This is a genomic window from Bergeyella cardium (assembly GCF_003614945.1).
In the GTDB taxonomy this organism is placed as follows: Bacteria; Bacteroidota; Bacteroidia; order Flavobacteriales; family Weeksellaceae; genus Bergeyella_A; species Bergeyella_A cardium.
This window is the reverse complement of the sequence record NZ_QYCZ01000001.1, coordinates 1,521,531-1,579,201: the sequence shown is the minus strand read 5'-3', so window position 1 is coordinate 1,579,201 and position 57,671 is coordinate 1,521,531. Positions and strand designations below refer to the sequence as shown.

Here is a 57,671-nt window from a genome sequence, read left to right as displayed (position 1 = left end):
CAGGACGAGGTGCTGAATAATATTAGGAGAATCGGTGGTGTGGATGATTTTGAGCTGGTGCCTATCCTCGGCTCAGAGGAGCAATACTACTACCGAAACAAAATGGAGTTCTCGTTCTCAAACGCCCGCTGGCTTACCCCACAAGAGGTGAGCTCGCAGCAAGATATTAACGATAAAAATGCGCTCGGATTTCATATACCTGGGATGTGGAGCAAGGTTTTAGACCTGAAAAACTGCTACTTGCAGGAAGACCCTTCTAATGAACTGAGAATAGCGGTGCGCTCCTTCGCAGAAAAACACGGAATGGCGTTCTACGATCTGAAAAACCAAGATGGATTCCTCCGAACGCTGATGATGAGGCAAAATTCTAAGGGCGAATGGATGGTAGTCTTCCAACTCTTCCGCGAGGAGGAGGAAAATAGGAAGAAACTCTTTGACTTTATCCTCTCAAAATTCCCCCAGATTAAGACATTGGTGTATGCCATCAACCCAAAAGGCAATGATTCTGTGTATGATTTGGAGATTAAAACCTATTATGGCGATGGATTTCTGATGGAAGAGATGGATGGGCTTAAGTTTAAGGTTGGTGCGAAGTCCTTCTTCCAAACCAACTATAAACAAGCGCTCGAACTTTACAGAAAGACGCTCGAATTTGCCGATTTAAAGGGCAATGAAGTGGTTTATGACCTCTATACTGGCACAGGAACGATCGCTCAATATGTAGCTCAGAACGCAAAGCAGGTTATCGGGATAGAATCCGTACAAGAAGCGATAGATGCCGCTACGGAGCACGCAAAACTCAACGGACTTGCGAACTGTACCTTCTACTGTGGGGATATGAAGGAGGTTTTTACAGAGGAATTTCTCGCTCGCCACCCCAAAGCCGATGTACTCATCACCGACCCTCCGAGAGATGGGATGCACCCAAAAGTTGTAGAGCAAATCCTTAAACTTTCACCTGAAAAAATCGTCTATGTGAGCTGCAACTCGGCTACACAAGCGAGAGACATCGCCCTGATGAAAGACGACTATAAACTGGTGAAGATACTCCCCGTAGATATGTTCCCACAAACCCATCATATAGAGAATATAGCCCTCTTAATAAAGAAATAAATGAAGTATTATATCATTGCAGGCGAGGCATCTGGGGATTTGCACGGTAGTAACCTGATGAAAGCCATACTAAAACAAGACCCCAACGCTGAATTTAGGTTTTGGGGAGGAGATTTAATGGAAAGCGTGGGCGGAACACTCGTAAAACATTATAGAGATCTGGCTTTTATGGGCTTTTTAGAGGTGGCAAAAAACATCAGAACAATACTTAAAAACATAAAATTCTGCAAAGAAGACCTAAAAAACTACCTCCCTGATACATTGGTGCTGATAGACTATCCTGGCTTCAACCTGAGGATTGCAAAGTTCGCTAAAAGCCTCGGAATACGGGTGGTTTATTATATATCGCCCCAACTTTGGGCTTGGAAAGAAGGAAGAGTGAATATTATTAAGAAATATGTAGATGAAATGCTGGTAATCCTCCCTTTTGAAGAGGATTTTTACAAAAAACATCAGTATAATAAGGCTCAGTTCGTAGGGCACCCTCTCTTAGATGCTATTTCGGATTTGAAACCCATCAGTAAAGACGAGTTTAAAAAGGAGTTTAATCTTAATGATAAAGAAATTATAGCACTGCTCCCCGGCTCAAGAAAACAGGAGGTGGAGAAAATGCTCTCCATAATGCTTTCTGTAAGGGAGAGATTTGAGGATTATCAATTTGTTATAGCAGGAGCACCAAGCCTACCGAGAGAATTCTATCAAAAATATGTAGATGATGATGTACACTTTGTCTCTAACCGTACTTATGACCTGCTTAGATGCTCTTCGGCAGCATTGGTTACCTCTGGTACGGCGACTTTGGAGACAGCTCTGCTGAATGTTCCAGAAGTAGTGTGCTACCGTGGCAGTAAAGTGTCTTACCACATAGGAAAATGGCTCATTAGAAACATAAAGTACATCTCTTTGGTTAATTTAATTATGAATAAAGAAGTGGTAAAAGAATTAATTCAGGATGAGCTGACCACAGATAATTTAGTAGGAGAACTTCACAAAGTTTTATATGAGAATAGAGAGAGAATACTCTTGGATTATAAAGAATTACAGAATAAATTAGGAGGAAAAGGAGCGAGTGATAAAGCAGCAATGGTTATCATTAAAGCATTATTGTAAGCGAAAAAATGAATTTATTTTTTGGAGGTTAAATATATTGTATTTAGATTTGCAGTGTAAAATTTATTATTTCTAAATTATCAATTAAATTAAACATCTATGAAAAAGTCAATCCAACTATTAGGAGTACTTTTCCTTTCTGCTGCATTAGTCGCTTGTGGTGGAGAAAAAAAAGATTCAACTGAGGAGACAGCTCCAGCAACTGAAGAGGCGGCTCCAGCAACTGAAGATGCTTCTGCTGATGCAGCAGCTACTCCAGAAACTTCAAACACTTTACTTCTTGAAAGTACAGATGATATGAAGTTTCTTCAAACTGAGTTTAAAGTAAAAGCTGGTGAAGAAGTTACTCTAACTCTAAAACACACAGGTAAGCAACCTAAGGAAGTAATGGGGCACAACTTCGTTCTTCTAAAACCAGGTGTAGATATCCCTGCATTTGCTGAAAAAGCAATGAAAGCTAAGGATACTGATTATATCCCTGATGGAGATGCAGATATCATTGCACACACTAAAACCATTGGTGGAGGTGAAGAGGATACTGTTAAGTTTACCTTGGAACCAGGAACTTATGAGTTCCTTTGCTCTTTCCCTGGTCATTATAGTATGATGAAAGGAAAGATTGTTGCAGAATAATTTTTTTCTGAATATTAAAATAGAGTAGCTCAAATTATTTGGGCTACTTTTTTTATGTATTTTCTTGTTTATTAATTTAAAAGTCTTACTTTTGAATCATATTTGAACTTATAAATAATACCAATATGAAAAATTTAGCGTACTTATCAGTAATAGCAGGAGCAATGCTATTTGTTTCTTGCTCTAAGCAGCAGCCAGAGGAACATCATCATGAACATATGGCTACTGAGGAAATGGGTGATCAGAAAAAGCCAGATCTTACGAATGTAAAAGTGGTAAATGAAATAGATCCTATTTGCCAAATGAAAACTGCTGAACACCTTAAAGATACCCTTCATTATAAAGGTGATGTATATGGTTTTTGCTCTGCTCATTGTAAGGCAGAATTTAAGAAAGACCCTGAAAAATATGCAGTAAAATAAAAAAGATAGATATTTTTAAATTATGAACATTACTAAATTAACAGTAATTGGAACTTTGTTATTTGCACAAAGTATTTTTGCACAGTTTAAGCAAACACCGCTTCCATATGCTTATAATGCACTCGAAGGCTCTATTGATGCCGAGACGATGGAAATCCATTATACAAAGCATGCGGCAGGTTATGTAGCCAATCTTAATAAGGCAATAGCAGGTACACCTTTAGAAAAGGAATCTTTACCTCAGATTTTGTCTAAGGTTTCCACTTTGAATGTAGGGATTAGAAATAATGCTGGCGGGCATTACAACCACGAGCTTTTCTGGACAGTTCTTACTCCCGAGAAGAATACAAAGCCCTCTGCACAGCTAAGCAAAGCGATAGATAAGACTTTTGGAAGTATAGATAAGCTGAAAGAAGAGCTAAGCAAAGCAGGTGCTACGAGATTTGGTTCTGGCTGGGCATGGCTTGTGGTGACCAAAGATGGAAAACTTGTAGTAAGCTCTACTCCTAATCAGGATAATCCTCTTATGGATGTGGCGGAAGTGAAGGGTACGCCTATTCTTGGGATTGATGTATGGGAGCATGCTTACTATCTGAAATATCAAAACAAGAGGAATGATTATCTTGCTGCCATCTGGGATATCATCAATTGGAAAGAGGTGAGCAAAAGGTATGAAGTTGCTCTAAGAAGAAAGTGATTTTCATATTAGATATTTTGTTTGTAAAAGCATAAGATTCTATTGAATTTTATGCTTTTTTATATTTTATTTAAAAAAATAATTTTGCTGTTTGTGAAAATACTCTTACATTTAACGAAAAATTTTAAGATATGTCAGAAAATAAAGTTGTATTAAGCTATGATGGAAAATCGTTTGAGTATCCTATCATAGACAGTGTAATTGGTGATAGAGGTATAGATATCTCTAAACTTAGAAGTGATACGGGGCTCATTACTCTTGATTTAGGATATAAGAATACGGGAGCTACAATTAGCCAAGTTACTTATTTGGATGGGGATAATGGAGAGCTCTATTATAGGGGGTATCCTATTGAGCAAGTTGCCGAAAAGTCAAACTTTACAGAGGTAATGTATCTTTTGCTTCACGGAGAGCTTCCTACGCAGGCGGAGTTTGATAAATTCAATAAAAGTATTAAAGTATATAACTATGTGGCAGAGGAAATGAAGAAAGTGCTGGATGCTTTCCCTCGTTCTGCGCACCCTATGGGGGTACTTTCTACGCTTACATCTTCGCTTACGGCATTCAACCCAAGGGCGGTAAATGTTCAGTCTAAGGAGGATCTTGACCATGCTGCAGAGATGCTTATTGCGAAATTTGCCCACCTCGCTGCTTGGACTTATAGAAAGACCAAAGGGCTTCCGCTCAATCACGGAGATAATTCATTAGACTATGTAGAGAACTTCTACCGAATGATGTTCCGACTGCCAAATGAAGAGTTTGAGAGCGACCCAGTTATTGTAAATGCTTTGGATAAGCTGCTCATCCTCCACGCAGATCACGAGCAAAACTGCTCTACTTCTACTGTGAGAATGGTAGGTTCTGCGCATACAGGATTGTTTGCTTCTATCTCTGCAGGGGTGTCTGCGCTTTGGGGGCCTCTGCACGGAGGAGCTAATCAAGCGGTAATTGAGATGCTCGAAATGATAGAAAAAGACGGCGGAGATGTAGCGAAATTCGTAGCAAAAGCAAAAGATAAAGACGATAAATTTAGGCTGATGGGCTTTGGTCATAGGGTGTATAAGAACTTTGACCCGAGAGCAAAAATCATTAAGAAATCTGCTCACGATATATTGGATAAATTAGGCCTCCACGATAAAGCACTAGACATTGCTATGCAACTCGAAAGAGTAGCGCTGGAAGATGAGTACTTTGTAGAGAGAAAACTCTATCCGAATGTGGATTTCTACTCTGGAATTATCTACCGAGCACTGGGCATACCTACGGAAATGTTTACGGTAATGTTTGCCCTCGGAAGATTACCAGGATGGATCTCTCAATGGAAAGAAATGAGGCTGAAAGGCGACCCAATTGGAAGACCAAGACAAGTATACCAAGGTGCTCCAAAAAGAGAGTACATCCCTATTGAAGCGCGCTAATCAGTAAGAATTTTTAATAGTTTTTTTCATAAATAAGGAGCCAGTATTAAAAAATACTGGCTCTTATTTTTTATGCTATTGCCAGCCGAGGGCATTGTCCATAAGATACTTTTAATATGGATATTGAGTAGCTGTATTTGTGTATTTTTTTGAATTTCTCTACTTTTGGCACAAGTAGATTTTTTATGAAACTTAATATCAAGAACGAAACGGGGCGTTTAAGGTCGGTAGTGCTGGGTCAGCCCGCTTCTATGGGAGCCATTCCCACGCTGGAAGAGAGCTATGATGCGAAATCTTACCACACCATTCTGCATAATATCTATCCTACAGAGAAAGATATTGTGGATGAAATGAGTATTTTTGAAAATATCCTTAAAAAATATGGTGTAGAAGTTCTTAGACCCGATGTGATAGAGGATTATAACCAGGTTTTTGCACGGGATGTAGCTTTCGTGATAGAGGATAAGATGATTATTTCTAATCTGATTTCTGATAGGGCAAATGAGCAGCACGCATACTCTAAAATCTTTGAAAAGATAGATTGGAGAAGCCTTATTAACCTCCCAGAAAGAGCGCATATAGAAGGTGGAGATGTGATTGTGTGGAATGATTTTATTTTTGTAGGAACTTGCTATAGTGAAGATTACAGAAATTTTAAAACTGCACGAACCAATGAATATGCGATTGATATTCTTAAAGAGTTTTTCCCAAAGAAAAGAATAATAGATTTTGACCTAAAAAAGAATGATAAAGAGCCGTATAAGGGGATTTTGCATTTGGATTGTACCTTTAATCCTGTAGGTGAAGACAAGTGTATTGTATATCCTAATGGCTTTGTAGATAAGGATGATTTTCACTTGATATTGGATATTTTTGGTGAGGAAAATTGCTTCCAGGTTACGGATGAAGAGATGTTTGCTATGAACCCGAATATCTTCTCTATTTCACCAGAAGTTGTGGTTTCAGACTCTGCTTTTACGCGTATGAATAATCATCTTAGAGAGGTTTGGAACCTTAGCGTAGAGGAAATACCCTACAGGGAAATCTCTAAAATGGGCGGTCTCTTGAGATGCTCCACAATGCCACTGGTAAGGGAATAAAAAATGATAATTATAATAATCTCCACTCAGTAAGTGGGGATTTTTTTTATGATTTTTAGCTTAATTAATCTACTTGAACCCCATTTGCTTTAAAGAAAATGATTATATTTGCCGACTGTTAAAATTAATGTTGTATTAAAATGCAAGGAAAAGGACTTATCGTTACCATTGCCATTGTATTAGGGCTTATTTGCCTCAATGAACTGTTACCAACTTGGTATGTTGCGAGAACTGAGGAAAAAATAGCCGCTGCAAAGGGCAATGAGAAGGAAATTAAAAGAATTAAAGAGGATACCTTAGACCTTTACTACACGAAACTTTACTACTCCAAAGCGAAGGAAAAAGAGATGAAACTCGGTCTTGACCTTAAAGGTGGTATCAATGTTCTTTTGGAAATCAATCAGAGAGATTTAGTAAATGACCTTACCAATTACACCGCAAACCCAGTGGTAATAGAGGCGCTTAACAGAACAGACAAAGTCTCTAAAAGCTCTGCTAAGGCATATATAGATCTCTTTTTTGAGCAGTTTGATAAAGTAAATCAGGAAAAACAAGCGAACCTTAAACTCGCAGACCCAGAAGTATTTGGGAATATAAACCTGCCTGCTGTAAAGTACAATACCACTGATGAGCAGGTAAAGAAAATCGTAAAAACAAGAATAGATCAGTCGGTAGGTACTGCCTTTGAAGTTATCCGTACCCGTATCGAGAAGATGAATGCTTCTGTACAGCCGAATGTACAGAGAGTGCCAGGTACAGGTAGGATTTCTGTAGAAATGCCTGGGGTAAAAGATATAGATAGAGTAAAGAAAATGCTCCAATCATCTGCTAAACTCCAATTCTGGGAAGTACAGCTCGGGGAGGAAGTTGCTCCATACATACAGCAGTTACAAGCTGCCGTTTCTACAAAAGGAGATTCCATAGGTGTAGATAAAAATATCAACTTAGAAAAAGTACTCTTTTCTCAGCGATTGTATTCCAATGGAATTGCGAATGTAAAACTATCGGATACCGCGGCTGTAAATAAACTCCTTAACAGCGAAGTGGCTATTAAACTCAGACCTGCTAACCTTAGATATACACAGTTTATGTGGGGGTATAAGCCAGAGTCTGAATCGCCAGACCATCTTACACTTTATGCTATAAAAGGGAATATCAACCAAAAAGCACCAGTAGACGGTGCCGTAGAGTCTGCAAATATCTCGTATGACCAGATTGGTAGGATAGTAGTAGATATGCAGATGGATTCTAAAGGAGCAAAAGACTGGAAAACAATGACGGAGAAAAACCTCAAAAAACCAGTTGCGGTAACTTTGGATAACAGCGTATATACTGCACCTACGGTTCAGAGTGTGATCCCTAATGGTAGAACTCAAATCTCGGGTAGCTTTACTCAAGACGAAGCTCAGGATTTGGTGAATGTACTCGGTGCAGGTAAGCTCCCGGCAGGTGCTAAAGTAGTACAGGCAGATGTAGTAGGTCCTTCACTTGGGCAAGAATCTATTAATGCAGGTCTTGTATCCTTCCTTATCGCATTTGTAGTGATGATTGTCTATATTATTTTCTACTATGGTGGGGCAGGGGTATATGCTGTAATTGCAATGATATTTAACCTCTTCTACATCTTTGGTATAATGGATTCTGGGGACTTTACCCTTACCCTGCCAGGTATTGCGGGTATCGTACTCTCAATGGCAGTGGCAGTGGATACCAATGTCATCATTTATGAAAGAACAAAAGAAGAGCTTTTTACAGGGAAAAACATCCTTCAAGCTTATAAAGATGGCTTTAAACACGCTTTCTGGGCTATTTTTGATGGTCACCTTACTACTATTCTTACGGCTATCGTACTCTATATTTTCGGTACGGGGCCTATTAAAGGCTTTGCTGTTACCTTGATTATCGGTATTGTGATGACATTCTTTACCAATATCGGTCTTGCAAGGGTGATGATATTCAACAGGCTGGAGAAAGGAAAACCTCTTTCGGTATGGACGGCTCCTACTAAAAACCTGTTTAGAAACACTTGGATAGACTTTATCGGTAAGAGGAAATATGCGTATATCTTCTCTACTATCCTTACCGTTATCTGCCTTGCATCTATCGCTATTAATGGATTTAAGTTCGGGGTAGATTTTGAAGGAGGTAGAAACTATGTAGTGAAACTTGAAAAGAAAGCCAATCTCGATGAGGCTAAAACTGCCCTTGCTCCGCTTTTCAAAACCGAAGATGGTAAGAATAATACCGTAGACATAAAGACTTTCGGTAATGATACACAGCTTAAAATAACAACCGATTATAAGATAGATGATGAATCTCTAGAAACCGACCAAGAGATCGAGCAAAAGCTCTTCGAAGGCTTGAAGCCTTTCCTTCCGAAAGAGGCTACTTTGGAGTCCTTTAAATCTTCGGATGAGTCTCAGTTTGGTATCGTGTCTTCTGCTAAGGTAGGTCCTTCCGTAGCCGAAGATATTAAGCTCGGTGGTACGCTGGCAGTGGTTGTATCATTAGCAGCGATCTTCCTTTACATCCTCATCAGGTTTAATAAATGGCAATTCTCTCTCGGTGCAGTGGCATCTCTCCTTCACGATGCTATTATCGTGCTTGGAGCATACTCGCTCTTCTACACCATAATGCCGTTTAATATGGAAATCAACCAAGACTTTATAGCCGCAATACTCACCGTAATTGGTTACTCGCTCAATGATACCGTGATTATCTTTGACCGTATCCGTGAGTACCTTCGTGAGAAAAAAGCCCTTACGCTGGCAGGTCTCTTTGATGATTCTATTTCCAGCACGCTGGGGAGAACTTTCAATACCACGATAACCACCCTCCTCGTATTGCTCTCCATCTTTATTTTCGGTGGTGAGAATCTTCGAGGCTTTATCTTCGCTCTCCTTCTCGGTATTGCCTTTGGGGCATATTCTTCCATCTTCGTAGCTTCGGCTATTGCTTATGACACCCTTAGGGGTAAAGGCAAGGAAGAAACCGTAACAGGGAGAACCTCTACCAATAAATAAAGTTAAATTGGAATTGACATAGAATCGTCCCGCTATCTTTGATAGCGGAACGATTCGTTTTTTTTTACAGGCAGTAAGCTGTAGAGGGGGAAATTGAAAAGTGGTTACGGAGGTTTATAGCAGGTATAGTTTTTTTCTATGAATATTATCAGCTTTTTTTAATTACCTTTGAACTGTTTTAACCAATATTATTAAAAAATATGGCAACAATTACATTTAAAGGAAATGAAGCTCATACCTCAGGGGAGCTTCCAGCAGTGGGAACAGCACTGGCAGATTTTAAACTCGTAGCACAAGACCTCTCTGAGAAGTCTTTGGCAGATTTTAAAGGGAAAAGATTAGTCCTTAATATCTTCCCAAGTATAGATACTGGTGTGTGCCAGGCATCTGCAAGAAAGTTTAATGTAGAGGCTACCAACCTTGAAAATACAGTGGTGATTAATGTAGCAAGAGATCTCCCTTTTGCAATGAGCAGATTCTGCGCTGCTGAAGGATTGGATAATATAGACAATTTGTCAGACTTTAGATCTGATTATGGCGACAGGCTGGGGGTAGTCCTTACCGATACTCCATTAAAAGGTCTTCTTAGCCGTGCTGTGGTGGTTACAGATGAAACTCATAAAATCATCTATACCGAACTTGTAGCAGAGCTTACCGATGAGCCGAATTATGATGCTGCAATTGCTGCACTTAAATAAGAATATAAATATTCAAATAAAAAAGGGACTTCATTTGAAGTCCCTTTGCTTTTTCTTAATCATCTCTTAGAAAATCTCTCTGCCAGAGAAGTGGAATTGTGCTTCTATTAAAGCATTCTCATCGGAATCCGAACCGTGTACTGCATTCTCTCCTACGCTTCTTGCAAACCGTTTTCTGATTGTTCCCTCAGCAGCTTCGGCAGGGTTGGTAGCACCTATCAGCTTTCTGAAATCTTCCACTGCATTTTCTTTTTCCAAGACTGCTGCTACTATGGGTCCGCTACTCATAAACTCAACAAGCTCTCCGAAGAATGGTCTTTCAGAGTGTATGGCATAGAACTTTTTAGCGTCATCTACTGTAAGTTGAGTGAGTTTTAATGCTTTTATCTTAAAGCCTGCCTCAGTGATTTTTGATAAAATAGCACCGATATGCCCATCTTGAACCGCATCGGGTTTAATCATTGTAAATGTAATATCTGACATAAATCATATTTTTCGGGGCAAAAATAATCAAAAAAGTTTTATATGCTAGGGCTTTTTGTTTTCTGACAGACTGTTTTTGGCACGGGGTTTGTTACTAAGGAAAGCGATTCTCATGTTTAATTTGAGTTTTCATGGTTATTAGTTTTTACCCCGCGTCCTGCGGGGTTTTTATTTTATACTAATCCACACTCCCTATGTAGAATAGTCCTAAACACTTTTGGCTCTCACCAATTTGGAAACTTTCCTTTACCTGATTTACATACGCAGGGGAGCTCCAATAGCAGCCCAAGTTATAAGCGGTACACATCAGATACATATTTTGGACTGCCATTGCTACGGCTGCGATTTCCTCCCATTCAGGTACGATTACACTGAATTCGCAGATTAAAGCTACGACGGCATTCGCTTTTTCTATCTTAAAGCCTATATCCTGATATTTTTTATCTAAGAACATATTGGGCGGCACGGTATCCTTATAAATCTTTTGGAGTTCTTTGCCTAACTTTTTCTTTTCCTCACCTCGGAGAACTTTAAATTTCCAAGGTTTTGTCCGTTTATGATTAGGAGCAAGTTTTGCAGTGGAGACGATATCTTCCACTACCTGTGCAGGGATATCTTTATCGGTATAATCTTTTGGAAAAATGCTTTTCCTCTTCTCTATAATCTGTTTTAAAACTTCTATTTCCGTCATCATCATCTTATTTAGGATATTTTTGAAGCAGAGCTCGAAGTATTGCATAGGTTTCTATATCCATTATTCCATCGCATTTTTCTGGTCGGAAATGATATTGAAAAGCCTCTACAACCTTTTGTGTAGTGGTATCATTAGCTCCTGAAAGCTCTATTTTGTAGCCGAAATTTTTTAGCATTGTTTGATAATTAAATATAAAAGGAGCGCTTGATAGCTGTACTTCGAATTCCTCTGGAGTCATCTGGCTGATGAAGTATTGCTTAGTGGCATCGTCATACCACATCCCTATTTGATATTCATTATAGAGCCTTTTCCAAGGGAAGGTAGGACCAGGGTCTTGCTTTCTTGTAGGAGCTATATCTGAGTGCCCGAGTACATTGGTAGGGGGCATTTGATACCTTGTAATGATATCCTTAGCCAGAGCAGCGACTTTTCTGAATTGCCATTCAGGATAATCTACAAAAACTTTCTTACCCTCTACTGTGGTATAGCCTTTATTCACTATTTCTATACCTATCGAGTTGTCATTAAGCTGCTCAAAGCCTCTCCAGTAACTAATACCTGTGTGGAAAGCCCTTTTATTTTCATCGACCAACTGATAAATTTCATTGTCATTAGTATCATTTACAAGGTAATGAGAACTTACCGACTGCTGGGTAAGAACCATTGCAGATTTTTCATTATCTAATGCGGTATAATGAAGAATAAGAAATCTCTGTCTGAAATTCTGACCCATAGAAGGGAAGTAATCTTTGGTTACTTTATAGCCAGCAGGTTTTGCAGAGACTATGGAACCGTAGCTCGTGGTATTATTATTCTTAGAAGAGTCTGCAATATTTTGAGGGAAAAAATCATAATTCCCTATATGAGTAATTTCGGGTTTTTTGTGTTCTGTAGTGGTAGTGGTGGTATTGGGTTGGTGTGGAATTGGTTTTTTATGCGTTTTATTCTGAGTTGAGCAAGAAACTGCACTTATCATTAATGAAGTGATAAATAATAAATTATATTTTGATTTTATCATTTTGTTAAAATTAGGGTTCAAAAGTACGAAAAAAAACTTCCCCAAAAATTTGGCAGATAATAAAAACTCTTATATATTTGCACTCGCAATTAAGGAACAGACGGTCTTAAAAAGTATTGCAAGGAGGGTTGCCGGAGTGGTTAACGGAGCAGTTTGCTAAACTGTCGACCCGAAAGGGTCGCAAGGGTTCGAATCCCTTACCCTCCGCACAGAAAACGGGGTGTAGCGTAGTCCGGTCATCGCGCCTGGTTTGGGACCAGGAGGTCGCAGGTTCGAATCCTGCCACCCCGACAAATAAACTTCCCCTCGGGAGTTTTTGCTTATTACTCATAACAAAATGAAGGGTGCGTAGCTCAGCTGGATAGAGCATCTGCCTTCTAAGCAGACGGTCAAAGGTTCGAATCCTTTCGCGCTCACTTTTAGAAATTAAAGCCTTACAAGGAATTGTAGGGCTTTTTTTAGTTGTGTATAGAGAGTACTAATTATAAGAACTTTAATAAGTCATCATTAGTTAGTAATATTATTGTTTTTTTCGTATTCTTTAATAAATAAATCAAAATCAAAACTCCTTTGTTGACAATTGTAACAGCAGTAAATATTAAAATTCTGAAGAAATACTGTGTCAAATGATTTGTCCTCAATTCCATAAGTCCATATAAAATATTTTTTTAGTATATCTACTGCCTTTTTTGATAAATTTAAATGTTCTTTCCAGAAAGATCTTATATTTTCTAAGCTATAATATTCTTTAATAAAAGTAACATAAGAATCACCTTCTTTTCGGTTTCTAATAATTTCAAATATTTCTTCTTCTTTATTATGACAGTAAGAGTATTTCGATAATTTATAAAGAATTTCTCCATAATGTTCAGGTAGGCATATTTTATTTCTTTCTTTTATAATATTATCTACTTCTTTTGTAATGTTGAATTCTCTTTCAATTTCTGTATAGCTAGTATTTTTATGTTTTATCATCATAATATAATCACGATTAAGATTTTTAACAATTGAATCTCCAGCTTCATCTTTATAAACTTCAAATTTTTTAACAATAAAGGAATTGTATCTTTCAACAATATCATGATACTCATTAAGGTTAAAATCGTCATCTATTATATGTAAAGTCTCTAATAAATTTTGTTTTTTATCAATAAGATGCTTATATTTTTCTGAAAAATTATCATCTATTCTTGCTTTGTATTCAATTTTTTCCCATATGAATTTCTCAAACCACTGTCTGAAAAAAATTACAGCTTCACTCTCGGGATATTTATAATCTAATTCTTGAATATCAGAAGGAATAGTAAAATCAATATAACTACGATGTAAATATTCACAATCTTTATATAAGTGATATGAAGCATTATCTCTTCCCTTGAAAAATACCCTATCCTTGGTATCTTTTTGAGAAGGAATAGGCTTATAATATTCAATATTCTCATTATCTCCTTCTTTTATGAGTAATTTGATATTGCATAATTGATTTAATTCAAGTTGATTAAATATAGGATAAAGTAGCTCATTATTATAGAGATAATCTAAAAACTCTTCTAATGTAATCTTTTCCCAATATTCTTTTGGAATATTAATGTTACCTGTTAACTGATTAAAAGTGGAAATAGTAATATAAGCCATAATAATTTATTTTAATATTGCCATATATGGCATTTAGGTTAGCAAAGCTAATAAATAGTTTTGACTTGTCAAATAAGTCAAGTGGAAAAATCTGAAATCCTTAAAAATATAGGACGAAAAATCAAAGAGATTAGGCTTCAGAGAGGTCTTTCCCAAGTAGAACTTGTTGGCAAAATGGAAGGAAATATAGACCCAACCAATATTTCTAGAATAGAAGCAGGAAGAACTAATCCTACTATTATTACTCTTTTTAGAATTTCAGAAGCATTGGAGATTCATCCAAAGGATTTATTAGACTTTTTTGTTAGGTAGATTTTAGTAAAAGAAAACCTTTCATATTATGGCTTATATACTAAATTTGCCATCTATCGTATAGAAATTATGAAAAAAACTATTTTTAGTCTTTTAGGGAGCCTTGCTTTTATTATTGCTAAGGCGGTCCACCTGGGTTGGGAAAGGAGACCAATGTAGGGAGCTGGTCTGCATTGGGAATAAAGAAGCAGCTGAACGAGGAGGGAACGAAAAAATCACTTGCCTACATCGGAGTGGGGAATACAAGCGAACCCAATAATGATAATCCCTTTTCTAAAAACTCAATTTTGATTCTCAATTATGAGATGTATAGAGATTTTGCACCTAACCATCAATACACTTATGCTGTTAGTTACAGTAGAAAGAATGAATATTCAGATGAAGCACCTTATAATAAAGAGGGTGTGAGGCAGGAGTTTAAGATTTATGCTCGTTACAGTTATACTTTAAAGCCATTTAACCGATGGAAATGGAAGAATACGCTAAGGCAGGAAGTGAGGAAATTCTACGATGCAGATTTTAATAATGCAGATGAAACCTTGCAACTGAGAACTCGTGTAAAGGCTCAGCTTACCTATGCGCTTTCTTCAAAAAATAATCAGAAACTTCATTTTGGGGCAGAAGCATTTTTCAGTACAGGGTATAAAATCTCTGCTGAGCCGTCTTATTGGTCGCCTTTTCAGTATAAGGAAACCCGATATACCTTTTTCTATTCATTTGATATCCCAAGCGCTGCGCTCACACTGGATATTGGCTATATGAACAACCAAGTGCGAAATAATCCTAAGTACGGAGTACATTATGTAGCAATAGACCTTATATGGAACCTTCCTTATAGATGAAAATTATAAAAAAAGCCCCCAAAAGGGAGGCTTCTTTTTTATTGCTCTATGAAGTTTTAAAAACTCACTTTTGCACCTAAGAATATATTACGCCCCATACGAGGGATATTTCCCCAGTCGGCATAGGTGCTATAATGGGTATCTAATAAGTTCTCGGCACCCACCTGCAATTGAAGGTTCCTTCTTCCGATAGGCAGGGTATAATCAGCCGACAGGTTATAGACGATGTAGGCAGGGGTTTTATCCTCTCCATACTCGGCACTGAATGCCGTCTGCTCAAAATCTCCATTTACAGAAGCCTGCACAGAGAACTTATCATTATTAAACCTAAGGCTCGTCTGATAGCTTAGCGGACGAATAAACGGTAGATTGCCACCATTAAAATCCTCTCCTTTTGCATAGGTCAGCATACCTTTCCAATTCCAGTTATCGGAGAAGGTATACTTCATATCCAGCGAAGCATTAAAGATTTTAGCATGTTCTAATCCCGTATAGCCTTTTACTCCTACCGATAGAATATTCATTGGATAACCGATATTCAAAATCTTACCGATGATATAATTCTTAATATAGAAGAAATTGGCTTTTGCTTCTGCACTAAACTTACCACCTTTGAAGCTCGCGAGGAAGTTGGCTTCGTGGGAGATTTCATTTTTCAGGTTAGGATTACCGATATAGTCGTATCTATCAAAACTGTTGTAGATATAGTAGCCATAGCCTTCGGAGACGGAAGGTGCTCTGTGCCCGTAGCCCAATCCGAAACTGAAACTAATAGGTGAGAAGTCCACTTTATACGAACCATAAAGGCTCGGGAGGAACCTTGTAGTCTCCTGAGGAGCTCCAGGGTGGAATATCCAAGCGAAATCCATATACTTCGCTCGGTTGTGGTGAAGGCTGGCAGAGCCTCCAAAATTAATAGAGCTTCTCTCACTTATATCCCATTGATTGCTTACTGATAGCCCGGCATAGTTTGTAGTAACTACGGGCCAGGTATAGGCAAACATCAGAGGGAGTCCATAGGCTTTTGGATACATCGTCATCTCTGCTGTAGATTCATTTTGATAGCCATTAATCTGTATCTCGGAAGCAAACTTACGCTCCTTTATTACCAGTTTGGAAAGAAGTCCATAAGTGGTGCTCCATCCTGGCATATCCATATGCACTGGGTTGTTTGGGCGTTTGGTATCATCCATATAATGTTCTATCGCATTAAAATAGAACTTGGTGTCCCAAACTTTTATCATCTTATCCTCGAATAATTGTTTATAAGATGCAGAGGTGATGAGCGCCCTTGCAAGCCATACATCCATAGGGAGAGCGGGGTAGCCCACATCTTTTGCCAAGTCAAAGATAGCATCTACCTTTACTGCAGAGAGAGGACTGGTCTTAAAGCCCAAGCCTACAGAGGTATTAAACTTATTGTATTGAGAATGGAGTACTTCCTCTCCACCTCCTGCTTTATAATTACTTGCAGTACGATAGGAAACACTTCCATCTACAACAAATCCTGGGGTGGTATAGTACACATCTCCAAGGTTAAAAAACTGGAAGTTGTTCAGCTCAGCACCTGTTTGATAAGAACCACCGAATTTTTCAGTAGTAGAGAAAGAAAATCTCCTTCGTTTGAGGTCTATTGCGCCAGCGATGGTAGAGCCGTGCAGACCACCTTCCTGACCAGACTGTATGTCTATCTTGGAAAGGTTGTTTGTCTCTACATAGGAGGTAATGGGATCCATCTTGTCGGTACACGCTCCGAAGATGTGCATACCATCAATGGTTACCACTTGTCTTTCGCTGTTCATATTATTGAGGAGAGGCTCCCAGGCGTAGGCTCCTCTTTTCACAAAGCTAATATTATCCGATGATGCCAAGTACTCGTCTACCGAGCAGTTGAGTTTTACATCATTTTGTATCTTTTTCTTTGCAAAGGTGGTTAGCGTTACGCCTTTTATTTGTTTTATACTATCTTTTTTAACTTTTTGTGCATTAATCCCAATGCCAATAAGGCATAGTGGGAGGATAAGTTTCTTCATAGAGGATGATTATAATCTGTTTTTTTAGAAAATGATATCTATAAACAATTCACTTTTCTTGCCCCATACATTTGGAGTGTGGTGGTGTGGCACTTTTGTTCCTTTTATAACGGTGCCATTCTTATCTTTGAAGATGAAGTTGAGCGTCCAAAGCCCTGTCATTGTATAGTTCACCACTCCGTGATACATTTTATCAGCCTGTTGAGTAAGGTGCTTGTTATTCGGTGAAGAGTGATTGCCCATAGATGGGTCTGGCATCCTCGGGTCGAGTTCCAAAGTAGCACCATCTACTGTGGTATATGAGAAAAGACTTGGGTCTGGTTTATCATTAATAATTTTATGCTCGAATGCTCCGTTTGCAGGCTTGATGTATTTGTACAGACCAGCTGTTAGAGGGTTTTCTTTAACTCCAGGAGTTTGTGGTTCTACAAGGGCAAGGGTATATTTCTCACCATCATTACCCATAAACTCAGTGAAGTTTCTATTGAGATATTCCAATGGAAGACTGCTCACATCTACATCTTTTTTCACTTGATAATCTACCCCTTTTACAGTATAGGAGAGGTAGAGAGACCAGTTTTTAATAGTGTTTTTCAGTTTTGCTCTTACATTTCCATTGGCATCAATTTCATATTCTATGGCATCATTTGGGTTGTTGAATACCGCAAAGCCTTCAAAAGCCTTTTTATCAGACTTAAACTCTAATTCATAAAGGTGTGGACAAGAGCTAGAAAGCCCATTATTAGTATTTGTCTGAATTGGTAAAAATTTGAAGGAGTGAACATGTATTTTCTGCTTTGAGTTTGCATCAAATACTTCTACCATAAGGGAATTGTATCCGCTAAAGAATTTCCCACCAGGAGTCTGCATAACAATCTGATGTTCTCCATTTGTAAAGGTAAGTACAGGCATCATTGTAGTTCTGTCTCTTCCTCTTGGGTTGTTATCAAAATCAGTTCTATCTGTTGTACAAGAGAGGTTGAATGCCAAAATCATTAGGCATAAAAATTTTAAGTATTTCATTTTTTTGGGGTTTTAATAGTAATTAATAATTTAAATTTTTTTGAATCAAAATTGATAAGGTAATGAAATACTTATGCAGGCGGACTGAGGAAATCGGGTGAGAGATTGTCCCAGAACGGGATCTTATAATAAAATAAATGCTTTACTTGCTCAAAATCTTGAGTTGTGGTAAGGAGGGGTAGGGGAGACTCCCAATAAAACTCTTTTTGAAATTTGGTAAAGTCAAAATTGGATTCTTTCGCTGTGTTTGGATCTTCTTTGGATACTTCTTTCAGCTTACATTTCCCCTCGCAGTGTAGGTTTTTCTTGTCTTTATTGATGCAGAAGTTTTCTATAAAACCTTTCTGATCTATAGTATAATAAAGGTGATACACAGCACCTCGAACCGTGCTGTAAAGAATCAGCAGGCTCAAAACAAATGAAATGATATGTTGTGTATTCCTTTGCATTGTTGCAAAAATAAAGAAATAAATTATATATAAATATGATAAAAAGCAGTAAAGTATACCATAGCCAATGAGATGTTTTAGAGGTACAACTTCTTTTTGTATTTTAATGGAATGATGAATTTTAAACTTGTGTTTTATTAATGTAAAAGCTTACTGCCTGATACTAATAGCTAGCCGCTAAATTATTATTATCTTTGCCAATAAAATAGGTTTAAGAATGAAGACTCAGAAGATAGGAATTACCTTTTCTGCCTTTGATTTACTACACGCGGGGCATATCAAAATGTTGGAAGAAGCTAAAACGGTTTGCGATTACCTTATCGTAGGGCTGCAGCTAGACCCTACGCACGACCGCCCGCAGAAGAACAAGCCTACACAGTCCGTCGTAGAGCGGTATATTCAGCTAAAAGCCTGCCGCTCGGTAGATGAAATTATCCCATACAACACGGAAGAAGATCTAATGGACATCCTTCAATCTTTTGTGATAGATGTTCGCATTATCGGTGATGATTATAAGGATAAAAACTTCACTGGTAAAGAATATTGCGAGCAGAAAGGAATAGAAATCTACTATAACAAAAGGGACCACAGATTCTCCAGCTCAGCACTGAAAAGAGCTGTATACGAGCAAGAAAGATCCAAAATAGAAGTTCCGAGTAAAAACTAATAATTACTAAATTATTCATCAAAAATGAAGATAAAAGAAACGCCACTTAAAGATTGTTACATCATAGAGCCTACGGTCTTTGAAGATGAGAGAGGCTACTTCTATGAAAAGTTTAATGAAAAAAAATTCGAGGAGCTCACGGGGCTTAATGGGCATTTCGTTCAGGATAATGTTTCAAAATCCTCTTACGGAGTGCTTCGTGGGCTGCATTTACAAAAGGGAGCGTTTGCGCAGGCAAAGCTCGTTTCCTGCCTTGAAGGAAGCGTGTGGGATGTAGCCTTAGACCTTAGGGAGGAGTCTCCGAGTTTCGGTAGGTGGTTCGGTATAGAGCTTAGTGCGGAGAATAAATTACAGTTTTATGTTCCGAGGGGCTTTGCACACGGTTTTGCCGTTCTTAGTGATGAAGCAGTCTTTGCCTATAAGTGTGATAATTTCTATAATAAAGAATCCGAAGGCGGCATACTTTGGAATGATTCAGACCTTAATATCGATTGGAAACTTCCTGCAGAGGCAGTCATCTTATCCGAAAAAGATAAAGTACAGGCATTATTTAAAGATAAAAATTACTAAAAAGCAATGAAATCAATTATTATAACTGGTGGAGCGGGTTTTATTGGCTCCCATACGGTAAGGGAGTTTGTGAAAAACTTACCACAAACGAAAATTATTAACCTCGATGCCCTTACCTATGCAGGGAATCTTGAAAACTTAAAGGATATAGAGAACGAGCCGAACTATATCTTTGAAAAGGCAGATATTACCCAGCCTGAAGAACTCAGACGGGTGTTTGAAAAGCATAAGCCCGATGCTGTAGTTCACCTCGCAGCAGAAAGCCATGTGGATAGGAGCATCACCGACCCGAATGCTTTTATCAATACCAATGTAGTGGGCACAGCGAATTTGCTCAACCTCTGTAAAGAGTTTTGGACGCTTAACCCAGACCATACGCACGGCAGATTCCCAAACGAAAAGCGCAAAAATCTTTTCTATCACATCTCCACAGATGAGGTGTATGGTGCATTGGGAGAGACGGGATTTTTCACAGAGGAGACGCCGTATGACCCTAAATCTCCATACTCCGCGAGCAAGGCGGCGAGCGACCATTTGGTAAGGGCATACGGGAATACTTACGGGATACCGTTCATCGTTTCTAATTGTTCCAACAACTATGGCCCCAACCACTTCCCAGAGAAATTAATTCCGCTCTGTATTTTCAATATCATTAATGAAAAACCTCTTCCTATCTACGGAGATGGTAAATATACCCGCGACTGGCTCTTTGTAATAGACCACGCGAGGGCAATTTTCCAAATCTTTAATGAAGCGAAAACAGGGGAGACTTACAATATCGGAGGCTTTAATGAGTGGCAAAATATAGATCTGATAAAAGAGCTCATCAAGCAAATGGATGCCAAGCTCGGCAGACCAGAAGGCTACTCCGAAAAGCTCATTACCTTTGTGAAAGACCGTCCAGGGCACGATAAACGATACGCAATAGACGCTACCAAGCTCAATAGAGACCTCGGCTGGAAGCCATCGGTAACCTTTGAGGAAGGATTGGCGAAGACGATAGACTGGTTCCTAAACAACCAAGAATGGTTAGAAAATGTAACCAGCGGTGAGTATCAGAAGTACTATGAAAAGCAATACAATTAAAGATTAAAATGAAAGGAATTATTCTTGCGGGAGGGTCGGGTACTCGGCTTTATCCCCTCACCATAGCCGTTAGCAAGCAGCTAATGCCCGTTTATGACAAACCGATGATTTATTATCCCATCTCTACGCTGCTTTTGGCAGGAATTAGGGAGATTTTGATTATCACAACACCGCACGACCAAGAAGCCTTTAAAAAACTACTTGGCGATGGTTCGCAAATCGGTTGTAAATTTGAATACAAGGTTCAGCCCTCACCAGATGGGCTTGCACAAGCGTTTATTCTGGGAGAAGAATTTATAGGCGAAGATTCCGTAGCCCTTGTTTTGGGTGATAATATTTTCTACGGTTCTGGGCTCCCTCAGCTTTTAGAAAGTAAGACCGATGTAAAAGGAGGCTGCGTCTTTGCTTATCCCGTTTCCGACCCAGAAAGATACGGCGTAGTAGAATTTGACGAAAACCAAAAGGCAATCTCCATAGAAGAAAAGCCATTAGCTCCGAAATCAAACTACGCGGTGCCAGGTTTGTATTTTTATGATAATTCTGTGGTGGAATACGCCAAGAATCTGAAACCATCAGCGAGAGGCGAGCTCGAGATTACCGATATTAATAAAATTTACCTTGAAAAAGGTCAGCTCGAGGTGGGTGTGATGAGTCGCGGAACCGCTTGGCTGGATACTGGGACTTTTGACTCCCTTCACGAGGCTTCTGAGTTTGTGAAAGTCCTCGAAAAAAGACAAGGCGTAAAAATCTCCTGCATCGAGGAAATCGCCTACAAAAAAGGCTTTATCGATAAGGAGCAGCTCCTAAAATCCGCAGAGAAGTACGGCAAAAGCGGCTACGGAAGCTACTTGAAAAAACTGATTTAGCACATAATAAAAGAGGAGATTCGTATGAGTCTCCTCTTCTTTTTTTACCACTTCTTCCTTTTAGAATAGATGAAGGTAATGATGACGATAAGCGCCATTATTCCAAGAGTAATGTAGTAGCCATACTCGGTTCGCAGCTCGGGCATATGCTCGAAATTCATCCCATAAAGCCCCGCAATAAAGGTAATTGGGAGGAAATATACCGAATAGATTGCCAGCAGTTTCATCACTTGATTTGCCTTTTGGTCAGAGAGTGCGATGAACATTGAGATTAAGTTGTTGACCTCTGCTGTCAGGTGTTCAAAATCCGAAATCACATCTTTGTGCTTATCCTGTAAGTCGGTATACTGAGCGTGAGAGATATCCAGAAATCTAAAATAATTCACCCAAGATGAGGATACATTCAGGATTTTTAGGTTGAGCCCCGCCTTTCTTTTAATCCTGTACAGCCTTGTGATGAGGTGGTTTTCCTTAGAATCTCTCAGGAAAATATCAGTTTCTATCTGCTCGAGTTTATCCATCAGCAGTACACTTTCTTTATCGTAGGAATTGAGGACTTTTAATGCGAGGTTCAGGGCAATCAGGTCTGGTGTAATCTCCGTTTTTAGTTTTTTTATTTCTTCCCGAAACTCGTAGATGCTTGGGTTTTTCATCCTGTGAATGGTGAGTATCGTTCCATCTAAAACGAAAATACTGAGCTTTGTGGAGATATCACTCGTCCCATTCAGTGTGCCACTTTTGGTCTCTGGCCGTATATTTTCCCTCATCAGGAAGAATTTCACATTTGCCTCCTCTTCATATTTTGGGAGGTGATTTACATCAATTGTATCTTCGAGAAGCAGTGGGTTGATTTTAAATCGCTCTTTAAGGTAAGCAAAATCCTCTGCTGTAGCCGATTCGCAGTCTATCCATTCACAGCCCTCAGTTTGGTAAATAATATCTAATGCCATCTGATAAAATTAAGATTGCAAATATAAAAAGCAGTAAGCTTTAAGCAATAGGCAGTAGGCAGTAAGCGAAACTCTGTCATCCTATGCCGAGCCCTTAGCAGGGCAGGCACTTATCCTGTCGTCATAGGAAGAGGAGAGAAAAAAGGAGGAATATAAAGATAAAAATATCAGCACCTATAAAAAGATGCTGATACGGATTAGAATATATGAGATGATTATTAGTTTATGGTTATTTTTAGCGTGTTGGCAACTGCTGGTACAGGGAATTTATTTCCCACTTTTTGTATTGGGTTATTTTCTTTTTCTGGTGTACCTCCGAAGAGGGCTTGTCGGTTCCCGGCTCCTGGGAATTGATCTACGCCAGTCCCTGAATCAAACAGTGAAGTTCTGTTGGTTACATCGCCTTTATGTTCTGCAGAGATGTTTTGTTCATTGGCATAAAACCAGTCGTTTGAAAATCCAAACATAGTGGCATAAGCCACTTTAGCACCTGTTTCTACTTTGTAGGTAGCCATCATTTTTTGCCCAGGAGCTACGGGAGTATTGCCAGCAATATATACTTCTTTTACACTTTTATCTTTTTTGAGAGATTCTTGTAATTTAGAAAAATCACCTTTTTGGGAAAGTTCTTTCAGACCGAGTCCCTGATCTTTTTTGTTTAGCTCATAGAGAGGGTTTTTCTCTCCAGTATATACTACTACCAAAGCTGGTGAAAGCCCTGTAATAATACCTGTATTTGCTTTTACTTTATTGTAAAGTTTTGTGATATCTCCCATTTGTGCCACATCGGTAATCTCTGGATTAGTCTTTTCCTTTACAGTAAAGAATGGTTTCTCGGATAAAAGCTTTTGTCCATCATAATTAGAGACCACCCAGACTCCATCTGAAAAAGGGGTGAGGTTTTGGGTTTTATCTCTAAGATTAGCACCTGCTAATTTACCTTCTGAAGTATTGGTGATTTTTAGAGTAAATACAGAGGTAGATTCGTTATAGGATAATTCAGCTTTCATTAGTTCTCTTACTTTTAGGACATTTCCTCGGGTTTCAATTACTTTATCCTCTGGGGTACCCGTTATCTCATCTTTAGTACCATTATCCCAGACTGTAAGCTGTGAAGAGACATCTCCAGTAATGGCATTCCCATTGTCATCAAAGAGTTTAATACCCGGTTGTTTGGAGGCGAAGAACCAATCGTAGGAGTTTGCAAACATAGTGGTGAACATTAGCCTCTGAGTCTTCCCAGCACTGAATGTAATACTCACAGATTCCCCAGGTTTAATTCCTTTAAAAGTACCGCTTTGGCTGAATTCTTTCGGGTTAATGATGTTTTCAAAAGTGATGGTTCTCTCCATTTTTGATTTCGCATCATCAGACATCATATTGTCTCTGTTGTGGCAAGATGATAAGAATGATACACTTACAATTCCTGTAGCTATAGTTGCTACTTTTAAAACATTTTTTCTCATTAGTTTGAATTAATTAATGGTTAGTTTATATTAGTTTTCTTATTTATTTTGGAGGAGGTAGAGGTAGTCCCCGTATCCTTCGGCTTTCATTTGTTCTTTGGGAATGAATTTTAATGAAGCTGAATTGATACAGTATCTAAGTCCTCCTTTATCCTGTGGCCCATCAGTGAACAGATGCCCGAGGTGGCTATCACCCATTTTACTGCGTACTTCGGTGCGTATCATTCCGTGAGATTTATCTATTTTCTCATCAATAAGTCCCTTGCTGATAGGTTTGGAGAAGCTCGGCCATCCACAACCTGATTCAAACTTATCGGTAGAGATAAAAAGAGGCTCGCCAGTGGTTATATCTACATAAATACCTTCTCGAAATTCGTTCCAATACTCGTTATCAAAAGGTCTTTCGGTTGCACCGTTTTGGGTTACTTCATATTGTAGAGGAGTGAGATTCTTCTTTAATGATTCAGCAGTCTGCTTCTTAAACTCCTTTTGAACGGGGTTTGCTTTCTTTGCAAGCTGAAAGAGGGACGGATTGATATGGCAGTATCCTGCAGGGTTTTTATCTAAATAATCCTGATGATAGTCCTCTGCTCTATAGAAATTTCTTAGGGGCTCGTTTTCCACTACTACAGGTGCATTGTATTTTTGGGAAAGTTTATCGAGCTCTTGTGAGATGATAAGCTTATCAGATTCATCAGTGTAATAAATCCCCGTTCTATATTGTGTGCCAATATCTCCTCCCTGCTTATTGAGGCTCGTAGGGTCTATGGTCTTAAAGTATAAATCCAATAAAAGACTTAGAGAAACCTCGTTGGGATTATAAACTACTTTTACGGTCTCTGCAAAACCTGTCTCTGTGGAGCAAACTTGCTCATAGGTTGGGTTTTCTGTATTTCCATTGGCATAGCCCACTTCTGTGGAAACTACCCCTCTTACTTGTTTGAAGAAATGCTCTGTACCCCAGAAACAGCCTCCTGCAAAATAGATTTCCTTTCCTTTTTTTTCAGTATTTACTTCCATATTTTTTAGTTTTTCCTTTGTTTGAGATGAGCAACTGAGTATTGATATCATCAAAGCCAAAATACAACTACTTTTTAAAATAATATTTTTCATCTTGTTTATTTGTTATTTGAATATCCTAAAAGTACAGCTCCCAAACCCAGATAGCATAAATCTTTCAGTATAAAGAAGTCAGTTATAGGGATATTATCCACCATACGAAATGTGTTGGGAGTAGTGAAAAGATAGCTGAGAGTGATAGAAAATAGGATAAGCATACCTGCCCCAGCAATATTCCACAGCTTCCTGAAAGTAAATCCTAATAGCAGGAGGAGAGCAATGCTGATTTCTATAATTCCTATAATATTTGAAACCGTCTGTAAGCTGAATTTTTCATATACCCAAAAGGTAATAAAGTGATTTTCTACCAAGTCTTGTATGGCTTTTGCTTCACTTGGGGTGAATTTAAAAATACCTATCCAAAGAAGAATTAATGATGCAGCGAAGATTTGTATGTAAAATCCTGTTTGCGAAATTTTATTATTTAATCTTTTTGTCATTTCTTTATACAGAAAGGAGAGGTTTTGTTATGGTTTTTCTCTCTTTCACCATTATAGTCGTACAAAGTGTGAGAACCTGACAAAAAAGCAGCCTAATTTTTTAATTTATTTTTAATTTTTTCTTTAAATAGCTGTATTTCAATATTATTAATTTCGGTGTTTTTTCTTTTGTTCAGCAGGTTTTTTAGTCCTTGATCTATTTTTATAATCTTTTTCTGATACTTTCTACAAAATTTACAGATGAGAAAATGAGAATTTAGCCTGAAACTTTCGTACAGGTTAAGGGCTCCAGAGTTTTTTTTCTCCATAAGCAAACTAGCTTTGCTACACGGTAAGAAGATATGATGTATTATTTTAACTAACATTGGCTCAAGGGGATTAAATCTTTTGTTCTATACATTCTCTTATTTGTAGTCTGCTTCTTTGCAGTATTTTCCATAGGTTAGTCGTGGTAATTCCTATTTCCTGACAAATATTTGTGGCTTTTTCTTCCTGTAGATAATATAATTTCATTAGGATTTTCCAGCGGTCGGGGAGCAGTTCCAGACAGTCCTCTAAGAAAGTTTCCCAGTTGTCTTGGGATAAATTTTCTTCATTAAGATCATATTCCCAATCGTTTAGAACGCTTTTGTCTATCCAGCTACCAGACTCATCAAAGAAATGATTAAGGCTTATGGACTGTGGATTTCTGTATTTTGCACGATAGAAATCTGATATTTTATTCAAGAGAATTTTATTAAGCCAAGTGAGAGGATTACTCTTCCCCTCGAATGAATCGTAGGATGAGTATGCAGAAATAAAAACCTCCTGCACGATATCTGACGCATCTTCATCGTTTGAAAGTAAATATACAGCCCTGCTGAGTAGGGCCTCGGAATATTCATCTACCCACCGAGAGAGTTCATCTTCTTTAGACTTCATCATTTAGTTTTGTTTGTTAATTCCATATTTTCATAGGGCAACTTCTTCTTATTTTCTCGTTTGCAAAGACCAAGAAATAGAAGGAAGAATGGGCAAAAATAAAATAAATTAGTTTTAAAAGACTAAATACAGGATATTTTTAGCAGAATACTCATAATAAAACAGACAGGATTGTTAATATAATATATTTTTGTGATTTTACGGGATAAATTGTACTAAATGTCAATCATCAAATAAGATTAAAGCAGGTTTTGTAGGAGAGCAACAAAGATATGATTGTGTATTAAAAAATGTTTGTATATTTGCAGAGTAAAGTGTAGGGTAATTCCGCGCATTACGCCAGTCACCTATATAAGGTGACTTTTTATTTATAGATATATAGTTTATCTCCCCCTTATGTATTTTAAATTATATTAGCTTTAAGCGTGTTTATATTTCTCTTTAAGATAAATTTATTGATGATATATTGAATGATTGTCACTGATATTATCTCGCTGATTATCAATATTTTAAATCCTTAAAAGACTTTTGCATAATTTCTTTTTATTATAAATTGGATAGACTAACTAATGTTTCTATTATTTTTCTCTTTTTTCTGAATAATGAAAATTGAGGAACATGTTTTTTTTGATTACTCCTTATAGAGACATCTAATAGAATATTAGCATAATTAAACAAATCTATTCGAACATCGGTAGATAAATATCCTTTATTTCCAATCAAGGTACAATTCTTTATTTACTCACGAACATCTTTTAAATAATAAATGTTATGGACAGAAGTTAGGGTAATGTCAAAGCTATGAATCACATCGCGCGCGTAACGAGCAAATAGTATGTGGCTTATATTCATAAAAGTGTGAGCTTTAAGATGTATAGTAACCATAATTTGGTGATAAAAATACTTCTCTTTTACAAATTTTTGAACAAAATGCATGAGCATTTTCGCAAATTTTTTCGGCTACTATCTATTACAAAAATATTTTCAAACTCGTTAAATTCTTTTGCAATCCTTTGTCTAATCTTTCTGTAAAGGGAGCTAACTTTTGTTTTCGTTTGTTATAAACGCTTATTTCTATATTGTCAGTCAAGGAGTTATCTACTATTCTAAAAAGCTGTAAATCAATATCTATATTTAAATATTCAGCCACAGTATTAAGATATATTAATTTCAAATCGTTCATTATAGGTTTCCTTCTTTGGAGAGGAAGAAGGTGGTGTGAAAAAAACTTTTCTAAAACATTTAAAAACCTTTCATATATTTACCCTATATTTATCCTAAGTTATTTATTTTTATTGCGTTTTCACAAAATAATATACTGATATCTCAGTTAAATAAACAACTTTTTCCTATTTATTTTTATAATGCATAATGGGTTATTAAAAATAAATTTGTACATTTGTGTCACAATTGGGGGGCGTAAAACCTCCCCGCACCTTAATCTCGAAATTAAAAAGAGTTAAGTCAGAGCGTAAATAATTTATTTACGCTCTTTTTTATAAGTATAAATTACTTCTCCATCTTTATTGATAATAATAATACTCAAAGGCATTTGGTTAAATTTATCATTTGATAATAAGTTTAATTGCTTTTTTATATTATTTATAGGTACAAATTCATTGATTTTCAATGCTATAAAATCAGCTTGTTTACGACCCTCTTTTATCATATGCCAAAGTTTAGACTTCTTGTATTTTCCCTCATAACTTTCCACTTCCCAAAAGTTTTCACCTACCTTTAGGTTGGGGACTTTTCCATAATGAGGATTGCCGTCAAAATGATAATCATACTCCCTATTGCTAGGTTTTATTTCTGGCAATACTTTTACTGGTTCATTTAGGTGATTTTTCAATGCTTTAGCGACTATCAGCTTATTTTCATATTCTCGCTCTATTCGTGGGCGTTCATTCTCAGAAGAGGTATTTTTTTTTGCTAAATCAGAGATATAAATACCATCCTTATATTCATAGTTTAATCCTTTTGTTAATAGATGGTTAGGGCGTGCATTTTTCTCGGTAAATACTTCCACTGTTCTTCTTGTGTTATTTAGAAATTCCTTAGGTGGGTCAATTATACTCTTCTTGTATGCATGTGCCTTTAATTCTTCAATTAGTATAAACATGTATTTGTATTTTAAGGTTATTAGTATCTTTTTTTATTCTCCTTTAGATTGAAAATAACAGGCTTGCCGGTGGTTATTTGTACCTTGTGACCGGCTATCCATACAGCCCCTCTTCTACTATGTTGGGCTTATCATCATTAACCTTTGACTCCGGAAAAAGAGCAAGGAATTAAAATTTGGTATCTTTTATATCCTTTTTTATTTCCTTGTTAAAGATGAGTTTACAGTTACAATTTAAAGGTTTCAAGTTGGATTTTATACGATAGAATTTATCGAGTTTCTTTTGTTCGTCAGCCTTAAAAGGTGAGGATATATCTTTTGTCTACCTTTTTAATTTCTCTTTTTAAGGAGTCATTGATCTAAGGCTACTCGATATAGAAATGGATAGATATGCCAAGGCTTGTAGTCTCTTTATTGAGTTGGTAATATAAATTCCAGCATTTCAGTATAGTTGCCTTTTGACAAAATATGGCAAGTATATAGTACTCATCCTTGTGTTTCTCAAAGAGATCCATAGCCTTATTATCTCCGTTCATTTTATAGGAGGTGTAGTGTAGGATACAAGGTATTTATACTTATGCCACAACAGCGCCTTCCCATATTTCAAAGATTGGAAAAATTTCCCAATTTTAATAAGGGGGGGATTGTTATATGTATGTTATTCGAATTCTATATTTTTTTATTGCTTTGTTTTTACAATTAATTATAGATTTCAATATTTTTAACAAATATACTAAATACCTATTTTTCTATTGTAATGCTACATCTAAAAGTCTATAAAAAGCCAGAAGCTAATAGCCAATCGCTAACGGCTATCTATGCTTCGCAAGATGAGCAGGAAACAAAATTTACCATCAGTTCTTTAGATACGGAGGAACTTCTCTGATAGTAGAGTGATTTTACTCCTTTGCGCCACGCTTCCAGAATTACATAGTTTACATCTTTTACTGGCATAGACGATGGTATTTGTAGATTGAGCGACTGTGCTTGGTCGATGTACTGCTGCCGCTGTGCCGCTTGGGAAACAATCTCCATAGGTGAGATTTCCTTAAAGGTTTTAAACACGAGTTTTTCCTCGTCCGACAGTTCTTTTAAGTGCTGTACAGAGCCGTGGTTTAGCATTATGCTTCTCCAAGTCTCCTCGTCGTCTATACCTTTTTGCTCCAAAACCTTTTTCAGGTACTTATTTTTACGAATGAAGTTTCCTTTTGCGAGCCCTGCCTTGTAGTAGTTTGAGGAGAAAGGCTCTATCCCTGGTGAGGTTTGCCCGAGAATAGCCGAACTGGAAGTTGTAGGAGCTATCGCGAGAAGGGTAGCATTTCTCATACCGTAGCCTTTCAGAAGTTCTGGTTCGCCATAGATATTGGCAAGCTCTCGTGATGCAGCTTCTGCCTGCTCTTTTATATGTTTGAATGCACGAGCATTGAACTGCGTAGCTTCGAAGCTCTCGAAAGGTATCATATTTTTTTGCAGATAGGAATGATAACCGAGTACTCCCAAGCCTAACGCCCTATGGCGCATAGCGAAGTTTCTCGCACCTTGGAGGTAATAATTGCCCTCGGTCTTTTCTATAAATTCTGAGAGTACAGCGTCTAAGAAGTAGATGGCAAGCTTTACGGCATTGGTATCTTTCCATTCGTCGAAGAGTTCTAAGTTCATCGAAGAGAGGCAACAGATAAAGGATTCATCTGTGGTGGAAGGGAGCATTATCTCGGAGCAGAGGTTGCTCGAATTAATCATCAAACCGAGATCTTTATAAACCTGAGGTTTATTTCTATTAACATTATCGGTAAAGAAAATATATGGCAAGCCTTTTTGCTGTCGGCTTTCGAGAACTCTTGCCCAGATTCTCCGCTTCTCTGCATCGCCGTCTATCATATCTTGCATCCAGTAGTCGGGTACGCAGACTCCAAAGAAAAGGTTCTGTATGGGTGAGCCTATGTCTTTTATCGTTAAAAACTCCTCAATATCCCCGTGGTCTATATCAAGGTATGCGGCAAATGCACCTCGGCGTACACCCCCTTGAGACACAACATCCATAGAAGTATCAAAGAGTTTCATAAAGGATACGGCGCCAGAAGATTTCCCATTATCGGTTACGGCAGTGCCTCTGTGGCGTAGCTCGCCGAAGTATCCAGAGGTTCCTCCACCGATTTTGGTCTGCATAATCACCTCCCCCATCTTGTGGGTAATGCCCTCTATACTGTCTGGGATGTGGACATTGAAACAAGAAATCGGTAAGCCTCTTTGCGTACCCATATTTGCCCAAACGGGTGAGGAGAAGGAAATCCACCCTTTGGTAATCATTTCCTTAAAGGCAGTTTTCAGTTCGGGTTTGTATAGTCTTTTCGCAGCGGCAGTCGTGATTCTATCGATGGCGCCTTCTACGGTTTCGCCTTTGAGGAGGTAGCCTCGGTTGAGCATCTGTTCAGACTCGTCATTGAGCCACCATATTTCTTGTGTTTCTTCCATTATTTTTCCCAAAAATGTTTTATTATTAAACTTTGATTAATCTTATTATTTCGTTAAAAAAAATTAATTCTGTAATAGAGATTCCTGCTATAGAATTTAAATCTACCTTATTTAAGACTATCATCTTTTATGAGGTTAGGTTTTGTAATAAAAACCTTTATTCCTCGTCGAGATTGAATCTATCGCAGGGCTCGGTAGCACCGATCTTGAATTTATTAATGTGCGTAAATACTACGGCAGGGTCGGCTTCCATAAACTGGAGGGCTTTCTTCACGCAGTAGTCCATTTTATACGCTACGGAGATACAGGCTCTGTGCCCATTTACGATTGCCATACCGAGGTAGAGGTGTTCTCCCCATTTAAAGTTCTCGGTGTGGTTTTCATCAATTTCTTTTAAAATTTTCTTTGTCATCCAATTACTTATTTCGTTTAATTTATTTCAAACCGCTTACAGGCTTTGAGCTCTCCTACTTTTACCTTGTTGATATAGGCGAACTTAATCTGAGGCACGGAGGTGGCAAACTGCTCGGCTTTCTTGATGCAGTAGTCTATTTTGTATGCCACTGCGATGCAAACTTTCTGCTCGCCAACGAGTGCCATCGCCATATAGATGTACTCTCCGAGCCTGAATTTATCGGACTTTATATAGTCCAACTCCTGTAGAATCTCCTTTGTCATAGTCATTTCATTTAATTATTGAGTGTGGAATCCTAAGAATTAGAATAAATCATCTCCAGTGATGGATTTATCGTGCTTCGTGTATGCCGTTGGTCTTTTGGCGAAGAAGTCATCCAGCTCATTAGCGAAGACATCTTCATCAAACCATTTCATTTTGGAGTATTGCTGTGGTGTTATATCAAAAATCTTGTTATATCCCAGCTGAGTGATCGCCATATCTACCCTATACTTCATAAAGTTTAGCACATCTTCCTTTGTGTAGAAGGAGAGCTCGCCGTTTTCATAAATCCAATCTAACAGTTCGGATTCATAGCTTATATAGTCCTTTATAATGGTCTCTAAGGTCTCCTGAGAGAGGCGCTCCTCTGGGTATTCTTCAAAGATTTTACCGAGGATATAGACCCCTGCGTTGGCGTGGGTTTGCTCATCTACGGAAGTCCAAGCGATGATATTGGCAGTATTCTTCATATATCCTTTAAACCTTGTGAAAGAGAGGATATTGGCAAATTGGCTGAAAAGCGAAGTATTTTCAATTACAATGACGAAAAACAGAAGTTTATTAATAAACGAAATGTCTTGTCCAAAGTGTTTCTCGAACAATTCGAGCTTTCGTTTGAAGATAGGGACTTCTACTAATTTCTCAAATTCATTGTTGTAGCCCAAGACTTCCAACAGCCTGGAATACGCCTCGCTATGCCTGAATTCAGACTCTGCAAAGGTTGCCCCCACGCCATTAAACTCTGGCTTTGGGATGTACTTATAGAGATCTCCCCAGAAAGTCTTCACGGCTACCTCTACCTGTGCAATGCCTAAGAGGCTACGCTTTACGACCTCCTTCTCGGAAGGTGATAGGTTAGACTTGAAATCCTGCACATCGGCAGTGAATTCTACTTCGGAATGTACCCAAAATGATTTGTTCATTGCATCGGTAAACTGCAAAACTTCTGGGTACTCAAATGGTTTGTAGCTTACTCTTTTGTCAAATATTCCCATAGTATTTTCATTAAGAAATTGATTGATCTACTTGTTCAACTGAATAAAAAAAGAGTTTTTTCTCTCTCTTATCGCTGACGACAAAAATATAAAATGCATCCTAATCTCAAAAGGCAGAAAAAATAACCATTTGATAGGAAATACTTAAAGTTTTCCACAATTATAGCAATGTACTATCAATAAAGGCTTAGCGCAATGTCCAAATCTTAGAAGTGCTTTAAAAGGGTTTTTTAATTAAATAGAAAGTTGTAAATAATTGAATTTAAATATAATATAATTAAACAAAAAAATAGTACCTTTCGAATTGTAACATTTGTATCAAAAGCATTACTTATCCCTCAAATGGAAAATTCTATGTCTCAACCTTTGCTTAAAATAGAAAACCTACACAAATCCTATGATATGGGGCTGTCTAAGCTCCATGTTTTAAAAGGTATTAATCTCAGCATCTCGGAGGGAGAATTTGTATCTATTATGGGCTCTTCGGGTTCGGGTAAGTCTACCCTGCTCAATATCATCGGTATCCTTGACCAAAAGGATAGCGGTACTTATGAGCTCAATGGTATCCCGATAGAGCATTTGAACGAATCAAAGTCGGCAGACTACCGTTCCAAATTTCTCGGCTTTATCTTCCAGTCATTTAATTTAATCAGCTATAAATCTGCACTTGAAAATGTAGCTTTACCGCTCTACTACCAGAATGTAAGCCGAAAGGAACGCAACAAAAAAGCAATGGAATACTTGGAAAAAGTAGGCTTGAAAGACTGGGCAAATCACCTACCCAATGAACTCTCGGGAGGGCAAAAGCAAAGGGTCGCCATAGCACGGGCATTGGTAACCAATCCGAGAATTATCCTCGCCGATGAACCTACGGGCGCTTTAGACAGCAAGACCACTCACGATATTATGAAGCTCTTGCAGGAGATTAATAACGAAGGGAAGACCATCATCATCGTAACCCACGAACCCGATGTAGCCGCCCAGACCAAAAGGAATGTCTTCCTGAAAGATGGTATAATAGAAAGTGATGAAGTCATTGAACAAGTCGTGCTCTAAAACCTATCAATAAAGCAAAAGCCAAAGAATTTTAACACTCAACTTAAAAACCGATTAGAATGTTTGATTTAGACCGCTGGCAGGAGATTTTTAGTTCTATCCGAAGTAATTTGCTTCGGACGGTGCTCTCTGGCTTTACCGTAGCTTTGGGCTTGTACATCTTCATCGTGCTTTTTGGGATAGGTAATGGTCTGGCAAATGCTTTTAATCAGGGTTTTAGAAGTGCTCAGAACCTTATTACATTCTCTACGGGGCATACTTCTATTGCTTATGCAGGGCTCCAATCTAACCGAAAAATCAGTTTTAATAATACCGACCTCAGTAGTATAAGAGAGGAAAATAAGGAGAATATAGAATACTCAGCGCCAACTTATACCACATACTGGAAGGTGAAGTACGGCAAAGAAAGTGGGGGCTACAGAATCAATGGTGCAGGAGAAGAGGAAGTCTATATTGCGAATAGAAAAGTTTTGGACGGACGATACCTCTCTCCAAGGGATATTAAAGAGAAGAAGTTCGTAGCCGTTATCGGGAGAATGGTACAGAGAGACCTTATAAAAAACGGTACACCTATCGGTAAGGAGCTGGACATTAATGGAACTGCATTTAAGGTGATCGGAGTTTTCTCGGATAATAATGGCGATTGGGAAGAGCGCACCATCAGTATTCCTGTTAGCACAATGCAGCAGCTCAGGAAGAGTTCGGATACCCTGTCAAGAATATCCATTACCTACGATATGAAGCTCTCTACCGACGAAGCCATAGCCTTTGGTGATGAGGTGAAGCGCCAGCTCCAAGAGCGAAAGAAAGTATCTCCAGAAGATGAGGAAGCGATTACGGTATTCAACAACGCAAAGAATGGTAAGGAAGGAGCGATATTTATCGGTGTTATTGGGATTATTGTAGGTTTTATCGGTATTGGGACACTTATCGCAGGGATTATCGGCATCAGTAATATTATGGTGTATATCGTAAAGGAACGAACGCTAGAAATCGGAATACGGAAGGCGATTGGAGCTAAGCCTATGAGTATCGTAGGGCTTATCTTGCAGGAGAGTATCGTGATTACGGTATTATCGGGGATTATTGGGGGGGCTTTGGGCGTTTTGTCATTAAACCTCATCGGAAACAGATTTGAAGAATACTTCATCTTAAACCCGAATGTAGGCTGGGGAGTTATCATTTCTGCATTTATCTGCCTTATCATTTCTGGGGCTATTGCGGGCTTTGTACCTGCCTATCGGGCATCAAAGATAAAACCCATAGAGGCATTAAGGGGATAATTACTCATATCAAAAGAAAAAGCGAGATGAATATCATATTTAAAATAGATACTTGGCAGGAGATTTATCATTCCCTACGGAATAATAAACTTCGGACTTTCCTTACAATGATAGGAGTGGGCTGGGGAATGTTTCTCTATGTAACCCTCCTCGGTGCTGCCAAAGGTATGGAGAATGGCTTCAATAAGCTCTTCTCTGGCTTTGCTACCAATACGATTTTCCTTTGGGGGCAGGAGACAACCATCCCCTATGGTGGTTTTCCTAAGGGGAGAACGGTCTATATTCATCTTTCAGACATAGAATATTTGAAGAAGAAAATCCCAGAGATTGATTATATCTCTCCGCAAAACTCAAGAGGAGATTTCGGTACGAGTGGAGTAACGATGGTGAGAGGTACCAAATCTGCCACCTATATCCTGAAAGGCGATTATCCCATCGGTAATAAAATAGCAGAGAAGAGGCTTCTGTTTGGCAGGTATTTAAATGATGCTGATGTCTCAGAAAATAAAAATGTAGTAGTCATCGGTGAGCAGATTTACAAGAACTTCTTCGATGCTAAAAAGAACGAAAACCCTGTTGGCAAAACAATTAATATCAAAGGGATTTTCTTTACTGTTATTGGAGTTTTTAGTGTTAAAAAGTCCATCGGTATTGATAGTGATAATAGCGCTTATATCCCCTTATCCACTTTTACCAAAATGTATAACGATGGTGATAAAGTAGATTTCTTTGCCATTGTATCAAAGTCCGATGCAGATATCGGTAGAGTGGATGAAAGAATAAAAGAAGTACTCAAAGGCCGATACAGCATATCACCAGAAGATACCAATGCCTATGGGGCATTCAACCTCGGTAATGAGTTTAAAAAAGTAACGGGCTTCCTTAATGGTATGCAGCTCCTCACGATTATTGTCGGCACGCTTACGATTATCGCGGGGGTTATTGCCATTTCAAACATCCTTCTCATCACGGTAAAGGAGCGAACGAAAGAAATAGGTATCCGCCGTGCGCTCGGGGCAAAACCTTCGGAGGTGAGGAATCAGATTCTCTTGGAGAGCGTCGTTATCACCCTTTCATCGGGCTTAATAGGCTTTATTTTCGGTATGCTGGTCTTGATGCTACTGAATCTCGCTACAAAAAATCAGGAAGATGCACCGTTTTACAACCCTACGGTCAATTACCTCAATGTATTTGGTGCAATGGCGATAATGGTCATACTGGGGCTTATCATCGGTTTAATCCCCGCACAGAGAGCCATCAGCATTCGCCCGATAGATGCACTGAGAAGTGAATAAAGAATAAGAATAAACATTAAAACATCAATAAAAATTAATCTAATCTCTATAACAATGAAAAAGACAATTTATATCGTACTCGGGCTTATCGCATTCGTTGCTTTATCGTCTGTCATCGGATATCTTATCAGCTCCAATATCTCCGAGCGCAAGGAATTCCTCACCCGAAAACCTATCGTACAGGATATGGAGGATAAAGTAATGGCAACGGGGAAGATTGTACCCAAAGAAGAGATAGAAATCAAACCCAATATCTCGGGGATTATCGATAAAATCTTCGTAAAGGAGGGAGATAAAGTTGTTGCAGGGCAGTTGGTCGCTACCCTCCGCATCGTTCCCAGCGTGGCGAGTGTAAATTCTGCTCTCCAAGAGGTGAGCAATGCAGAGCTGCAAATCAATAACGCCAAAGCCAACCTTGCCAACCAGCAACAACAGTTTGCAATGCAGGAGAACCTCTACAAACAGGGCGTTATCTCCAAGCAGGAGTACCTCACTGCTCAGCAGCAGCTCTATGCCAATCAGCAGAGCCTCAAAAACGCACAGCAGCTCCTCTCCACCGCTCAGAAAAACCTCCAAATAGCGCGTACAGGGGCTACTCCTGAGCTTCAAAATATGGCGACTACCCAGATTCGCTCTAAGGCAAACGGCACCGTCCTCGAAGTTCCCGTAAAAACAGGAAGCCAAGTGATAGAAGCTAATTCCTTCAATGCGGGCACCACCATTTGCTCCATCGCAGACCTCAGCTACCTTATCTTCGAGGGTAAGATTGATGAAGCACAAGTCGGTAAGATTAAAGAGGGAATGGAGATGAACATCATCATCGGAGCATTGCAAAACAAGACCTTTGCTGGAAAGATGACCCTCATCGCCCCAAAAGGAACCGAAGAGAGTGGTACCATAAAATTCCCTGTAAAGGGAAGCGTTCTCAATCCGAATAACGAATACATCCGTGCAGGCTTCTCTGCCAATGGAGAGATTATCCTCAGCTCCCAGAAAAATGCCCTCCTCCTCGACGAATCTCTCATCCAATACGAAAAAATAAAAGGCAACGACGCGCCATTCGTAGAAGTAAAGCAGCCAGGAGGTTCATTTAAGAAAGTCTTCGTAAAACTCGGTGCAAGCGATGGCGTGAATGTACAAATCCTCTCAGGAATAGATAAAAATGCCGAAGTAAAAGTCTGGAACCCCTCAGATAAAGATAAAGAAGAATTGAAAAAGCAGCCATAGCCCACTGCGTGGGGAGCACATCTTGCAAGTGGCGCACTTAGCCGTAGCACGGCAGGCACTTAGTAGGGACACTAGCGTGTTGATAATTGGCTTTTAGGTATAGCATCATTAGCATTATAACAGAAAATCCCCCTAGATGATTTGTCTAGGGGGAAGTTTTTAAAAAGGGGTCATAGACCCTATTATTTGGGTCAGAGACCCCATCATTTGGGTCAGAGACCCTATCTTTTGGGTTAAAAAGGCCGTCATTTAGGTTAAAAACCCGAACGATTAGGTGGGTCACCGTATTCAATTAGGTTCAGGACCTAAAATTTTAGGTTAGAAACCAGAATTTTTAGGTTAAGAACCTAAAAGTTGATAAAAAACAGCGTATTTTTTTATTAAAACGATAATTGGCGGTTGGCTGTTAGCTAATAGCAATTAGCTATTTGTTAGAAGCCTTATATTTGTGCAAGTCAAAGATTAAGATATGAATGAATTACTGCTTCAATACCTTTGGAATCACAAGGTTTTTGGTACTCATCTTTTTCAGGATACGGAGGGAAATCCTGTGAAGGTATTAGACTTTGGAAGCTGGAACCGAGATGCTGGGGCAGACTTCCAAGTTGCAAGGATAGAGACGAACGGAATTCGCTTTTCGGGGCATATAGAACTGCACTTGCGCTCGTCGGATTGGGATTTGCACGGGCACTCCAAAGATGAGGCGTATCAGAATGTAATTCTCCACGCTGTCTTTATTCACGACAAGGAAATCGCCTTCCTTAAGGAGCGAAATATCCCCACAATAGAACTCAAAAATTATATTAGCCCAGAGGTTATTGCTCGGTATGAAGTGCTGGCTTCAAAGGCAGAATTTATTCCCTGCCAAGAGCTTTTCCTCGGTCAGAAGCAGTCTGAGGACTTCCACAGAGAGAACCTTTTGAAGAAGCTGGATGAGAAATCTGAGAAAATTCAACGGGAATTAGAGCGTTATAAGAACGATTACGAGGCAGTGCTCTTCCATTATATGGCGTATAGCTTCGGGCTGAAGGTAAATGCCGAGATATTTAAAAGCATCGCCGAAAGCGCTCCGTTTTCTACCATCAGGAAGCTCAGTCAGGAGGCAAAGCAGCTGGAGTCTTTCCTCTTTGGGAAGGCTGGCTGGCTCACTCATTCTACCGATGAAGAGCACCAGAGCTGGAAGAGGGAGTATGATTTTATCACTAAGAAATTTAATCTCGGTAGTATCTGCTTCTCTCCAAAATTTCTAAGGCTAAGGCCGGCGAACTTCCCAACTATTAGGCTCTCTCAGCTGGCGCAGGTCTATCATCTCAATCAAAATCTATTTTCAAAGATAATGGAGGCAAAAACCTATCCTGAGCTGAGGAATCTTTTTAGCGGAGTGAAGGCTTCCAGCTATTGGGATACGCATTTTAAGTTTGGGAAGGAGGTAGCAAAATCTCAACCGAAGAAGCTCAGTGCAGCCTTTATTGACCTTATCATCATCAATGTCATTCTCCCTATGAAATATACTTATTACAGCGCTTTTGAGGAGAAAAGAGGGGAAATGAAGGAAGAAATCATCGGTCTTTATAAGGAAATCCCTGCCGAGAAAAATACGATTATCTCCGAATGGAAAGCGCTCGGTTGTGAGGTAAAAAATGCACTGCAAAGCCAGAGCTATCTCTACCAATACAGGAGTTTCTGCCTTAGAAAAAAATGTTTAAATTGCGCCGTCGGTTTGCAGATTCTCAGGAAATCGGAGCCTAATTAATACTTAATAATAAGATATGTTTAGCAACTTACGCCATAAAATGGAGCGCGAATGGTTCGGGGTACTTACACGGTTCGGTACAAAGCTCGGGATTCCCGTTTCTAAACTCAGGGTATTTTTTATTTATTCAACCTTTGCTACGGCGGGTTTTTTCTTTCTTATCTACCTCGCTATGGCGTTTATGCTTTGGGTGAAAGATATTTTTATCGTGAGGAGACCCAGCGTTTTTGATTTATAGCTGAACGATGAAATTCCTACCTGTACACTCTTTTGAAAATCCTTCTGCACAGAAGATTTATAGAGCCTATACCACCACTTTCCCAGCAGATGAAAGACGAAATGATGAGCAGTTTAAGGCACTTTTTGAGCATCCGAATGCTTTTGTAAATTCTATTCTCTGGCGGGAGGCAGAGGTGGGCTACCTCGTTCTCTGGAAGCTCTCCGAAAGTATTTTTGTGGAGCATTTTGAGGTTTTTGAAGAGTTTAGAAATCAAAAACTCGGCTCTGTGGTGGTAAAAACCCTGATAGAAGAGCATTCTAATATCATATTAGAATCTGAACCTTCCTACCTCAGTGAAATTGCCGAGAGGCGGATTGGTTTTTACCAGAAAAACAGCCTCAGCATCATTAATGAAAGCTATATACAACCGAGCTATGAGGAAGGTAAGAATCCTTTGGAACTCTTCCTGATGGCATCTTGGCTCCCAAAGGATGTCCAAGCAGTAGAGCAGGAAATTCACCGGACGGTCTATGGTGTAGAGGGCTAAGCCTCGCTGGCGAAAGATGCCTCAAAATCTATGAAAACACTACCGTGAGAGGTGGTAAATGGGAAGTAATAAATCCTCGTTTTGAGGGGGAGATGGTCATTCTTAAACTTACAGAATACGACGATTGCCTCTACCTCGCCACCCTTTAAAGAGACACTGGAGGTATAGCAAATGCAAAACCCCTCGGCAGTGCCCATTAGTTTTTCATTCCCAAAACTCTTAAAAGAATCTACCATTACACTTTCATCAAAGTAATAATCATACACGGCGGGAATAACGGAGGTAAAGCCACCATCAGAATTTATCAGAAAAGAAAATGGCTGAAATTTTTGCTCAGAATTGAGCTTCTGCGTAGCCTCATCTATGGCGAACTCCACCGTTTTATCTACTAAAATATCTATATCGCTCATTTTTTAGATGATATTTACTTCCCTTTCTAACTCGATTCCGAATTTCTCCTTTATAGAAGCGATAATCTGTGCTGAGAAATTAAAAATTTCCTTGCCAGTAGCCTCTCCCGTGCAGTTGATAATCACGAGTGCCTGGCGGTTGTGCACCGCTACATTGCCCACTTGCTTACCTTTCCAGCCTGCTTTTTCTATCAGCCAGCCTGCGGGGAGTTTGATGAAATCACCATTTGGATAGCTCGGTATTTCTGGGTAAAGGTTTTTGAGTGCTTCAAACTTTTCTTTGCTGATAACTGGGTTTTTGAAGAAGCTGCCAGCATTGCCCGTCTCCTTTGGATTGGGGAGCTTGGTTTCTCTGATGCGCACTACTGCCTTTGAAATCTCCTGTATCGTAGGTTTGGAAATCCCTAAGCGCTGCAAGTCTTCTTGGATGGCTCCATAGCCTGTTTTCAGTTCGTGATTAGTCGTGGTAAGGAGGAAACTGACTTCCAAAATCACATATTTCCCTTTGCCTTCGTGCTTGAAGAAAGATTCCCGATAGCCGAATTTACAATCGGAAAGGCTAAACTCTTCCACTTCCAAAGTTTCAATATTGAGTGCCTTACAGTGGTGAAATCTGTCCTTAATCTCCACTCCATACGCCCCGATGTTTTGCATAGGGCAGGTGCCTACATTTCCTGGGATTAATGAGAGGTTTTCCAGCCCACCAAAATCTTGATTAAGGCACCACTGCACGAATTTATGCCAGTTCTCACCTGCCTGTGCCGTTACCAAAACCTCGTTTTCACCCGCAGGCTGAGTTGTGATTCCTTTCATCTGGACTAAAACCACCAGACCGTTATAATTCTCGGTGAAAAGTACATTACTCCCGCCACCAAGGAAGAGGAGCGGAAGGTTTTTATCCTTTGCAAAGCCTATTGCAGCTTTCAGCTCATCGATGCTTTTTGCACGAGTGAAGAACCTCGCTTGTACCTCTATTCCAAATGTATTAAAAGGTTTTAGGGAGATGTTTTCTTGAATTTCCATAGCTGCAAAGATAGCAAATATGCTTATAGCCGTAGCACCGCACCGTAGCCGGTGATGCGATTACCACAAACTTACCATCCACAGCCTACTGCCTAAAGCTAATAGCAAAAAAAATACAGTCTTTAAAAGACTGTATTTTTTTTGCTGCTTTCCAAAGTTTCGGAATACATTTTTTCGTATTGGGGGATAATGTTTTTTATATCAAAGCGGAGGGCTTGCTCTTTTGCCTGTTGCTTCATTTGGTTGAGGAGGTGGTCATCACTCAGGAGTTTTATTGCATAGTTGCTCATCGCTTCTACATTTCCTACTTCTGCTAAGTAGCCTGTTTCTCCTTGTATATTTACTTCGGGGATACCTCCAGCATTTGAGCTGATAACGGGAGTGTATGCTGCCATTGCTTCAAGGGCAGCGAGACCGAAACTCTCTTGCTCGGAGGGGAGGAGGAAGAGGTCGGAGAGCTCAAGGATTTTGTATAAATCATTGGTTTTGCCCAGAAGGCGGATTTTGTCTATCAGTTCGGTATGGTTTTCCAGAAATTCATTTACCTTTTCCATATCGGGACCTTCGCCTATGATGATGAGCTTGGAGGCTATTTTCCTGTTTACATTCCTGAAAATCTGTAGTACATCTTCTATCCGCTTTACAGGTCGGAGGTTTGAGATATGGATGAGGATTTTCTCATTTGGAAGGGCAAACTGGCTGCGGTCGCACTTCGTACATTTTATAAATAGACTATTATCTATAAAGTTATTGATGACTTTTATCTCCTTCTTGATATTGAAAAACTGAAGGGTATCTTTCTTTAAACTCTCGGAAACGGCGGTAATGGTGTCGGACTGATTGATGGAGAACTCTACCGCGTGCTTATAGCTGGGATGCTGACCCACCAGAGTGATGTCTGTCCCGTGTAAAGTAGTGATGAGAGGGATGTCTTTGCCATCTTGTTTGAGCATCTGCTTGGCGGTAAATGCCGCATAAGCATAAGGGATAGCGTAGTGAGCGTGCAGAAGATCTAACTTGTAAAGCGTGCTCACCCTGTAAATCATAGAAGAAAGCGCAATATCATAGGGTTGATATTGAAAAAGAGGGTAGGTCTGTACATTGACTTTGTGGAAAAAAATATTGGGGTTGGTAATGTCTAACCTCGCGGGTAGATTATTAGAGATAAAATGAACTTCGTAGCCTTTATCTGCGAGCGTCATCCCAAGCTCTGTTGCCACAATTCCACTACCTCCATAAGTGGGATAACATAAGATTCCTATTTTCATTATTCAAGTCTAAAATTTGGGGCTCAAAGGTAACTAAAAATTAATTTATATGATTTATAAATTTAACATTTTAGGGCATTTAAAGGGGATATTGCTGTCTTTTATTTTTTAATGATGATTTTAATTGGCTAAATTTGCCCCCAAATAAAATTGAGTGTAAAAATGGATTTACCTAATGATTATATTCCGATTTTAATTCAAGCTGTTGTAGCTATAGGTTTTGTAGCGGTCTCTCTATTGGGAGCGCATTTTTTAGGACCAAGGCAAAAGAAAACTACCACCACAAAAAACCAGAGTTTTGAGTGTGGTGTAGAGGTAGAAGGAAATGCAAGAACGCCTTTCTCTATAAAGTATTTTCTTACCGCAGTTTTATTCGTACTCTTTGATATAGAAGTGGTATTTTTCTATCCTTATGCTTTGAATTTTAAAGAATTCGGAGTAGAAGGCTTTTTAGCTGTGCTTACTTTCGTAGCTATATTTTTCGTGGCTTTTTTCTATGTGCTGAAAAGAGGAGCTTTGGATTGGAATAAATAACCGATGACTCGAACAAAATAATCAAGCGAAACAATAAAAAAGATAATGTCTGATAATAATAAAAAGATAATCACTACCGCAGAAATGCCCGAAGGATATGAAGGTGAGGGCTTTTTTGTTACAAAACTGAGCAGTGTAATCGGTTTGGCAAGGAAATATTCTCTTTGGCCTCTTCCTTTTGCTACCTCTTGTTGCGGTATAGAATATATGGCAATGCTAAACCCTACCTATGATGCATCAAGATATGGTATGGAGAGAAACTCATTCTCGCCAAGACAGGCAGATATGCTGATGGTTTGCGGTACTATTTCCAAAAAATTAGGACCTGTACTGAAGCAGATTTATACCCAGATGGCAGAGCCTAAATGGGTAGTAGCTGTAGGGGCTTGTGCGTGTAGTGGTGGTATTTTTGACTCGTATTCCGTTCTCCAAGGGATAGATAAAATTATCCCCGTAGATGTGTATGTGCCAGGATGCCCGCCAAGACCAGAGCAGATTATAGAAGGTGTGCTCCAGGTGCAAGCACTGGCAGAGAGTGAAAGCATTAGAAGGAGAGATTTGCCAGAATATCAGAAGTTATTAGAATCTTACGGAATTAATTAAGACTTTGTTTAGCGCTTAAAAGCTGAGAAAATGACAAATGAATTTGTTTTAGAAGCCATTACCCGCGAGTTCCCAGAAGCCGTGCTGTCTGCTTCGGAGCCGTATGGTTTGTTAACTCTTGAAATAAAAAAAGAAGAGATAAAAAAGGTGATTCATTACCTCAAAGATTCGTCTCTTAATTTCTTTTTCTTAACCGATATCTGCGGTATACATTATCCAAATGATAAAGAGAAAGAAATCGGGGTTATCTACCATCTTCATAATATGATGGAGAATGTGAGAATCCGCCTTAAAACCTTTATGCCGAGAGAAAATGCAGAAGTAGATTCTTTGGTTGATTTATTTTCTGGTGCCAACTGGATGGAGAGAGAAACCTTTGACTTTTTTGGGATTAAATTTAAAGGGCATCCCGATTTAAGGGTTATTCTAAATATGCCAGATTTAGGCTTCCACCCTCTTCTGAAAGAATATAGACTGGAAGATGGTACAAGAACAGATAAAAACGATTTAATGTTCGGAAGGTAATTCACAATTAATAGATATGAAAAACAACGAGCTATCTAATATATTAAACCACGATATTAATGAGCAGATTGATGGGCAACTTTATACCCTCAATCTCGGGCCTACACACCCCGCTACGCACGGGATTTTCCAGAATGTCCTCACGATGGATGGCGAGAAAATCCTCCACTCCGAGCAAACCGTAGGTTATATCCACCGTGCATTTGAGAAGATTGCCGAAAGGAGAAATCTTACTCAGATTACTACTTTGACCGACAGGCTGAACTACTGCTCTGCGCCTATTAATAACTTTGGCTGGCATATGACCGTAGAAAAACTCTTGGGCATAGAAACGCCTAAGAGGGTAGATTATCTAAGGGTGATCCTTATGGAGCTTGCAAGGATTGGTGACCACCTGATTTGCAATGGTGTTACAGGTATGGATGCAGGGGCCATTACAGGGCTTACCTATATGTTCCAAGACAGGGAGCGTATCTACAATATGTATGAGCAAATCTGTGGTGCGAGGATGACGACCAATATGGGAAGAATCGGTGGCTTTGAAAGAGATATTAATGATAAATTCCACGAATATTTACAGGAGTTTATTAAAAACTTCCCTAAGCGATATGGAGAATTCTGCTCCCTCTTAGAGCGAAACAGAATCTTTATGGATAGAACCATCAATGTAGGTGCTATCTCTTCCGAAAGGGCTTTAAGCTATGGATTTACAGGTCCTAACCTCAGAGCGACAGGAGTGGATTATGATGTGCGTGTAGCACAGCCATACTCTTCCTATGAGGATTTTGATTTCATCATTCCAGTGGGAACTTCTGGCGATACTTATGATAGATTTATGGTTCGCCAGCAGGAAGTTTGGGAATCTCTTAAAATCATTAAACAGGCTTATGAAAACCTTCCAGATGGAGACTTCCACGCAGATGCTCCAGAATATTACCTCCCTGAGAAATCAGATGTTTATTCTAAAATGGAATCCCTTATTTATCACTTTAAAATTGTAATGGGAGAGACCAATATACCTGTAGGAGAGGTTTATAATTGTGTAGAAGGAGCAAATGGAGAGCTCGGGTTTTACTTAGTGAGCGATGGAGGGAGAAGTCCGTACAGATTGCATTTCAGAAGACCTTGCTTTATTTATTATCAGGCATATCCAGAAATGATTACGGGAGCTGGGATTTCAGATGCCATTGTTACAATGTGTAGTATGAATATAATTGCAGGTGAGCTCGATGCTTAAATCTGGCTCAACAAATAAAATTTAAGATAAAAAAGGCAGAGACAAACTACCTGAAAAAAAGCAAAAGAAAATGAGCGAAAAAATAATAACTTTCAAACCTGAAACCTTAGAGCAGGTAAAGAAAATTATCGCAAGGTACCCAGAGGGAAGGCAGAAATCTGCTCTCATCCCCATTCTCCATATTGCACAGAAAGAATTTGGAGGCTGGTTAGATGTCCCTGTAATGGATTATGTGGCGAGCTTATTAGACATAAAACCTATTGAAGTATATGAAGTGGCAACTTTCTATACGATGTTTAATATGCAGCCCGTAGGTAAATATGTATTGGAAGTATGCCGTACAGGCCCTTGTATGACGAGAGGGAGTGAGAAAATTCTCGACCATATCCGCACAAAGCTCAATATAAAAGATGGTGAGACTACCGAAGATGGGCTATTTACATTAAAACCTGCGGAATGCCTCGGTGCGTGTGGCTATGCACCAATGATGCAACTCGGTAAGTTTTATCACGAGAACTTGACCATAGAGAAAGTAGATGAAATCCTTGAGCTTTGCCGACAGGGAGCCATAGCTTTGGATTAAAAATAAAAATACTCTTGAAGAGAGAGTAATTGAAATAAAGTTGAATAATTAAGTGTAAGCTATTTTAGATACTTACAAAATTTAATAGACAAATGAGTAAAAAACTTTTACTTAAAGATGCTCACATAGAGGGAATTCGATATTTTGATGTATATCGAAAGCAAGGCGGTTATCAAGCCGCTGAGAAGGCTCTTAAAATGACGCCCGAAGAGATTTTAGAGGAAGTGAAAACCTCTGGACTTCGCGGTCGTGGTGGTGCGGGCTTCCCTACAGGAATGAAGTGGAGCTTCCTTGCAAAACCCGAAGGAATACCAAGACACTTGGTGGTAAATGCCGATGAGTCTGAGCCCGGTACCTTTAAGGACAGATACCTGATGGAGCATATTCCTCATATATTAATAGAAGGGATAATCATCGCTTCTTATTGTTTGGGTTCAAATGCTTCCTACATCTATATAAGAGGTGAGTATTCTTGGATTCCAGATATACTGGAAGCCGCTATTGAAGAGGCAAGAAATGCTGGTTTCTTAGGAAAAAATATCTTAGGAACTGGTTTTGACTTGGAAATATATGTGCAAAGAGGTGCTGGGGCATATGTGTGTGGAGAGGAAACGGCACTCCTCGAATCCCTCGAAGGTAAGAGAGGAAATCCGAGATTAAAACCCCCATTCCCAGCTGTAAAAGGGCTTTGGGAGAGACCAACTGTAGTAAATAATGTAGAATCTATCGCTGCTGTAGTACCTATTATTAATATGACAGGTGCTGAGTATGCAAAAATAGGTGTAGGGCGATCTACAGGAACGAAACTGATTTCCGCTTGTGGTAATATCAATAAACCTGGTGTTTATGAGATTGATATGACCATTACAGTAGAAGAATTCATCTATTCCGATGAATATTGCGGAGGTATTCCTAATGGAAAAAGGCTGAAAGCCTGCATACCTGGTGGAAGTTCTGTTCCTATCTTGCCAGCTAATCTATTGCTCAAAACCATAAAAGGAGAGCCGAGATATATGAACTACGAATCTCTTTCCGATGGTGGCTTTGCTACGGGAACGATGATGGGTTCGGGAGGTTTTATCGTATTGGATGAAGACCAGTCGGTTGTAGAGCATACGATGACACTTTCAAGATTTTATAATCACGAGAGCTGTGGGCAGTGTACTCCTTGTAGAGAGGGGACAGGCTGGCTCTACAGAATCTTGAAGAAAATAGTAAATGGAGAAGGCGAGATGAAGGATATTGATTTACTTTGGGATATCCAGAGAAAGATAGAAGGTAATACGATTTGTCCTCTCGGTGATGCAGCAGCTTGGCCTGTGGCAGCGGCTATCAGGCATTTCCGAGATGAGTTTGAATATTATGTAAAAACACCTGAACTGGCTAAGGTAAAACCATTCGGATTGGCGCATTATGCTGACCCAATCCCAGTGCCAGCCGAGTAAGTGGATTAGAATATTGATAAAAAAAAGAAGAGACTAAAACGCTTTTAGAAGTTTAATTTTAAGAGCTGATAAATAAAATTTTAACGCTGATCATATGAGCGAAGAAGTAAAAAAGTTTAAAATAACCATTGATGGACAGACTACGGAAGTTTTGCCAGGGACTACGATTATAGAAGCGGCAAGACAGATAGGTGGTAAGTCTGTACCGCCAGCGATGTGTTATTATAGCAAACTTGAACATAGTGGAGGAAGATGTAGAACCTGCCTCGTAGAGGTTTCAAAAGGTTCCGAAGCAGATCCACGACCTATGCCTAAATTGGTAGCAAGTTGCCGTACAGCCGTAATGGATGGTATGGAAGTGAAAAACCTTACCTCTGAAAGAACTCAGGAGGCGAGAAAAGCGGTTACCGAATTTATGCTTATCCATCACCCTCTTGATTGCCCAGTCTGCGACCAGGCAGGGGAGTGCCATTTGCAAGACCTCAGCTATGAGCACGGTCTTTCCGATAGCCGAATGGAGTTTGAAAAGAAAACCTTTGATGCAGAAGATATAGGTCCGAATATCAAGCTGAATATGAACCGCTGTATTCTGTGTGCAAGATGTGTTTTACTGGCAAATCAGCTTACAGAAGAGAGAGAGCACGGCATCCTGTTCCGAGGTGAGCATGCAGAAATAGGAACTTATCTCAATAAAGCATTGGAAAATGATTTTATTGGTAATGTGATAGATGTGTGTCCTGTGGGAGCACTTACAGATAGAACGGCTCGTTTTGCCAGCCGTGTATGGTTTACAAAACCTATGAATGCTACTTGCAACTGCGATAAATGTAGCGGAAAAGCCGTTATCTGGATGAAAGGTGAGGAAATCGTTCGTGTTACAGGTAGAAAAGATAAATATGGAGAAGTAGAAGAATTTATTTGTGATGATTGCCGTTTCCATAAGAAAGATCTTAAGTACTGGACGGTAGAAGGTCCAAGAAATATTGAGAGACATTCCGTTATCTCTCTCAACCACTATGAAACGCCTCAGCCTAAGGAGCAAACCAACCTTTGGAATCATTTCAACCAAAATAAAATAGGGTCTCCTGATAAAAAGGAAACCAGTAATGGATAGTTATTCACCGAATCTTAGTAAAATTTAATTTTATAAAAGTGGAATTAATTACATTTAAAATCATATTAGTCTTAGCTTTATTCCTTCTATCTCTTACAGTAGCAGCATATTCTACTTGGGCAGAAAGAAAAGTAGCAGCCGTAATGCAGGACAGGATAGGACCTAATAAAGCAGGACCTTTCGGACTTTTGCAACCCTTAGCTGATGGAGGGAAGTTCTTCTTTAAGGAGGACTTTACGCCAGACAATGCAGAGCGGTTTTTATTCGTTATCGGTCCTTCTATCGTAATGTTTTTATCATTGCTTACAGGGGCGGTTATCCCTTGGGGAAGCACGATAAATATTGCTGGAGAGTCTTTTGATTTACAAGTAGCCAATATTGATATCGGGGTTCTTTATATTTTAGGATTAGCCTCTGTATCTGTATATGGAATGATGCTTGGGGGCTGGGCTTCAAATAATAAATACTCGCTTATCGGAGCTATCCGTGCGAGTTCGCAGATGATTTCTTATGAATTAGCAATGGGGCTTGCGCTTTTAGCGATTATAATGATGAGCGGTTCATTGGATTTAAAAGTAATTGTAGAGCAACAGACGCACGGGAAACTTTGGGGCATTGTACCAGAAGTTTCAGGGATAAACTGGAATATTTTCTATCAGCCTTTTGCTTTTCTTATATTCCTTATCGCTGCACTTGCGGAGACCAACAGACACCCGTTTGACTTGCCAGAGTGCGAATCCGAATTGGTTACAGGGTATTCTACCGAATATTCATCAATGAAATTAGGGCTTTATATGTTTGGTGAGTATGTAAATATGTTTATCTCAAATGCCCTTATCGCTGTGCTGTTCTTCGGTGGGTACAATTATCCTGGTATAGACTGGGTAGCAGAAAACTGGGGAGAAAATGTAGCGGGAGTTTTCAGCATTGTCTCTTTCCTTATAAAAGTATTCTTTGGAATATTCCTCTTTATGTGGATTAGATGGACGATTCCAAGATTCAGATACGATCAGCTAATGCATCTCGGTTGGAAAAAATTAATCCCTTTCGGATTGATAAACCTATTGATAACAGGCGCTATCATATTATTATTTAATAACTAATAGTAGAGATTTAATAGAATAGTTTAGAATTTAAGAGCTAATGGGATTTATACTTTTAGCTAAAACATAAAGAAGAAATGAAATTAACCAATAGATCTAAGGTTGTCTCTAATAAAAAAATGACTTTCAGTGAGAGTATCTATCTCCCTGCAATTATTCAGGGGATGGGTATTACATTGAAGCATATGTTTAAAAAGCCAGGCAGTGTATCTTATCCTGATGAAGAAAAGCCTCGTGCTAAGGTTTGGAGAGGTCGCCATGTCCTCAAAAGAGATGATGAGGGTAGGGAGAGATGTACCGCTTGTGGACTTTGTGCTGTGGCTTGCCCGGCAGAGGCCATTACAATGACGGCAGCAGAGCGTACGAAAGATGAAAAGCACCTTTACAGAGAAGAAAAATATGCAGCTACTTACGAAATCAATATGATTAGATGTATTTTCTGCGGTCTCTGCGAGGAGGCTTGCCCTAAATCTGCAATCTACCTTACCGATCGCCTTGTAGAGCCAGAGAACAATAGAGGCTCATTTATCTATGGTAAGGAAAAACTCTTAGAATCTATGGATGACAGAATAGATGTGTCTGAAAGACAAAGTGAAAAACAAAGAAACTTTTTAAAATTAAAGAAGTAATGGAGCAATTTCTTTTCTATTTGGTATCGGGAGTAGCGCTTTGTAGTGCGGTTTATTTCGTATTCGCAAAGAATCCGTTGTATTCTTTACTTTCGCTCATCGTTACTTTTTTCTCAATAGCAGGCTTGTATGTATTACTCAATGCACAGTTCTTGGGAATTGTTCAGATAATGGTATATGCAGGGGCTATTATGGTTTTATTCCTCTATATATTAATGATGCTCAACTTAAACAATCAGGATGAAAGTAGAAAGAAGAGCATCAATAAATTCATTGGGATTATTGCCAGTGGGATACTTTTCATCGGTATGCTTGGGGCTTATAGAGGCTTGAAAACAGGTGCAGTAGCACAGGATGTAGATTATTCAGTAGGGCTTACAAAAAATCTTGGTGGGCTTTTGTTTAATGAATATGTCCTCCCGTTTGAGCTTGCTTCAATTCTTATTCTGGCAGGTATTGTAGGTTCAGTATTAATTGGTAAAAGAGATTTATAAGATATTATGGAAGCAAATACTTTTATACAAAGTGTTCCTTTGGAGAACTTTATTGTGCTGAGTACAGTTTTGTTTTGCTTGGGAGTGCTGGGTGTACTACTCAGGAAAAATGCAATCATTATTTTAGGTTGTGTAGAGCTTATGCTCAATTCCGTAAATCTTCTCTTAGCAGCTTTTTCTGCATACAAAGGAAATGGAGATGGGCAGATACTGGTATTCTTCATTATGGTAGTAGCAGCTGCGGAAGTAGCAGTAGGTTTGGCTATCATTGCAATGATTTATCGTAATACAAAATCTGTAGATGTGAGTATTTTAAATAAATTAAAGGGATAATAAGGAATGGAAAATTTAATTTATACTATCATATTACTGCCGCTTATAGGTTTCCTTTTCAATGGATTTTTTGGGAAATACCTTCCAAAGGTTTTAGTGGGGAGTATAGCGACTTTAGCGGTTTTTTCTTCATTTTGTATAGCAGTAAGCCTGTTTCTCAACTTTGATTCTGATAGCCAACCCGTAATAGTAAAGACTTTTGAATGGTTCAGAGTAAATGGTATGCAGGTGAATTTCGGTTTCCAGATTGACCAGCTTTCTCTGATGATGGTGATGATTATCACGGGTATCGGTTCGCTTATCCACCTTTATTCTATCGGTTATATGAGCCACGATACAGGATTTTATAAATTCTTTACTTATCTCAACCTTTTCATCTTCTCAATGCTCCTTTTGGTAATGGGGTCTAATTACCTCATTCTCTTCATCGGCTGGGAAGGTGTAGGTGTTTGCTCCTATCTCTTAATTGGTTTTTGGTTTCAAAACTGGGAGTATGGTAAAGCAGCGAGAAAGGCATTTATAATGAACCGTATTGGGGATTTAGGTTTGCTCATAGGGATTTTTCTTATCGCTCAGCAGACAAATTCTTTGGACTATATCAGTGTAGCCAATAATGCAGGTGTATTTGGAATGGACAGCACTATAATTATCTTCATTACACTGAGTTTATTTATCGGTGCGGTGGGTAAATCGGCACAAGTACCTCTTTACACTTGGCTCCCTGATGCGATGGCGGGGCCTACTCCTGTATCGGCGCTTATCCACGCTGCTACGATGGTTACTGCGGGTATTTACCTCATCGTTCGTTCAAATTTCCTTTATACGCTGGCGCCATCTGTGCAAGATATAATACTGCTTATTGGTCTTCTAACGGCAGCATTAGCTGGGTTCTACGCTCTAAGGCAGAATGATATTAAGAAAGTCTTGGCATATTCTACCGTTTCTCAGCTTGGGTTTATGTTTGTAGCATTGGGCTTAGGGGCTTATACTACAGCGATGTTCCATGTGATGACGCACGCATTCTTTAAAGCGTTGCTCTTTCTCGGTTCTGGTTCTGTAATCCACGCAATGAGCGGAGAGCAAGATATGAGGTATATGGGTGGTTTAAGAAAGTATATCCCTGTTACCCATTGGACATTCCTTATCGGGACCTTGGCAATCTCTGGTATGCCGCTATTCTCTGGTATGATTTCAAAAGATGAAATCCTTATCGCAGCATTTGCTAAGAATCCAGCATTCTGGGTTATACTCTTTGTGCTTGCAGCGGTTACGGCTACTTATATGTTCAGATTATATTACCTTACTTTTTATGGGGATTTTAGAGGCTCGGAGGAGCAGAAGCATCACCTGCACGAGAGCCCTTTAAATATGACTTTACCTTTAATCGTTTTAGCAGTGCTTTCGGTATTTGGAGGTTTCTTTAATCTCCCTCACTTTGTAGGGCACGGTCATTTCTCTTTCCTCAATCAGTGGCTGAGCCCAATCATTACTGAGCAGGGCAAAAGTCTGCACGAAACCTCTGTTTTAGCAGTAGATTTCACAACGGAGATGCTTCTCTTATCCCTTACCATTATAATGTTCTTTACTGTATGGTTTATTGTGAGAAATATCTATGTAAATAAAGCCAAACTCCCTCTTGCTGAGTATTCAGGTTGGGAAAAACTTTCCGCAAAGACCTTGTATGACAATAAAATCTATAATGCTCTCTTTGTAAAAACAGCCGAAGGTTTAGGTAAGGTTCTAAGGGCTTTTGATAAAAATATTTTAGACTCTACCGCTCAGTTTATAGGAGATGGAGCAGAGGACTCTGGTAGAGCGATGAAGAAATTCCAAAATGGAAATGTGGAGAACTATCTGCTGATTATGGCATTGGCAGTAGGAATTATATTAATTATTAACTTTTTACTATAATAATGTATCAGTTATTAGCATTACTACTCATACCTCTTATAGGTTCAGGATTTATTTTCGCGTCTAAAAATGCAGCCGCTAAGTATTTTGCTTTGGGTATAGCTCTCGTTCAGTTAGTTCTCAGCTTTTGTATGCTTTGCAGCTTTGATGCTACTCCTACGGTAGATTCAGCACTGCAATATGAAATCCAGTATCCGTGGTCTAACTTCATAAAAAGCAGCATACATTTCGGTATTGATGGAATGAGTATGCTTATGCTCCTCCTTACCAATATCCTCGTTCCGCTTATTATCCTTTCTTCTTTTAATGAAGAAAAATCATACAGGAACTCTTTCTATGCGCTGATTTTATTAATGCAGTTTGGTTTAGTGGGAGTTTTCACAGCATTAGATGGAATTATTTTCTATGCTTTCTGGGAGATTACCTTAATCCCTATCTGGTTTATTGCAGGTATATGGGGGCAGGCAGATAAGAATCCCCGTTTTACAACCAAGTTTTTCGTATTTACATTTGTGGGGTCTCTCTTTATGTTAGCGGGTTTGGTATATCTTTATGCGCTCCCTGATACAGCATCTTTTGCTCTTACAGATTTGTATAATACTACTCTTGATATCAATCAGCAGAACTTGGTATTCTGGTTTATCTTCTTTGCTTTTGCAGTGAAGCTACCTGTATTTCCTTTCCATTCTTGGCAGGCGGATACCTATACTTATTCACCTACTCAGGGTTCTATGCTCCTCTCGGGGATTATGCTAAAGATGGCGGTATTCGGTGTGCTTAGGTATCTTTTACCGATTACACCAGATGCTATTGCAGGTGTTTCTGGGGGTATCGTTGTGGTCTTAGCGGTCATTGGAGTGCTCTATGGTGCTTTAATCGCAATCGTACAAAACGATGCCAAGAGGATTATTGCTTTCTCCTCTCTTTCGCATATCGGTTTATTAACGGCGGGGCTTTTTGCTTCTGCCATACTGAGTGCCAATGGAAACTTTACTACTGAAGGAGGCGAGGGAGCTATGGTAATGGCTTTTGCTCACGGTTTAAATGTGGTAGGGCTTTTCTACTGTGCAGATATCCTCTACAAAAGGTTTAATACAAGAGATATTAATCAAATGGGTGGCTTTGCAAGGGTAGCACCGAAGTTCGCTGTTGTGTTTATGATTATCCTTTTCGGCTCACTGGGCGTACCGCTCACCAATGGTTTTATCGGTGAGTTTATCCTTATAAAATCTGTATTTGATTATAATGCCCTTATGGGAGTTATTGCAGGTATTACGGTTATTTTAGCAGCAGCCTATCTACTGAGGTTTTATGCTAAGACAATGTTTGGCAAGGGGAATGATGAGGTGCTGGCTACCGCTAAGGATATTTCGGGTGTAGAACTCATCGTTTTGGCTACGCTTTCGGTATTTGTTATCGTGATGGGAGTCTATCCTCAGCCTGTACTGAATATGGTAGATAGCTCTATCGAGTACATCTATCTCACCTTACCTAAAATGAACTAATATCATAATCTTAAAGACCTATCGTAGTTTTAAATTTAAATTAAAGAAATGAGTACACTTATTATAGTTTTTCTTACGGCCATTGTGGTATTATTTTCAGGAACATCGGGGCGAGGTAAGTTTTCCAGATATATTGGTATTGCAGGGCTTTTGCTTGCTTTGGTTGTGAGTTTCCAGCCCGAGTGTTCATTCTTCGCGAAGTATCAGTCAATGTATATTTATGATGAAACGGCAGCGCTGTTTACAAGGATAGCCATCATCATTACTACGCTTATCTTTTTCCTTGGGGGCTTTGCATTGAGCAATCACAGAAGTCATCAGTCCGAGCTCTATGCCCTTATGCTTTTCGCTCTTTGTGGGGGGATTATCCTTTTCGGTTTTGAGAATATGACGGTACTCTTCTTAGGTATAGAAATTCTCTCCATACCGCTTTATGTAATGGCGGGGAGTAGTAAGACCGACTTGCGCTCGATAGAAGCAGCCCTCAAATATTTTCTTATGGGTGCCTTTGCTACGGGTTTCCTTATGTTTGGTGTAGCCCTCGTTTATGGTGCTACAGGTAGCTTTGATATCCATCAAATCGCTCAGTTGAGTACTGAGAATGCTAATGATACAATGTTCATTCTCGGAGCTGTGCTTATGCTTGTTGCTTTGGCGTTTAAGACTTCATTGGCACCCTTCCATACTTGGTCGCCAGATGTCTATCAAGGTGCACCATCCCTCATTACTTCCTTTATGGCGAGTGTAGTTAAAATCTCTGCATTTGGTGCTTTCTTTAAGCTGATGATTACTGCGTTTATCGGTATCGCTCCAAGTTGGATTAATATTATCGGTGTGCTTGTGATTATCACACTTCTGCTCTCAAATATTATGGGGCTTGCACAGACCAATGCCAAGAGAATGCTTGCCTATTCCTCCGTATCTCACGCAGGATATATAGCGATGGTATTCTTTGGGTTTAATAACCTCTCGGTAGGGGTATTGGCATTCTATCTTTTTGCGTATTCACTTTCCACCATTGGGGTATTTATGTGCCTGATTTGGGTAGAAAAAATAAAACGAGAAACCTCCTACGAAGCTTTTCGAGGCTTGGCAAAGACCGAACCTCTACTCGCTCTCGTTACTGCTGTCTCTTTATTTTCTATGGCTGGAGTACCGCTTACCGCTGGCTTTATAGGGAAGTTTGGGATATTCGCACAAGCGATTGGCGTAGCACCATTTCTGGTAGTAGTTGCTGTGGTAGGTTCTGCACTCTCTATTGCGTATTACCTAAGGCTGATTATCTCTATGTTCTTTGCAAAAGAATCATCATTTAATACTTCCGAGAGGGTGAGTTTTACTTACAATCTTCTCTCTCTACTGATTATTTTACTGATTATCGGTATAGGTATCTATCCTGACCTTTTTGCTAAAATTCACTAACACCGTAGCCGGTGAGGCACCCACTGCCTGGGGAGCACTTAGCCGTAGCACAGCAGGCACACCTTGCAGGTGATGCACTTAAACTGCGTGGAGAACTCTTAACTAACCACCCACCGCCAAAACCTAGCAGCCAGTCGCTAATTGCTAGCTGCCATCTACTGTCTATAATGCTTATTAGCATATACCAGAAATACTGAAAACTACTTTGCGAAGGTGTCCTAGTATCGGGACACCCTGCTAAGAGTTTCTGGTACCGGGATGGAGTGAAAAACTACTTTGAGAGGATATTTTTACCATTTATTGCCTGCTGCGTACGGCTTACGGCCTTTACGAGGATATTGTTATATGGTGACAGAAAGGAAAACTACTTTGAAAGAGGCTTTTTATTGCTTACTGCCTGCAGCCTATTGCTTATAGCCTAAACTTACCGCTGTTTTATTATTTTTTCGTATTTTAGCACACTAATTTTTCGTATTAAAATAAACTTTATTTATGCATAAAGAAGGAGAAAGACTAATACCGATTAATATTGTAGATGAAATGAAGTCATCTTACATAGATTATTCTATGTCGGTAATTGTTTCAAGGGCGCTGCCAGATGTAAGAGACGGGCTAAAACCAGTGCACAGAAGAGTGCTCTATGGTATGTACGATTTGGGAGTGTTCTCTAATAAAAAACACCTGAAATCTGCAAAAATTGTAGGTGAGGTTATGGGTAATTTCCACCCGCACGGCGACTCTTCTATATATGACACTATGGTGCGTATGGCGCAGGACTGGAGTCTGAGATATCCATTAGTAGACGGGCAGGGTAATTTCGGTTCTATGGATGGAGACCCGCCAGCAGCTATGCGTTACACCGAAGCGAGGCTTAAAAAAATATCCGATGAAGTACTCTCAGACTTGGATAAAGATACCGTAGACTTCCAAAACAACTACGACGATAGATTGCAGGAGCCTACCGTACTCTCTACCAAAATCCCAAACCTGCTCGTAAATGGTACTTCGGGAATCGCTGTGGGTATGGCAACTAATATGGCTCCGCACAACCTCTCAGAATCCATAGACGCTATCTGCGCTTATATAGACGACAGAGAG

57 protein-coding genes, 3 tRNA genes and 1 pseudogene (2 of these 61 cut by a window edge) are annotated in these 57,671 nt (G+C 39.2%); 40 read left to right on the top strand and 21 right to left on the bottom strand.

Going from position 1 to position 57,671, the window contains the following annotated elements:
- The 9 genes from rlmD to tpx form a co-directional block, all read left to right on the top strand.
- Window positions 1-1,113 carry the 3' portion of a 23S rRNA (uracil(1939)-C(5))-methyltransferase RlmD gene (gene rlmD, locus D8991_RS07165; RefSeq protein ID WP_394364119.1) on the top strand. It extends 288 nt beyond the left edge of the window, so only the last 1,113 of its 1,401 coding nucleotides appear in the window; its start codon lies off the left edge, out of view; its stop codon occupies window positions 1,111-1,113.
- Window positions 1,114-2,223, top strand: coding sequence for a lipid-A-disaccharide synthase (lpxB, locus tag D8991_RS07160; protein ID WP_120489450.1), 1,110 nt, complete (start codon window positions 1,114-1,116; stop codon window positions 2,221-2,223).
- Between the two features lie 99 nt (window positions 2,224-2,322).
- Window positions 2,323-2,856: an azurin gene (gene azu, locus D8991_RS07155; RefSeq protein WP_120489449.1), complete on the top strand. Its 534-nt coding sequence runs from the start codon at window positions 2,323-2,325 to the stop codon at window positions 2,854-2,856.
- A gap of 125 nt (window positions 2,857-2,981) precedes the next feature.
- On the top strand, window positions 2,982-3,278 hold the full coding sequence (locus tag D8991_RS07150) for a YHS domain-containing protein (protein WP_120489448.1): 297 nt from the start codon (window positions 2,982-2,984) through the stop codon (window positions 3,276-3,278).
- 22 nt (window positions 3,279-3,300) lie between these two features.
- Window positions 3,301-3,975, top strand: a complete 675-nt coding sequence (locus D8991_RS07145) for a superoxide dismutase (protein WP_120489447.1) — start codon at window positions 3,301-3,303, stop codon at window positions 3,973-3,975.
- A 131-nt stretch (window positions 3,976-4,106) separates the two neighbouring features.
- A complete protein-coding gene (locus D8991_RS07140; RefSeq protein WP_120489446.1) occupies window positions 4,107-5,393 on the top strand; it encodes a citrate synthase in 1,287 nt (428 codons plus the stop codon).
- Window positions 5,394-5,578: 185 nt separating this feature from the next.
- Window positions 5,579-6,493 carry a dimethylarginine dimethylaminohydrolase family protein gene (locus D8991_RS07135; protein ID WP_120489445.1) on the top strand — a complete coding sequence of 305 codons (915 nt, stop codon included), beginning with the start codon at window positions 5,579-5,581 and terminating at the stop codon, window positions 6,491-6,493.
- Between the two features lie 140 nt (window positions 6,494-6,633).
- On the top strand, window positions 6,634-9,516 hold the full coding sequence (secD, locus tag D8991_RS07130) for a protein translocase subunit SecD (protein WP_120489444.1): 2,883 nt from the start codon (window positions 6,634-6,636) through the stop codon (window positions 9,514-9,516).
- A gap of 200 nt (window positions 9,517-9,716) precedes the next feature.
- The gene (gene tpx, locus D8991_RS07125; protein WP_120489443.1) at window positions 9,717-10,214 is read left to right on the top strand and encodes a thiol peroxidase; all 498 of its coding nucleotides are present in this window, start codon (window positions 9,717-9,719) and stop codon (window positions 10,212-10,214) included.
- A 66-nt stretch (window positions 10,215-10,280) separates the two neighbouring features.
- Here tpx and D8991_RS07120 read toward each other — a convergent pair whose 3' ends face one another.
- The 3 genes from D8991_RS07120 to D8991_RS07110 form a co-directional block, all read right to left on the bottom strand.
- Window positions 10,281-10,697, bottom strand: coding sequence for a nucleoside-diphosphate kinase (locus tag D8991_RS07120; RefSeq protein WP_245957203.1), 417 nt, complete (start codon window positions 10,695-10,697; stop codon window positions 10,281-10,283).
- A 178-nt stretch (window positions 10,698-10,875) separates the two neighbouring features.
- A complete protein-coding gene (locus tag D8991_RS07115; protein WP_309568986.1) occupies window positions 10,876-11,394 on the bottom strand; it encodes a nitroreductase family protein in 519 nt (172 codons plus the stop codon).
- A 1-nt stretch (window position 11,395) separates the two neighbouring features.
- Window positions 11,396-12,409: an N-acetylmuramoyl-L-alanine amidase gene (locus tag D8991_RS07110; protein WP_120489442.1), complete on the bottom strand. Its 1,014-nt coding sequence runs from the start codon at window positions 12,407-12,409 to the stop codon at window positions 11,396-11,398.
- A gap of 122 nt (window positions 12,410-12,531) precedes the next feature.
- Here D8991_RS07110 and D8991_RS07105 point away from each other — a divergent pair.
- From D8991_RS07105 to D8991_RS07095, 3 genes are all read left to right on the top strand, one after another.
- A tRNA-Ser gene (locus D8991_RS07105) sits at window positions 12,532-12,616 on the top strand.
- Between the two features lie 9 nt (window positions 12,617-12,625).
- Window positions 12,626-12,700, top strand: a tRNA-Pro gene (locus D8991_RS07100).
- Window positions 12,701-12,751: 51 nt separating this feature from the next.
- A tRNA-Arg gene (locus tag D8991_RS07095) sits at window positions 12,752-12,825 on the top strand.
- Window positions 12,826-12,916: 91 nt separating this feature from the next.
- Here D8991_RS07095 and D8991_RS07090 read toward each other — a convergent pair.
- Window positions 12,917-14,044 carry a hypothetical protein gene (locus D8991_RS07090; RefSeq protein WP_120489441.1) on the bottom strand — a complete coding sequence of 376 codons (1,128 nt, stop codon included), beginning with the start codon at window positions 14,042-14,044 and terminating at the stop codon, window positions 12,917-12,919.
- Between the two features lie 81 nt (window positions 14,045-14,125).
- Here D8991_RS07090 and D8991_RS07085 point away from each other — a divergent pair, with 81 nt between their 5' ends.
- Complete coding sequence (locus D8991_RS07085) at window positions 14,126-14,356, top strand: helix-turn-helix domain-containing protein (protein WP_120489440.1); 231 nt, start codon at window positions 14,126-14,128, stop codon at window positions 14,354-14,356.
- A gap of 137 nt (window positions 14,357-14,493) precedes the next feature.
- Window positions 14,494-15,198, top strand: a complete 705-nt coding sequence (locus D8991_RS07080) for a porin family protein (RefSeq protein ID WP_120489439.1) — start codon at window positions 14,494-14,496, stop codon at window positions 15,196-15,198.
- Window positions 15,199-15,254: 56 nt separating this feature from the next.
- Here D8991_RS07080 and D8991_RS07075 read toward each other — a convergent pair whose 3' ends face one another.
- The 3 genes from D8991_RS07075 to D8991_RS07065 form a co-directional block, all read right to left on the bottom strand.
- Complete coding sequence (locus tag D8991_RS07075; protein ID WP_120489438.1) at window positions 15,255-17,231, bottom strand: porin family protein; 1,977 nt, start codon at window positions 17,229-17,231, stop codon at window positions 15,255-15,257.
- Window positions 17,232-17,255: 24 nt separating this feature from the next.
- A complete protein-coding gene (locus tag D8991_RS07070) occupies window positions 17,256-18,254 on the bottom strand; it encodes a hypothetical protein (RefSeq protein WP_162926745.1) in 999 nt (332 codons plus the stop codon).
- 71 nt (window positions 18,255-18,325) lie between these two features.
- Window positions 18,326-18,703, bottom strand: a complete 378-nt coding sequence (locus D8991_RS07065) for a hypothetical protein (RefSeq protein ID WP_120489436.1) — start codon at window positions 18,701-18,703, stop codon at window positions 18,326-18,328.
- A gap of 217 nt (window positions 18,704-18,920) precedes the next feature.
- Between D8991_RS07065 and D8991_RS07060 the strand changes: the two genes are divergently transcribed.
- Genes D8991_RS07060 through rfbA form a run of 4 tightly spaced genes read left to right on the top strand, consistent with a single transcriptional unit; the run spans window position 18,921 to window position 21,892 of the window.
- Window positions 18,921-19,370 carry an adenylyltransferase/cytidyltransferase family protein gene (locus D8991_RS07060; RefSeq protein ID WP_120489435.1) on the top strand — a complete coding sequence of 150 codons (450 nt, stop codon included), beginning with the start codon at window positions 18,921-18,923 and terminating at the stop codon, window positions 19,368-19,370.
- 24 nt (window positions 19,371-19,394) lie between these two features.
- The gene (rfbC, locus tag D8991_RS07055; RefSeq protein ID WP_120489434.1) at window positions 19,395-19,940 is read left to right on the top strand and encodes a dTDP-4-dehydrorhamnose 3,5-epimerase; all 546 of its coding nucleotides are present in this window, start codon (window positions 19,395-19,397) and stop codon (window positions 19,938-19,940) included.
- A 6-nt stretch (window positions 19,941-19,946) separates the two neighbouring features.
- Complete coding sequence (rfbB, locus tag D8991_RS07050) at window positions 19,947-21,026, top strand: dTDP-glucose 4,6-dehydratase (RefSeq protein ID WP_120489433.1); 1,080 nt, start codon at window positions 19,947-19,949, stop codon at window positions 21,024-21,026.
- Between the two features lie 8 nt (window positions 21,027-21,034).
- Window positions 21,035-21,892 (top strand): glucose-1-phosphate thymidylyltransferase RfbA, encoded by an 858-nt coding sequence (gene rfbA / locus D8991_RS07045; protein WP_120489432.1) that lies wholly within the window; start codon window positions 21,035-21,037, stop codon window positions 21,890-21,892.
- 44 nt (window positions 21,893-21,936) lie between these two features.
- Here rfbA and D8991_RS07040 read toward each other — a convergent pair whose 3' ends face one another.
- The 11 genes and pseudogenes from D8991_RS07040 to D8991_RS06985 form a co-directional block, all read right to left on the bottom strand.
- Complete coding sequence (locus tag D8991_RS07040; protein ID WP_120489431.1) at window positions 21,937-22,842, bottom strand: CorA family divalent cation transporter; 906 nt, start codon at window positions 22,840-22,842, stop codon at window positions 21,937-21,939.
- Between the two features lie 218 nt (window positions 22,843-23,060).
- The gene (locus D8991_RS07035; protein ID WP_120489430.1) at window positions 23,061-24,308 is read right to left on the bottom strand and encodes a spondin domain-containing protein; all 1,248 of its coding nucleotides are present in this window, start codon (window positions 24,306-24,308) and stop codon (window positions 23,061-23,063) included.
- Between the two features lie 39 nt (window positions 24,309-24,347).
- Window positions 24,348-25,421 carry a peptide-methionine (S)-S-oxide reductase MsrA gene (gene msrA / locus D8991_RS07030; protein ID WP_120489429.1) on the bottom strand — a complete coding sequence of 358 codons (1,074 nt, stop codon included), beginning with the start codon at window positions 25,419-25,421 and terminating at the stop codon, window positions 24,348-24,350.
- A gap of 5 nt (window positions 25,422-25,426) precedes the next feature.
- The gene (locus D8991_RS07025) at window positions 25,427-25,867 is read right to left on the bottom strand and encodes a DUF417 family protein (protein ID WP_120489428.1); all 441 of its coding nucleotides are present in this window, start codon (window positions 25,865-25,867) and stop codon (window positions 25,427-25,429) included.
- Between the two features lie 378 nt (window positions 25,868-26,245).
- Window positions 26,246-26,791 (bottom strand): RNA polymerase sigma factor, encoded by a 546-nt coding sequence (locus D8991_RS07015; protein WP_221407575.1) that lies wholly within the window; start codon window positions 26,789-26,791, stop codon window positions 26,246-26,248.
- Between the two features lie 400 nt (window positions 26,792-27,191).
- Window positions 27,192-28,049: pseudogene (locus D8991_RS07010) on the bottom strand (IS982 family transposase).
- A gap of 219 nt (window positions 28,050-28,268) precedes the next feature.
- Window positions 28,269-28,910: a hypothetical protein gene (locus D8991_RS07005; RefSeq protein ID WP_120489426.1), complete on the bottom strand. Its 642-nt coding sequence runs from the start codon at window positions 28,908-28,910 to the stop codon at window positions 28,269-28,271.
- Window positions 28,911-29,726: 816 nt separating this feature from the next.
- Window positions 29,727-31,382, bottom strand: coding sequence for a ribonucleoside-diphosphate reductase subunit alpha (locus D8991_RS07000; protein ID WP_120489425.1), 1,656 nt, complete (start codon window positions 31,380-31,382; stop codon window positions 29,727-29,729).
- A 157-nt stretch (window positions 31,383-31,539) separates the two neighbouring features.
- The gene (locus D8991_RS06995; protein ID WP_120489424.1) at window positions 31,540-31,794 is read right to left on the bottom strand and encodes a hypothetical protein; all 255 of its coding nucleotides are present in this window, start codon (window positions 31,792-31,794) and stop codon (window positions 31,540-31,542) included.
- Between the two features lie 17 nt (window positions 31,795-31,811).
- Window positions 31,812-32,060: a hypothetical protein gene (locus D8991_RS06990; protein ID WP_245957201.1), complete on the bottom strand. Its 249-nt coding sequence runs from the start codon at window positions 32,058-32,060 to the stop codon at window positions 31,812-31,814.
- A 39-nt stretch (window positions 32,061-32,099) separates the two neighbouring features.
- Window positions 32,100-33,053: a ribonucleotide-diphosphate reductase subunit beta gene (locus D8991_RS06985; RefSeq protein WP_120489422.1), complete on the bottom strand. Its 954-nt coding sequence runs from the start codon at window positions 33,051-33,053 to the stop codon at window positions 32,100-32,102.
- 366 nt (window positions 33,054-33,419) lie between these two features.
- On the opposite strand from D8991_RS06985, the gene D8991_RS06980 reads away from it, so the two are divergent.
- The 7 genes from D8991_RS06980 to D8991_RS06950 all read left to right on the top strand — a co-directional run bounded on the left by D8991_RS06980 (window position 33,420) and on the right by D8991_RS06950 (window position 40,434).
- Window positions 33,420-34,109 carry an ABC transporter ATP-binding protein gene (locus tag D8991_RS06980; RefSeq protein ID WP_120489732.1) on the top strand — a complete coding sequence of 230 codons (690 nt, stop codon included), beginning with the start codon at window positions 33,420-33,422 and terminating at the stop codon, window positions 34,107-34,109.
- Between the two features lie 59 nt (window positions 34,110-34,168).
- The gene (locus D8991_RS06975) at window positions 34,169-35,392 is read left to right on the top strand and encodes an ABC transporter permease (protein WP_120489421.1); all 1,224 of its coding nucleotides are present in this window, start codon (window positions 34,169-34,171) and stop codon (window positions 35,390-35,392) included.
- A gap of 26 nt (window positions 35,393-35,418) precedes the next feature.
- Window positions 35,419-36,687, top strand: a complete 1,269-nt coding sequence (locus D8991_RS06970) for an ABC transporter permease (RefSeq protein ID WP_185123862.1) — start codon at window positions 35,419-35,421, stop codon at window positions 36,685-36,687.
- A gap of 54 nt (window positions 36,688-36,741) precedes the next feature.
- Window positions 36,742-37,914: an efflux RND transporter periplasmic adaptor subunit gene (locus D8991_RS06965; RefSeq protein ID WP_120489419.1), complete on the top strand. Its 1,173-nt coding sequence runs from the start codon at window positions 36,742-36,744 to the stop codon at window positions 37,912-37,914.
- A gap of 469 nt (window positions 37,915-38,383) precedes the next feature.
- The gene (locus tag D8991_RS06960) at window positions 38,384-39,667 is read left to right on the top strand and encodes a DUF2851 family protein (RefSeq protein WP_120489418.1); all 1,284 of its coding nucleotides are present in this window, start codon (window positions 38,384-38,386) and stop codon (window positions 39,665-39,667) included.
- A 16-nt stretch (window positions 39,668-39,683) separates the two neighbouring features.
- Window positions 39,684-39,905 carry a PspC family transcriptional regulator gene (locus D8991_RS06955; protein ID WP_120489417.1) on the top strand — a complete coding sequence of 74 codons (222 nt, stop codon included), beginning with the start codon at window positions 39,684-39,686 and terminating at the stop codon, window positions 39,903-39,905.
- A gap of 7 nt (window positions 39,906-39,912) precedes the next feature.
- A complete protein-coding gene (locus D8991_RS06950) occupies window positions 39,913-40,434 on the top strand; it encodes a GNAT family N-acetyltransferase (RefSeq protein WP_120489416.1) in 522 nt (173 codons plus the stop codon).
- Here the strand turns inward: D8991_RS06950 and D8991_RS06945 are convergent.
- The 3 genes from D8991_RS06945 to bshA form a co-directional block, all read right to left on the bottom strand.
- Window positions 40,431-40,844, bottom strand: a complete 414-nt coding sequence (locus tag D8991_RS06945) for a hypothetical protein (protein ID WP_120489415.1) — start codon at window positions 40,842-40,844, stop codon at window positions 40,431-40,433. The genes D8991_RS06950 and D8991_RS06945 overlap by 4 nt on opposite strands.
- 3 nt (window positions 40,845-40,847) lie before the next feature.
- Complete coding sequence (gene murB, locus D8991_RS06940; protein ID WP_120489414.1) at window positions 40,848-41,867, bottom strand: UDP-N-acetylmuramate dehydrogenase; 1,020 nt, start codon at window positions 41,865-41,867, stop codon at window positions 40,848-40,850.
- 122 nt (window positions 41,868-41,989) lie between these two features.
- The gene (bshA, locus tag D8991_RS06935) at window positions 41,990-43,135 is read right to left on the bottom strand and encodes an N-acetyl-alpha-D-glucosaminyl L-malate synthase BshA (protein WP_120489413.1); all 1,146 of its coding nucleotides are present in this window, start codon (window positions 43,133-43,135) and stop codon (window positions 41,990-41,992) included.
- 162 nt (window positions 43,136-43,297) lie between these two features.
- On the opposite strand from bshA, the gene D8991_RS06930 reads away from it, so the two are divergent.
- From D8991_RS06930 to gyrA, 15 genes are all read left to right on the top strand, one after another.
- Window positions 43,298-43,669: an NADH-quinone oxidoreductase subunit A gene (locus D8991_RS06930; RefSeq protein WP_120489412.1), complete on the top strand. Its 372-nt coding sequence runs from the start codon at window positions 43,298-43,300 to the stop codon at window positions 43,667-43,669.
- Window positions 43,670-43,714: 45 nt separating this feature from the next.
- Window positions 43,715-44,272, top strand: a complete 558-nt coding sequence (locus tag D8991_RS06925; protein ID WP_120489411.1) for an NADH-quinone oxidoreductase subunit B — start codon at window positions 43,715-43,717, stop codon at window positions 44,270-44,272.
- Between the two features lie 30 nt (window positions 44,273-44,302).
- A complete protein-coding gene (locus D8991_RS06920) occupies window positions 44,303-44,797 on the top strand; it encodes an NADH-quinone oxidoreductase subunit C (RefSeq protein WP_120489410.1) in 495 nt (164 codons plus the stop codon).
- A 16-nt stretch (window positions 44,798-44,813) separates the two neighbouring features.
- Window positions 44,814-46,034 carry an NADH-quinone oxidoreductase subunit D gene (locus D8991_RS06915; RefSeq protein WP_120489409.1) on the top strand — a complete coding sequence of 407 codons (1,221 nt, stop codon included), beginning with the start codon at window positions 44,814-44,816 and terminating at the stop codon, window positions 46,032-46,034.
- 70 nt (window positions 46,035-46,104) lie between these two features.
- Window positions 46,105-46,617 (top strand): NADH-quinone oxidoreductase subunit NuoE family protein, encoded by a 513-nt coding sequence (locus D8991_RS06910; protein ID WP_120489408.1) that lies wholly within the window; start codon window positions 46,105-46,107, stop codon window positions 46,615-46,617.
- 92 nt (window positions 46,618-46,709) lie between these two features.
- The gene (nuoF, locus tag D8991_RS06905; RefSeq protein WP_120489407.1) at window positions 46,710-48,062 is read left to right on the top strand and encodes an NADH-quinone oxidoreductase subunit NuoF; all 1,353 of its coding nucleotides are present in this window, start codon (window positions 46,710-46,712) and stop codon (window positions 48,060-48,062) included.
- Between the two features lie 94 nt (window positions 48,063-48,156).
- The gene (locus D8991_RS06900) at window positions 48,157-49,176 is read left to right on the top strand and encodes a 2Fe-2S iron-sulfur cluster-binding protein (RefSeq protein WP_120489406.1); all 1,020 of its coding nucleotides are present in this window, start codon (window positions 48,157-48,159) and stop codon (window positions 49,174-49,176) included.
- A gap of 38 nt (window positions 49,177-49,214) precedes the next feature.
- Entirely contained in the window at window positions 49,215-50,279 is a 1,065-nt protein-coding gene (gene nuoH, locus D8991_RS06895) for an NADH-quinone oxidoreductase subunit NuoH (protein WP_120489405.1), read from the top strand.
- 77 nt (window positions 50,280-50,356) lie between these two features.
- Window positions 50,357-50,908, top strand: a complete 552-nt coding sequence (locus D8991_RS06890) for a NuoI/complex I 23 kDa subunit family protein (RefSeq protein WP_120489404.1) — start codon at window positions 50,357-50,359, stop codon at window positions 50,906-50,908.
- Window positions 50,908-51,402 carry an NADH-quinone oxidoreductase subunit J family protein gene (locus tag D8991_RS06885; protein ID WP_120489403.1) on the top strand — a complete coding sequence of 165 codons (495 nt, stop codon included), beginning with the start codon at window positions 50,908-50,910 and terminating at the stop codon, window positions 51,400-51,402. The genes D8991_RS06890 and D8991_RS06885 overlap by 1 nt, the downstream gene beginning before the upstream one ends.
- A 6-nt stretch (window positions 51,403-51,408) precedes the next feature.
- Window positions 51,409-51,735 (top strand): NADH-quinone oxidoreductase subunit NuoK, encoded by a 327-nt coding sequence (gene nuoK / locus D8991_RS06880; protein WP_185123861.1) that lies wholly within the window; start codon window positions 51,409-51,411, stop codon window positions 51,733-51,735.
- A 6-nt stretch (window positions 51,736-51,741) separates the two neighbouring features.
- Window positions 51,742-53,646, top strand: a complete 1,905-nt coding sequence (gene nuoL, locus D8991_RS06875) for an NADH-quinone oxidoreductase subunit L (protein ID WP_120489401.1) — start codon at window positions 51,742-51,744, stop codon at window positions 53,644-53,646.
- A 2-nt stretch (window positions 53,647-53,648) separates the two neighbouring features.
- Window positions 53,649-55,151, top strand: a complete 1,503-nt coding sequence (locus tag D8991_RS06870) for a complex I subunit 4 family protein (RefSeq protein ID WP_120489400.1) — start codon at window positions 53,649-53,651, stop codon at window positions 55,149-55,151.
- 48 nt (window positions 55,152-55,199) lie between these two features.
- Complete coding sequence (locus D8991_RS06865; RefSeq protein ID WP_120489399.1) at window positions 55,200-56,573, top strand: NADH-quinone oxidoreductase subunit N; 1,374 nt, start codon at window positions 55,200-55,202, stop codon at window positions 56,571-56,573.
- Window positions 56,574-57,065: 492 nt separating this feature from the next.
- Window positions 57,066-57,671, top strand: the 5' end (the start) of a protein-coding gene (gene gyrA, locus D8991_RS06860; protein ID WP_120489398.1) for a DNA gyrase subunit A. It continues 1,938 nt past the right edge of the window; only the first 606 of its 2,544 coding nucleotides appear in the window; the start codon lies at window positions 57,066-57,068; its stop codon lies beyond the right edge, outside the window.

What these genes read in the sequence shown, in the direction of transcription:
- D8991_RS06950 (WP_120489416.1), top strand. Translation starts at nt 39,913, where the DNA reads ATGAAATTCCTACCTGTACACTCTTTTGAAAATCCTTCTGCACAGAAG.
- bshA (WP_120489413.1), bottom strand. Translation starts at nt 43,135, where the DNA reads ATGAAAATAGGAATCTTATGTTATCCCACTTATGGAGGTAGTGGAATT.
- D8991_RS07065 (WP_120489436.1), bottom strand. Translation starts at nt 18,703, where the DNA reads ATGCAAAGGAATACACAACATATCATTTCATTTGTTTTGAGCCTGCTG.
- secD (WP_120489444.1), top strand. Translation starts at nt 6,634, where the DNA reads ATGCAAGGAAAAGGACTTATCGTTACCATTGCCATTGTATTAGGGCTT.
- D8991_RS07120 (WP_245957203.1), bottom strand. Translation starts at nt 10,697, where the DNA reads ATGTCAGATATTACATTTACAATGATTAAACCCGATGCGGTTCAAGAT.
- D8991_RS06925 (WP_120489411.1), top strand. Translation starts at nt 43,715, where the DNA reads ATGTCTGATAATAATAAAAAGATAATCACTACCGCAGAAATGCCCGAA.
- D8991_RS07000 (WP_120489425.1), bottom strand. Translation starts at nt 31,382, where the DNA reads ATGGAAGAAACACAAGAAATATGGTGGCTCAATGACGAGTCTGAACAG.
- D8991_RS06965 (WP_120489419.1), top strand. Translation starts at nt 36,742, where the DNA reads ATGAAAAAGACAATTTATATCGTACTCGGGCTTATCGCATTCGTTGCT.
- tpx (WP_120489443.1), top strand. Translation starts at nt 9,717, where the DNA reads ATGGCAACAATTACATTTAAAGGAAATGAAGCTCATACCTCAGGGGAG.
- lpxB (WP_120489450.1), top strand. Translation starts at nt 1,114, where the DNA reads ATGAAGTATTATATCATTGCAGGCGAGGCATCTGGGGATTTGCACGGT.
- D8991_RS06960 (WP_120489418.1), top strand. Translation starts at nt 38,384, where the DNA reads ATGAATGAATTACTGCTTCAATACCTTTGGAATCACAAGGTTTTTGGT.
- D8991_RS06990 (WP_245957201.1), bottom strand. Translation starts at nt 32,060, where the DNA reads ATGACAAAGGAGATTCTACAGGAGTTGGACTATATAAAGTCCGATAAA.
- D8991_RS06945 (WP_120489415.1), bottom strand. Translation starts at nt 40,844, where the DNA reads ATGAGCGATATAGATATTTTAGTAGATAAAACGGTGGAGTTCGCCATA.
- D8991_RS07070 (WP_162926745.1), bottom strand. Translation starts at nt 18,254, where the DNA reads ATGAAATACTTAAAATTTTTATGCCTAATGATTTTGGCATTCAACCTC.
- D8991_RS06865 (WP_120489399.1), top strand. Translation starts at nt 55,200, where the DNA reads ATGAGTACACTTATTATAGTTTTTCTTACGGCCATTGTGGTATTATTT.
- D8991_RS07025 (WP_120489428.1), bottom strand. Translation starts at nt 25,867, where the DNA reads ATGACAAAAAGATTAAATAATAAAATTTCGCAAACAGGATTTTACATA.
- D8991_RS06915 (WP_120489409.1), top strand. Translation starts at nt 44,814, where the DNA reads ATGAAAAACAACGAGCTATCTAATATATTAAACCACGATATTAATGAG.
- D8991_RS06900 (WP_120489406.1), top strand. Translation starts at nt 48,157, where the DNA reads ATGAGCGAAGAAGTAAAAAAGTTTAAAATAACCATTGATGGACAGACT.
- rfbC (WP_120489434.1), top strand. Translation starts at nt 19,395, where the DNA reads ATGAAGATAAAAGAAACGCCACTTAAAGATTGTTACATCATAGAGCCT.
- rfbB (WP_120489433.1), top strand. Translation starts at nt 19,947, where the DNA reads ATGAAATCAATTATTATAACTGGTGGAGCGGGTTTTATTGGCTCCCAT.
- D8991_RS07005 (WP_120489426.1), bottom strand. Translation starts at nt 28,910, where the DNA reads ATGTTTATACTAATTGAAGAATTAAAGGCACATGCATACAAGAAGAGT.
- D8991_RS07135 (WP_120489445.1), top strand. Translation starts at nt 5,579, where the DNA reads ATGAAACTTAATATCAAGAACGAAACGGGGCGTTTAAGGTCGGTAGTG.
- D8991_RS06920 (WP_120489410.1), top strand. Translation starts at nt 44,303, where the DNA reads ATGACAAATGAATTTGTTTTAGAAGCCATTACCCGCGAGTTCCCAGAA.
- D8991_RS07145 (WP_120489447.1), top strand. Translation starts at nt 3,301, where the DNA reads ATGAACATTACTAAATTAACAGTAATTGGAACTTTGTTATTTGCACAA.
- nuoL (WP_120489401.1), top strand. Translation starts at nt 51,742, where the DNA reads ATGGAAAATTTAATTTATACTATCATATTACTGCCGCTTATAGGTTTC.
- D8991_RS07115 (WP_309568986.1), bottom strand. Translation starts at nt 11,394, where the DNA reads ATGATGATGACGGAAATAGAAGTTTTAAAACAGATTATAGAGAAGAGG.
- D8991_RS07090 (WP_120489441.1), bottom strand. Translation starts at nt 14,044, where the DNA reads ATGGCTTATATTACTATTTCCACTTTTAATCAGTTAACAGGTAACATT.
- D8991_RS06890 (WP_120489404.1), top strand. Translation starts at nt 50,357, where the DNA reads ATGAAATTAACCAATAGATCTAAGGTTGTCTCTAATAAAAAAATGACT.
- D8991_RS06985 (WP_120489422.1), bottom strand. Translation starts at nt 33,053, where the DNA reads ATGGGAATATTTGACAAAAGAGTAAGCTACAAACCATTTGAGTACCCA.
- D8991_RS07150 (WP_120489448.1), top strand. Translation starts at nt 2,982, where the DNA reads ATGAAAAATTTAGCGTACTTATCAGTAATAGCAGGAGCAATGCTATTT.
- D8991_RS06970 (WP_185123862.1), top strand. Translation starts at nt 35,419, where the DNA reads ATGAATATCATATTTAAAATAGATACTTGGCAGGAGATTTATCATTCC.
- D8991_RS07075 (WP_120489438.1), bottom strand. Translation starts at nt 17,231, where the DNA reads ATGAAGAAACTTATCCTCCCACTATGCCTTATTGGCATTGGGATTAAT.
- D8991_RS06955 (WP_120489417.1), top strand. Translation starts at nt 39,684, where the DNA reads ATGTTTAGCAACTTACGCCATAAAATGGAGCGCGAATGGTTCGGGGTA.
- D8991_RS06870 (WP_120489400.1), top strand. Translation starts at nt 53,649, where the DNA reads ATGTATCAGTTATTAGCATTACTACTCATACCTCTTATAGGTTCAGGA.
- D8991_RS07040 (WP_120489431.1), bottom strand. Translation starts at nt 22,842, where the DNA reads ATGGCATTAGATATTATTTACCAAACTGAGGGCTGTGAATGGATAGAC.
- D8991_RS07110 (WP_120489442.1), bottom strand. Translation starts at nt 12,409, where the DNA reads ATGATAAAATCAAAATATAATTTATTATTTATCACTTCATTAATGATA.
- rfbA (WP_120489432.1), top strand. Translation starts at nt 21,035, where the DNA reads ATGAAAGGAATTATTCTTGCGGGAGGGTCGGGTACTCGGCTTTATCCC.
- D8991_RS06930 (WP_120489412.1), top strand. Translation starts at nt 43,298, where the DNA reads ATGGATTTACCTAATGATTATATTCCGATTTTAATTCAAGCTGTTGTA.
- D8991_RS06975 (WP_120489421.1), top strand. Translation starts at nt 34,169, where the DNA reads ATGTTTGATTTAGACCGCTGGCAGGAGATTTTTAGTTCTATCCGAAGT.
- D8991_RS06995 (WP_120489424.1), bottom strand. Translation starts at nt 31,794, where the DNA reads ATGACAAAGAAAATTTTAAAAGAAATTGATGAAAACCACACCGAGAAC.
- D8991_RS07015 (WP_221407575.1), bottom strand. Translation starts at nt 26,791, where the DNA reads ATGATGAAGTCTAAAGAAGATGAACTCTCTCGGTGGGTAGATGAATAT.
- D8991_RS06910 (WP_120489408.1), top strand. Translation starts at nt 46,105, where the DNA reads ATGAGCGAAAAAATAATAACTTTCAAACCTGAAACCTTAGAGCAGGTA.
- azu (WP_120489449.1), top strand. Translation starts at nt 2,323, where the DNA reads ATGAAAAAGTCAATCCAACTATTAGGAGTACTTTTCCTTTCTGCTGCA.
- D8991_RS07060 (WP_120489435.1), top strand. Translation starts at nt 18,921, where the DNA reads ATGAAGACTCAGAAGATAGGAATTACCTTTTCTGCCTTTGATTTACTA.
- D8991_RS06885 (WP_120489403.1), top strand. Translation starts at nt 50,908, where the DNA reads ATGGAGCAATTTCTTTTCTATTTGGTATCGGGAGTAGCGCTTTGTAGT.
- D8991_RS07140 (WP_120489446.1), top strand. Translation starts at nt 4,107, where the DNA reads ATGTCAGAAAATAAAGTTGTATTAAGCTATGATGGAAAATCGTTTGAG.
- murB (WP_120489414.1), bottom strand. Translation starts at nt 41,867, where the DNA reads ATGGAAATTCAAGAAAACATCTCCCTAAAACCTTTTAATACATTTGGA.
- nuoK (WP_185123861.1), top strand. Translation starts at nt 51,409, where the DNA reads ATGGAAGCAAATACTTTTATACAAAGTGTTCCTTTGGAGAACTTTATT.
- nuoF (WP_120489407.1), top strand. Translation starts at nt 46,710, where the DNA reads ATGAGTAAAAAACTTTTACTTAAAGATGCTCACATAGAGGGAATTCGA.
- msrA (WP_120489429.1), bottom strand. Translation starts at nt 25,421, where the DNA reads ATGAAAAATATTATTTTAAAAAGTAGTTGTATTTTGGCTTTGATGATA.
- D8991_RS07035 (WP_120489430.1), bottom strand. Translation starts at nt 24,308, where the DNA reads ATGAGAAAAAATGTTTTAAAAGTAGCAACTATAGCTACAGGAATTGTA.